This is a genomic window from Escherichia sp. MOD1-EC5950 (assembly GCF_002965345.1).
GTDB lineage: Bacteria > Pseudomonadota > Gammaproteobacteria > Enterobacterales > Enterobacteriaceae > Escherichia > Escherichia marmotae.
The window spans coordinates 284,168-341,371 of the sequence record NZ_PTSR01000002.1 but is presented as its reverse complement, the minus strand read 5'-3'; the positions used below and the strand labels follow the sequence as shown (position 1 = coordinate 341,371).

At 48.3% G+C, this 57,204-nt stretch carries 57 protein-coding genes and 6 pseudogenes (2 of these 63 only partly in view); 27 read left to right on the top strand and 36 right to left on the bottom strand.

Translation table 11 applies throughout. The features are described 5' to 3' along the window. Positions 1-771, top strand: partial view of an NADH-quinone dehydrogenase gene (ndh, locus tag BEA93_RS04035; protein WP_001516194.1) — the 3' portion only. The gene continues 534 nt to the left of window position 1, outside the view; only the last 771 of its 1,305 coding nucleotides appear in the window; its start codon lies beyond the left edge, outside the window; it ends in the stop codon at positions 769-771. A gap of 227 nt (positions 772-998) precedes the next feature. Further along, a complete protein-coding gene (locus tag BEA93_RS04030) occupies positions 999-1,538 on the top strand; it encodes a glycine zipper 2TM domain-containing protein (RefSeq protein WP_001516195.1) in 540 nt (179 codons plus the stop codon). Between the two features lie 61 nt (positions 1,539-1,599). Here BEA93_RS04030 and comR read toward each other — a convergent pair whose 3' ends face one another. Next, positions 1,600-2,232 (bottom strand): TetR family copper-responsive transcriptional repressor ComR, encoded by a 633-nt coding sequence (comR, locus tag BEA93_RS04025; RefSeq protein WP_000179798.1) that lies wholly within the window; start codon positions 2,230-2,232, stop codon positions 1,600-1,602. A 240-nt stretch (positions 2,233-2,472) separates the two neighbouring features. Here comR and bhsA point away from each other — a divergent pair, with 240 nt between their 5' ends. Next, positions 2,473-2,730, top strand: coding sequence for a multiple stress resistance protein BhsA (bhsA, locus tag BEA93_RS04020; RefSeq protein WP_001516196.1), 258 nt, complete (start codon positions 2,473-2,475; stop codon positions 2,728-2,730). An 82-nt stretch (positions 2,731-2,812) separates the two neighbouring features. Here the strand turns inward: bhsA and ldtC are convergent, their stop codons facing one another. The 3 genes from ldtC to BEA93_RS04005 form a co-directional block, all read right to left on the bottom strand. Continuing rightward, complete coding sequence (gene ldtC, locus BEA93_RS04015; protein WP_072274906.1) at positions 2,813-3,775, bottom strand: L,D-transpeptidase LdtC; 963 nt, start codon at positions 3,773-3,775, stop codon at positions 2,813-2,815. A 249-nt stretch (positions 3,776-4,024) separates the two neighbouring features. Next, a complete protein-coding gene (mfd, locus tag BEA93_RS04010) occupies positions 4,025-7,471 on the bottom strand; it encodes a transcription-repair coupling factor (protein ID WP_024196607.1) in 3,447 nt (1,148 codons plus the stop codon). A gap of 127 nt (positions 7,472-7,598) precedes the next feature. After that, entirely contained in the window at positions 7,599-8,669 is a 1,071-nt protein-coding gene (locus BEA93_RS04005) for an acyltransferase family protein (RefSeq protein WP_105224291.1), read from the bottom strand. 261 nt (positions 8,670-8,930) lie between these two features. Here BEA93_RS04005 and lolC point away from each other — a divergent pair, with 261 nt between their 5' ends. From lolC to cobB, 5 genes are read left to right on the top strand one after another with little or no spacing between them, the layout of a single operon-like run. Beyond that, positions 8,931-10,130, top strand: coding sequence for a lipoprotein-releasing ABC transporter permease subunit LolC (lolC, locus tag BEA93_RS04000; RefSeq protein ID WP_000284703.1), 1,200 nt, complete (start codon positions 8,931-8,933; stop codon positions 10,128-10,130). Continuing rightward, positions 10,123-10,824 carry a lipoprotein-releasing ABC transporter ATP-binding protein LolD gene (gene lolD / locus BEA93_RS03995; RefSeq protein ID WP_001033706.1) on the top strand — a complete coding sequence of 234 codons (702 nt, stop codon included), beginning with the start codon at positions 10,123-10,125 and terminating at the stop codon, positions 10,822-10,824. The genes lolC and lolD overlap by 8 nt, the downstream gene beginning before the upstream one ends. After that, positions 10,824-12,068, top strand: a complete 1,245-nt coding sequence (lolE, locus tag BEA93_RS03990; RefSeq protein WP_001251382.1) for a lipoprotein-releasing ABC transporter permease subunit LolE — start codon at positions 10,824-10,826, stop codon at positions 12,066-12,068. Before lolD ends, lolE begins: the two co-directional genes overlap by 1 nt. A 27-nt stretch (positions 12,069-12,095) precedes the next feature. After that, positions 12,096-13,007 carry an N-acetylglucosamine kinase gene (gene nagK, locus BEA93_RS03985; protein WP_105224292.1) on the top strand — a complete coding sequence of 304 codons (912 nt, stop codon included), beginning with the start codon at positions 12,096-12,098 and terminating at the stop codon, positions 13,005-13,007. A gap of 15 nt (positions 13,008-13,022) precedes the next feature. After that, a complete protein-coding gene (gene cobB, locus BEA93_RS03980) occupies positions 13,023-13,844 on the top strand; it encodes a Sir2 family NAD+-dependent deacetylase (RefSeq protein ID WP_016248601.1) in 822 nt (273 codons plus the stop codon). A 138-nt stretch (positions 13,845-13,982) separates the two neighbouring features. Here the strand turns inward: cobB and BEA93_RS03975 are convergent, their stop codons facing one another. From BEA93_RS03975 to potA, 6 genes are read right to left on the bottom strand one after another with little or no spacing between them, the layout of a single operon-like run. Beyond that, the gene (locus tag BEA93_RS03975) at positions 13,983-14,768 is read right to left on the bottom strand and encodes a TPM domain-containing protein (protein ID WP_000732444.1); all 786 of its coding nucleotides are present in this window, start codon (positions 14,766-14,768) and stop codon (positions 13,983-13,985) included. After that, positions 14,765-15,220: a DUF3592 domain-containing protein gene (locus BEA93_RS03970; RefSeq protein WP_001516204.1), complete on the bottom strand. Its 456-nt coding sequence runs from the start codon at positions 15,218-15,220 to the stop codon at positions 14,765-14,767. Before BEA93_RS03970 ends, BEA93_RS03975 begins: the two co-directional genes overlap by 4 nt. 58 nt (positions 15,221-15,278) lie before the next feature. Next, positions 15,279-16,325, bottom strand: a complete 1,047-nt coding sequence (potD, locus tag BEA93_RS03965; RefSeq protein WP_000759322.1) for a spermidine/putrescine ABC transporter substrate-binding protein PotD — start codon at positions 16,323-16,325, stop codon at positions 15,279-15,281. Next, positions 16,322-17,116 (bottom strand): spermidine/putrescine ABC transporter permease PotC, encoded by a 795-nt coding sequence (gene potC, locus BEA93_RS03960; protein WP_000580316.1) that lies wholly within the window; start codon positions 17,114-17,116, stop codon positions 16,322-16,324. Before potC ends, potD begins: the two co-directional genes overlap by 4 nt. Continuing rightward, on the bottom strand, positions 17,113-17,970 hold the full coding sequence (gene potB / locus BEA93_RS03955) for a spermidine/putrescine ABC transporter permease PotB (RefSeq protein ID WP_000799418.1): 858 nt from the start codon (positions 17,968-17,970) through the stop codon (positions 17,113-17,115). The genes potC and potB overlap by 4 nt, the downstream gene beginning before the upstream one ends. Then, a complete protein-coding gene (gene potA, locus BEA93_RS03950) occupies positions 17,954-19,090 on the bottom strand; it encodes a spermidine/putrescine ABC transporter ATP-binding protein PotA (RefSeq protein WP_000531593.1) in 1,137 nt (378 codons plus the stop codon). Before potA ends, potB begins: the two co-directional genes overlap by 17 nt. A gap of 249 nt (positions 19,091-19,339) precedes the next feature. Between potA and pepT the strand changes: the two genes are divergently transcribed. Beyond that, the gene (gene pepT, locus BEA93_RS03940; RefSeq protein ID WP_016248603.1) at positions 19,340-20,566 is read left to right on the top strand and encodes a peptidase T; all 1,227 of its coding nucleotides are present in this window, start codon (positions 19,340-19,342) and stop codon (positions 20,564-20,566) included. A gap of 48 nt (positions 20,567-20,614) precedes the next feature. Here pepT and roxA read toward each other — a convergent pair whose 3' ends face one another. The 8 genes from roxA to rluE all read right to left on the bottom strand — a co-directional run bounded on the left by roxA (position 20,615) and on the right by rluE (position 28,437). Next, entirely contained in the window at positions 20,615-21,736 is a 1,122-nt protein-coding gene (roxA, locus tag BEA93_RS03935; RefSeq protein WP_000456528.1) for a [50S ribosomal protein L16]-arginine 3-hydroxylase, read from the bottom strand. A 75-nt stretch (positions 21,737-21,811) separates the two neighbouring features. Further along, entirely contained in the window at positions 21,812-23,272 is a 1,461-nt protein-coding gene (gene phoQ, locus BEA93_RS03930) for a two-component system sensor histidine kinase PhoQ (protein WP_001516207.1), read from the bottom strand. Next, complete coding sequence (phoP, locus tag BEA93_RS03925; protein WP_001265481.1) at positions 23,272-23,943, bottom strand: two-component system response regulator PhoP; 672 nt, start codon at positions 23,941-23,943, stop codon at positions 23,272-23,274. The genes phoQ and phoP overlap by 1 nt, the downstream gene beginning before the upstream one ends. A gap of 159 nt (positions 23,944-24,102) precedes the next feature. After that, complete coding sequence (gene purB / locus BEA93_RS03920; protein WP_105224293.1) at positions 24,103-25,473, bottom strand: adenylosuccinate lyase; 1,371 nt, start codon at positions 25,471-25,473, stop codon at positions 24,103-24,105. Positions 25,474-25,476: 3 nt separating this feature from the next. Beyond that, complete coding sequence (gene hflD / locus BEA93_RS03915; RefSeq protein WP_001516208.1) at positions 25,477-26,118, bottom strand: high frequency lysogenization protein HflD; 642 nt, start codon at positions 26,116-26,118, stop codon at positions 25,477-25,479. 34 nt (positions 26,119-26,152) lie between these two features. After that, complete coding sequence (gene mnmA, locus BEA93_RS03910; RefSeq protein WP_105224294.1) at positions 26,153-27,259, bottom strand: tRNA 2-thiouridine(34) synthase MnmA; 1,107 nt, start codon at positions 27,257-27,259, stop codon at positions 26,153-26,155. 53 nt (positions 27,260-27,312) lie between these two features. Continuing rightward, a complete protein-coding gene (nudJ, locus tag BEA93_RS03905) occupies positions 27,313-27,774 on the bottom strand; it encodes a phosphatase NudJ (RefSeq protein WP_000476079.1) in 462 nt (153 codons plus the stop codon). A gap of 9 nt (positions 27,775-27,783) precedes the next feature. Continuing rightward, complete coding sequence (rluE, locus tag BEA93_RS03900; protein WP_001516210.1) at positions 27,784-28,437, bottom strand: 23S rRNA pseudouridine(2457) synthase RluE; 654 nt, start codon at positions 28,435-28,437, stop codon at positions 27,784-27,786. Between the two features lie 171 nt (positions 28,438-28,608). Here rluE and icd point away from each other — a divergent pair, with 171 nt between their 5' ends. Next, entirely contained in the window at positions 28,609-29,859 is a 1,251-nt protein-coding gene (icd, locus tag BEA93_RS03895; protein WP_105224295.1) for an NADP-dependent isocitrate dehydrogenase, read from the top strand. Positions 29,860-30,133: 274 nt separating this feature from the next. Here icd and BEA93_RS03890 read toward each other — a convergent pair whose 3' ends face one another. From BEA93_RS03890 to BEA93_RS26300, 3 genes and pseudogenes are all read right to left on the bottom strand, one after another. Continuing rightward, on the bottom strand, positions 30,134-30,544 hold the full coding sequence (locus tag BEA93_RS03890; RefSeq protein WP_001516236.1) for an ASCH domain-containing protein: 411 nt from the start codon (positions 30,542-30,544) through the stop codon (positions 30,134-30,136). A gap of 182 nt (positions 30,545-30,726) precedes the next feature. Then, entirely contained in the window at positions 30,727-30,822 is a 96-nt protein-coding gene (locus tag BEA93_RS24960) for a DUF1317 family protein (RefSeq protein ID WP_109043792.1), read from the bottom strand. Between the two features lie 112 nt (positions 30,823-30,934). Then, positions 30,935-31,081: pseudogene (locus BEA93_RS26300) on the bottom strand (exonuclease); the annotation flags it as partial. Positions 31,082-31,276: 195 nt separating this feature from the next. Between BEA93_RS26300 and emrE the strand changes: the two are divergent. Then, positions 31,277-31,609: a multidrug efflux SMR transporter EmrE gene (gene emrE / locus BEA93_RS03875; protein ID WP_105224296.1), complete on the top strand. Its 333-nt coding sequence runs from the start codon at positions 31,277-31,279 to the stop codon at positions 31,607-31,609. A 60-nt stretch (positions 31,610-31,669) separates the two neighbouring features. Here emrE and BEA93_RS03870 read toward each other — a convergent pair whose 3' ends face one another. Then, positions 31,670-32,713 (bottom strand): alpha/beta hydrolase, encoded by a 1,044-nt coding sequence (locus BEA93_RS03870; RefSeq protein WP_105224297.1) that lies wholly within the window; start codon positions 32,711-32,713, stop codon positions 31,670-31,672. Positions 32,714-33,085: 372 nt separating this feature from the next. On the opposite strand from BEA93_RS03870, the pseudogene BEA93_RS03865 reads away from it, so the two are divergent. From BEA93_RS03865 to cspB, 4 genes and pseudogenes are all read left to right on the top strand, one after another. Next, a pseudogene (locus tag BEA93_RS03865) lies at positions 33,086-33,624 on the top strand (kinase inhibitor). A gap of 9 nt (positions 33,625-33,633) precedes the next feature. After that, a pseudogene (locus tag BEA93_RS03860) lies at positions 33,634-34,428 on the top strand (helix-turn-helix transcriptional regulator). 216 nt (positions 34,429-34,644) lie between these two features. Further along, a pseudogene (locus BEA93_RS03855) lies at positions 34,645-34,968 on the top strand (antitermination protein Q); the annotation flags it as partial. Positions 34,969-35,340: 372 nt separating this feature from the next. Beyond that, positions 35,341-35,556 carry a cold shock-like protein CspB gene (gene cspB, locus BEA93_RS03850; RefSeq protein ID WP_000066486.1) on the top strand — a complete coding sequence of 72 codons (216 nt, stop codon included), beginning with the start codon at positions 35,341-35,343 and terminating at the stop codon, positions 35,554-35,556. A gap of 279 nt (positions 35,557-35,835) precedes the next feature. On the opposite strand, the gene ynfU is transcribed toward cspB, so the two are convergent. Then, the gene (gene ynfU, locus BEA93_RS25555) at positions 35,836-36,006 is read right to left on the bottom strand and encodes a putative zinc-binding protein YnfU (protein WP_001405948.1); all 171 of its coding nucleotides are present in this window, start codon (positions 36,004-36,006) and stop codon (positions 35,836-35,838) included. A gap of 759 nt (positions 36,007-36,765) precedes the next feature. Here ynfU and BEA93_RS03840 point away from each other — a divergent pair. After that, positions 36,766-37,072, top strand: a pseudogene (locus tag BEA93_RS03840) (terminase small subunit); the annotation flags it as partial. A gap of 184 nt (positions 37,073-37,256) precedes the next feature. Then, positions 37,257-38,366, top strand: a complete 1,110-nt coding sequence (locus tag BEA93_RS03835) for an alkene reductase (protein WP_105224298.1) — start codon at positions 37,257-37,259, stop codon at positions 38,364-38,366. Here BEA93_RS03835 and BEA93_RS03830 read toward each other — a convergent pair whose 3' ends face one another. Further along, positions 38,367-39,278, bottom strand: coding sequence for a LysR family transcriptional regulator (locus BEA93_RS03830; protein ID WP_016248625.1), 912 nt, complete (start codon positions 39,276-39,278; stop codon positions 38,367-38,369). It lies immediately after the preceding gene. Between the two features lie 228 nt (positions 39,279-39,506). Here BEA93_RS03830 and BEA93_RS03825 point away from each other — a divergent pair, with 228 nt between their 5' ends. Further along, entirely contained in the window at positions 39,507-39,833 is a 327-nt protein-coding gene (locus BEA93_RS03825) for an EthD family reductase (protein WP_000092982.1), read from the top strand. A 112-nt stretch (positions 39,834-39,945) separates the two neighbouring features. On the opposite strand, the gene BEA93_RS03820 is transcribed toward BEA93_RS03825, so the two are convergent. Both BEA93_RS03820 and BEA93_RS03815 read right to left on the bottom strand, forming a co-directional pair. Next, entirely contained in the window at positions 39,946-40,662 is a 717-nt protein-coding gene (locus BEA93_RS03820; protein ID WP_000532916.1) for a YebC/PmpR family DNA-binding transcriptional regulator, read from the bottom strand. 274 nt (positions 40,663-40,936) lie between these two features. After that, positions 40,937-41,266: a YkgJ family cysteine cluster protein gene (locus BEA93_RS03815; RefSeq protein ID WP_010376212.1), complete on the bottom strand. Its 330-nt coding sequence runs from the start codon at positions 41,264-41,266 to the stop codon at positions 40,937-40,939. A 52-nt stretch (positions 41,267-41,318) separates the two neighbouring features. Here BEA93_RS03815 and BEA93_RS26295 point away from each other — a divergent pair. The 3 genes and pseudogenes from BEA93_RS26295 to ymgF form a co-directional block, all read left to right on the top strand. Then, positions 41,319-41,404, top strand: a pseudogene (locus tag BEA93_RS26295) (capsid protein); the annotation flags it as partial. A gap of 672 nt (positions 41,405-42,076) precedes the next feature. Beyond that, positions 42,077-43,600, top strand: coding sequence for a cyclic diguanylate phosphodiesterase (locus tag BEA93_RS03805; RefSeq protein ID WP_105224299.1), 1,524 nt, complete (start codon positions 42,077-42,079; stop codon positions 43,598-43,600). Positions 43,601-43,770: 170 nt separating this feature from the next. Further along, entirely contained in the window at positions 43,771-43,989 is a 219-nt protein-coding gene (ymgF, locus tag BEA93_RS03800; RefSeq protein WP_038355934.1) for a cell division-associated protein YmgF, read from the top strand. A gap of 307 nt (positions 43,990-44,296) precedes the next feature. On the opposite strand, the gene BEA93_RS03795 is transcribed toward ymgF, so the two are convergent. The 6 genes from BEA93_RS03795 to minC form a co-directional block, all read right to left on the bottom strand. After that, entirely contained in the window at positions 44,297-44,632 is a 336-nt protein-coding gene (locus BEA93_RS03795; protein ID WP_000979974.1) for a YmgD family protein, read from the bottom strand. A 3-nt stretch (positions 44,633-44,635) separates the two neighbouring features. Further along, positions 44,636-44,980, bottom strand: coding sequence for a YMGG-like glycine zipper-containing protein (locus tag BEA93_RS03790; RefSeq protein WP_000726984.1), 345 nt, complete (start codon positions 44,978-44,980; stop codon positions 44,636-44,638). 16 nt (positions 44,981-44,996) lie between these two features. Next, positions 44,997-45,134 carry a hypothetical protein gene (locus BEA93_RS26290; protein ID WP_228988174.1) on the bottom strand — a complete coding sequence of 46 codons (138 nt, stop codon included), beginning with the start codon at positions 45,132-45,134 and terminating at the stop codon, positions 44,997-44,999. 296 nt (positions 45,135-45,430) lie between these two features. Further along, positions 45,431-45,697 (bottom strand): cell division topological specificity factor MinE, encoded by a 267-nt coding sequence (gene minE / locus BEA93_RS03785; RefSeq protein ID WP_001185664.1) that lies wholly within the window; start codon positions 45,695-45,697, stop codon positions 45,431-45,433. Positions 45,698-45,700: 3 nt separating this feature from the next. Next, complete coding sequence (gene minD / locus BEA93_RS03780) at positions 45,701-46,513, bottom strand: septum site-determining protein MinD (RefSeq protein WP_000101053.1); 813 nt, start codon at positions 46,511-46,513, stop codon at positions 45,701-45,703. A gap of 23 nt (positions 46,514-46,536) precedes the next feature. Continuing rightward, the gene (minC, locus tag BEA93_RS03775; RefSeq protein ID WP_001516251.1) at positions 46,537-47,232 is read right to left on the bottom strand and encodes a septum site-determining protein MinC; all 696 of its coding nucleotides are present in this window, start codon (positions 47,230-47,232) and stop codon (positions 46,537-46,539) included. 128 nt (positions 47,233-47,360) lie between these two features. Here minC and BEA93_RS03770 point away from each other — a divergent pair, with 128 nt between their 5' ends. From BEA93_RS03770 to BEA93_RS03760, 3 genes are all read left to right on the top strand, one after another. Beyond that, positions 47,361-47,654, top strand: a complete 294-nt coding sequence (locus BEA93_RS03770; protein WP_001516252.1) for a YcgL domain-containing protein — start codon at positions 47,361-47,363, stop codon at positions 47,652-47,654. A 71-nt stretch (positions 47,655-47,725) separates the two neighbouring features. Beyond that, complete coding sequence (locus BEA93_RS03765) at positions 47,726-48,385, top strand: fumarylacetoacetate hydrolase family protein (protein WP_000284291.1); 660 nt, start codon at positions 47,726-47,728, stop codon at positions 48,383-48,385. 91 nt (positions 48,386-48,476) lie between these two features. Continuing rightward, complete coding sequence (locus BEA93_RS03760) at positions 48,477-48,923, top strand: YcgN family cysteine cluster protein (RefSeq protein WP_001516253.1); 447 nt, start codon at positions 48,477-48,479, stop codon at positions 48,921-48,923. 838 nt (positions 48,924-49,761) lie between these two features. On the opposite strand, the gene znuB is transcribed toward BEA93_RS03760, so the two are convergent. Beyond that, positions 49,762-50,547: a zinc ABC transporter permease subunit ZnuB gene (znuB, locus tag BEA93_RS03755; protein WP_000571466.1), complete on the bottom strand. Its 786-nt coding sequence runs from the start codon at positions 50,545-50,547 to the stop codon at positions 49,762-49,764. After that, on the bottom strand, positions 50,544-51,299 hold the full coding sequence (gene znuC / locus BEA93_RS03750; RefSeq protein ID WP_001516255.1) for a zinc ABC transporter ATP-binding protein ZnuC: 756 nt from the start codon (positions 51,297-51,299) through the stop codon (positions 50,544-50,546). The genes znuB and znuC overlap by 4 nt, the downstream gene beginning before the upstream one ends. 78 nt (positions 51,300-51,377) lie before the next feature. Between znuC and znuA the strand changes: the two genes are divergently transcribed. From znuA to lpxM, 3 genes are all read left to right on the top strand, one after another. After that, entirely contained in the window at positions 51,378-52,310 is a 933-nt protein-coding gene (gene znuA, locus BEA93_RS03745; protein WP_010376204.1) for a zinc ABC transporter substrate-binding protein ZnuA, read from the top strand. Between the two features lie 15 nt (positions 52,311-52,325). Then, positions 52,326-53,648 carry a murein DD-endopeptidase MepM gene (gene mepM, locus BEA93_RS03740; RefSeq protein ID WP_001184055.1) on the top strand — a complete coding sequence of 441 codons (1,323 nt, stop codon included), beginning with the start codon at positions 52,326-52,328 and terminating at the stop codon, positions 53,646-53,648. Positions 53,649-53,766: 118 nt separating this feature from the next. Next, complete coding sequence (lpxM, locus tag BEA93_RS03735) at positions 53,767-54,738, top strand: lauroyl-Kdo(2)-lipid IV(A) myristoyltransferase (RefSeq protein ID WP_001516257.1); 972 nt, start codon at positions 53,767-53,769, stop codon at positions 54,736-54,738. Between the two features lie 154 nt (positions 54,739-54,892). Here lpxM and pyk read toward each other — a convergent pair whose 3' ends face one another. Further along, positions 54,893-56,335 (bottom strand): pyruvate kinase, encoded by a 1,443-nt coding sequence (gene pyk, locus BEA93_RS03730; RefSeq protein ID WP_000091161.1) that lies wholly within the window; start codon positions 56,333-56,335, stop codon positions 54,893-54,895. Between the two features lie 126 nt (positions 56,336-56,461). Beyond that, positions 56,462-57,204, bottom strand: partial view of a DNA-binding transcriptional regulator HexR gene (gene hexR, locus BEA93_RS03725; RefSeq protein WP_105224300.1) — the 3' portion only. The gene runs 127 nt beyond the window's last position; only the last 743 of its 870 coding nucleotides appear in the window; its start codon lies off the right edge, out of view; it ends in the stop codon at positions 56,462-56,464.

The window sequence follows — 57,204 nt, the reverse complement described above, 5'->3', positions numbered from 1 at the left end:
GGCGCTACTGGCGTGGAACTCTCTGCCGAACTGCACAATGCGGTGAAACAACTACATAGTTACGGTTACAAAGGGCTGACCAACGAAGCCCTGAATGTAACGCTGGTGGAAGCGGGCGAGCGAATTTTGCCAGCATTGCCGCCACGTATCTCTGCTGCGGCTCACAGTGAGTTAACGAAACTGGGCGTTCGTGTACTGACGCAAACGATGGTGACCAGTGCCGATGAAGGCGGTTTGCACACTAAAGATGGCGAATATATTCAGGCCGATCTGATGGTGTGGGCTGCCGGAATTAAAGCGCCGGATTTCCTGAAAGATATTGGTGGGCTGGAAACCAACCGTATCAACCAACTGGTGGTGGAACCGACGCTGCAAACCACGCGCGATCCAGACATTTATGCCATTGGCGACTGTGCGTCGTGTCCGCGTCCGGAAGGGGGCTTTGTACCGCCGCGCGCCCAGGCCGCACATCAGATGGCTACCTGCGCAATGAACAATATTCTGGCGCAGATGAACGGTAAACCACTAAAAAATTATCAGTATAAGGATCACGGTTCGCTGGTATCACTGTCGAACTTCTCTACCGTTGGTAGCCTGATGGGTAACCTGACCCGAGGTTCGATGATGATTGAAGGACGTATTGCGCGTTTTGTGTACGTTTCTCTGTACCGCATGCATCAGATTGCGCTGCATGGCTACTTTAAAACGGGGCTGATGATGCTGGTAGGTAGCATTAACCGCGTGATCCGTCCGCGTCTGAAACTGCATTAATTGGCTTGTACTGGCGGATGTGGTGTGAACGCCTCATCCGCCCTTACAGGAAGAGGACGATTTGTGAGCCTGATAAGACGCGTTAAGTGTCGCATCAGGCATCCCTTCAGACTCATCTGAATCATTCAGTATTTCCTGCTATTCCCGCGTTTTTCATCTTCTGTCTGATAGCGGCTTTTCCTCTTCGCTTGCATGATTGGCATAACTGCAAAGAAGGAGGTGTTCCCGTGAATAAATCAATGTTGGCGGGTATCGGGATTGGTGTCGCGGCTGCGCTCGGCGTAGCGGCAGTAGCCAGTCTGAACGTGTTTGAACGTGGCCCGCAATACGCTCAGGTTGTTTCTGCAATCCCAATCAAGGAAACAGTTAAAACACCGCGCCAGGAGTGCCGCAACGTCACGGTGACTCACCGCCGACCGGTGCAGGATGAAAATCGCATCGCTGGTTCGGTTCTGGGCGCTGTGGCGGGCGGGGTTATAGGGCATCAGTTTGGCGGTGGGCGCGGTAAAGATGTTGCCACCGTTGTGGGGGCGCTTGGTGGTGGGTATGCCGGTAATCAGATTCAGGGCTCTCTCCAGGAAAGCGATACTTACACGACCACCCAACAGCGTTGTAAAACGGTATATGACAAGTCAGAAAAAATGCTGGGATATGACGTGACCTATAAGATTGGCGATCAGCAGGGCAAAATCCGCATGGGTAGCGATCCGGGCACACAAATCCCATTGGATAACAACGGACAACTGGTTCTGAATAACAAAGTATAAAAAAGCTGTACTCTGCAATTTAGCCCCTCATTCGCTCAGGCTGAGGGGCTTTTTTTGCGTCTTATTTCACCAGCGCTGGCCATAAGCGCAATGTTGTCCGCGAAATCTGCATTAGTTTTTCCAGCGATGCGCCTTCCCGGGCACTGATCGACATCCCCTGAATTATACAATTAAGAAATTCCGCAAGATGCGTTACGTCACAGTGGGCAGGAATTTCCCCGCGAGCCTGGCGTTGACATAAAAACTGTTGCAAGGTGCGTTCCTGCATCGCGTGGCGTGACTTTACGGTATGGGCGATATCTCCAGAGTCCGGGGAGAGCGTGGCGCAGTTGTTAATCATAAAGCAACCTGCAGGGGTGTCTTTACTGGTAAAACAGCTCGCGATGGCGGCGAAATAGTCTGCCAGTGCAGACTCCACGCTTTTCTCTTCACAAAACAATTGCGCTTCGTGCTTTGCGGCAAAACGGTCGATATAGCGGTCAAGTACGGCGCGGAATAATCCCTCTTTGTTGGTGAATTCCGCATACAGCGTCGGCGCTTTGGCTCCGGTCGCTTCGACGAGATCGGCAAGGGAAGTTGCTTCATAACCGTGCAGCCAGAACAGTTTCATAGCCTTATCAAGCGCGGCTTCCCTGTCGAACATTTTGGGGCGGCCACGGCTTTTTTTTACACAATGTGCTGAGTCAGTTGCCATGATGCCGTTGTACCTTGTAGCTGTGAATGAATGATTATTATAAAAATAATCACCACCGTTCACCAGTCCAGAGAGCAGAAAAATAATTGCTCTCTATTTAACTGAAATTTAAAGAGTTTTAATTTAATTAATGAGTGTTATAAAAAATATCTTGTATGTGATCCAGATCACATCTATCATTTAGTTATCGATCGTTAAGTAATTGCTTGCGACGCCATTCATCTGCATAAGGTCACTATTATGAAAAACGTAAAAACCCTCATCACTGCGGCGATTTTAAGCTCCATGTCATTTGCCAGCTTTGCGGCTGTCGAAGTTCAGGCAACACCAGAAGGTCAACAAAAAGTGGGTACTATCAGTGCTAACGCGGGGACAAATCTGGGATCGCTGGAAGAACAACTGGCACAAAAAGCGGATGAGATGGGCGCAAAATCTTTCCGTATTACTTCAGTAACCGGCCCGAATACCCTTCATGGAACGGCAGTAATTTATAAATAAGCATTAACCCTCATTAATGCCCGCTACTGCTGCTTTTTTTCCCCGCGACATGCCGTGCCGCGGGGATTTTTTTATCCGGTATTTACAACGCTTGTTGGTTCACTTGATGACGACGTACATCCACCGGCATTCCTGAACGTACATCCATCACATGCTGCATTACTTCGGCGTCAGTTTGCGCTGCATTTTTAAATGCCTGCATCGCACTATTGAGCGTAATCGGCAACAATTGCGGATCGTCATCAATCTTCTCTGACAGAGGCTGATGCACTTCTACCAGGCGTGCGCCATTTGGCTCGGCAGAGACTTTAATCGGTGTGTTGATAATGTTCACTTTGGTGCCAGGGGTGACCTGGCTGAAAAGTGTTTTGATATCGTCATCGCGCAGACGAATACAGCCGGAACTTACCCGCATACCAATGCCGAAATCGGCGTTTGTACCGTGAAGTAAATAAACGCCGCCATAGGCCGCCAGACGGATCGCATGATGACCCATCGGATTATCCGGTCCTGCCGGAACAACAGCCGGAAGTTCGATGCCCTGGGCTTTATAACGGGCGCGGATGTTTGCGGTAGGTGTCCATGTTGGGTTAGCTCGCTTGTCCGAAACGGTAGTTACCATTGTTGGCGTCAATGTGTCTCCGCCTAACTGGCCAATGCCGATCGGATATACGGTCACCGAATTTTTACCCGGTGGATAATAATAGAGACGTAACTCTGCAATATTGATCACAATGCCTTCACGTGGCGCATCCGGCAGCAGCGTTTGCAACGGAATCGTTAACACGCTTCCGGCTCGTGGTACATACGGATCAACGCCAGGGTTGGCCTGTAACAGCGCCAGGAAACCGACGTTATATTTTTTGGCGATGGCTTCCAGCGAACCACCGTCATTCTCCACCACATGAAATTTATTTTCACCAACCAGACGACTACCCGCAGGCGGCAGCGGCCAGGTATTGGCTTTTGCCGGTAGCGCCAGTGCTACGGCTGCGGCGAACGTAAAATACGTCAGCCAGCGAGAAAAACGCGTTTTGATCATCACCAAAAATCCATAAAAAATATAAGGTTATTGTAATAAAAAGATAAGTATGAATTATGAATGGTGGCAGTGTCGGGTAGTGCAGGGAAGTGCAAAGAATTTGTAAATATTAGGAGAGATGCTGGTTCATGCCCGATGCGGTGTGAACGCCTTATCCGCCTGCAAATGCAATACACGGTAGGCCTGATAAGCGTAGCAAATTTTGTTTATGCTTTGTGTCTAAAGGGGGCATAACCGCCCCCCGATTTACTACTACGCGATGGCGTTCTCTTCCAGCTCACGCATAAACTGGCGCACCCAGTCGATACGTTGTTTCCGCTCGCTCAAATCCTGAATAAACTTCAGGCGCGTCGGGCCATCGAGACGATAGTGCTGCGGCTGTTTTTGCAGCAAACCAATCAACCAGGCTGGATTCACGTGATTCTTCTCGGCAAATTCGATCACGCCGCCTTTCTCATTCCCCTCCAGCTTCCGGATCCCCAGCTTCTGCGCTTGCTGGCGCAGGCGGGCAATCTCCAGCAGAGTACGTGCCGGATCCGGCAGCAGGCCGAAGCGATCGATAAGCTCTACTTTGATCTCTTCCAGTTCATTTTCCGTTTTGGCGCTGGCAATGCGTTTATAGAACGACAGACGTGTATTCACGTCAGGGATGAAATCGTCCGGCAGTAGCGACGGCATCCGCAGTTCGACTTCCGTTTGCTGGCTGGTGAGATCTTCCAGCGACGGCTCGCGTCCGGCTTTCAGCGCATCAACGGCGTTTTCCAGCAACTCCATATACAGCGAGAAACCGATGGTTTCCATCGAACCACTTTGTTCTTCACCGAGCAGTTCACCCGCACCGCGAATCTCCAGATCGTGAGTTGCCAGCGCAAAGCCCGCGCCAAGGTCTTCCAGAGACGCAATCGCCTCGAGACGTTTTTGCGCATCGGGAGTCATCGCTTTCGGATGTGGCGTCAGCAGCCACGCATACGCCTGATGGTGTGAGCGTCCGACGCGACCGCGCAACTGGTGCAACTGCGCCAGACCGAAATGATCCGCGCGTTCAATGATAATGGTGTTGGCGGTAGGAATGTCGATCCCGGTTTCGATAATTGTGGTACAAACCAGCACGTTGAAACGCTGGTGATGGAAATCATTCATCACCCGTTCCAGTTCGCGCTCACGCATCTGCCCGTGACCGATGGCAATTCGTGCTTCTGGCACCAGTTCCGCCAGCCGTTCGGCGGCTTTCTGGATGTTTTCCACGTCATTGTAGAGATAATAAACCTGTCCCCCACGCAAAATTTCACGCAGGACGGCCTCCCGGACGACCAGGCTGTCGTACTCGCGGACAAACGTTTTGACCGCCAGACGACGGGCGGGCGGTGTGGCGATAATTGACAGATCGCGCATTCCACTCATTGCCATGTTCAGCGTGCGCGGAATTGGTGTCGCGGTGAGCGTCAGTATGTCGACGTTCGCGCGCATCGCTTTAATGCGTTCTTTATGACGGACACCAAAGCGGTGTTCTTCATCGACAATCAGCAAGCCCAAATCTTTAAACTTGACGTCGTTTTGCAGCAGTTTGTGCGTGCCGATCAAAATATCGATTTTCCCTTCCGCCACTTCCGTAAGGATTTGCGCCTGCTCTTTGGCGCTGCGGAAACGGGAGATCATTTCGATGCGCACCGGCCAGTTAGCAAAACGGTCGCGGAAGTTGTCGTAGTGTTGTTGGGCGAGGAGGGTGGTTGGCACCAGCACTGCCACCTGCTTGTGGTTTTCCACCGCCAGGAAAGCGGCACGCATCGCCACTTCCGTTTTACCAAAGCCAACGTCACCGCACACCAGACGATCCATTGCCAGTGGCCGACACATGTCGCTAAGAACTGCGTTGATGGCCTGCGCCTGATCCGGCGTGGTTTCGAACGGGAAGCTGTCGCAGAACAATTGATATTGTTCGCGATCGTGTTTAAACGCGAAGCCTTCTTTGGCAGCGCGTTGGGCGTAGATATCCAGCAGTTCTGCTGCCACATCACGCACTTTTTCCGCCGCTTTCTGCCGCGCCCGTGACCACACATCTCCGCCAAGTTTATGCAGCGGAGCGTTTTCTTCTGCGCCACCGGCGTAACGGCTAATCAGGTGCAGCGATGACACCGGAACATACAGTTTGGCGTCGTTGGCGTAGGTGAGCATCAGATACTCGCCCGTAATGCCGCCAGCCTCCAGCGTGGTCATTCCGGCATAGCGCCCGACGCCATGTTCCAGGTGAACAACCGGCTGGCCGATATGCAGCTCCGCGAGGTTGCGGATCAGCGTGTCTGGGTTGATGGCGCGACGAGAGTCCTGACGACGACGGGCAACACGTTCACCGAGCAGATCGCTTTCACAAATCAGCGCCAGATGACGTACTGTATCGATAAAACCATGTTCGGCAGCACCGATCATCAGATAACGTCCACGCTCGCTGGCCTCATCGAGACGCATAATGCGTTGCGGGGCAATTTTGATTCGGGCGAGCAGTTCCCCGAGTGCTTCGCGGCGGCCTTCACTTTCTACCGAGAACACCACCGGGCCATCGAAGGATTCGAGAAATTTACGCAGCGCATCCAGCGGCGCTTTTTGTTGCGCCTGAATGGCCAGGTCTGGCAGTTTCTGAAAACCTAAATTGGCATTCGCTGCTTTCGTCGGTAAATGCTCGGTTTTAAGCTGCACGCGAGGCCAGTTTTTTAACGCCGAGAAAAGTTCATCCACTCGCAGCCAGAGCGATTGTGGCGGCAATAGCGGTCGCATCGGATCGACGCCGCGACTTTCAAAACGCGCCAGCGTATCAGCCTGGAAACGTTCGGCACTGTTTTCCAGATCGCCGGTATTCACCAGCAACGTATTGGCCGGGAAATAACTGAACAGTGGCGGCAGCGGTTCGCTGAAGAACAGCGGCTGCCAGTATTCGATCCCGGCAGGCAGCGTGCCTTTACTCACTTGCTGGTAAATATGTTCCGGATCGCGTTTCACCTCAAAAGTATCGCGCCACTGACTGCGGAACAGCTCAATCGCCGCTTTATCGGTCGGAAATTCATGTGCGGGCAGCAGGTTGATGGCTTCCACTTCTTCCAGCGTGCGCTGGCTGTCGACGTCAAATACCCGCAGGCTGTCGATTTCATCATCAAAAAAATCAAGACGATAAGGCAGTTCGCTGCCCATTGGAAAAAGATCCAGCAACGCACCACGCGTGGCGTATTCGCCGTGCTCCATCACCTGATCAACATGGCGATAACCGGCGCTGTCCAGTTGGGTACGCAATGCATCGCGCGATAACCGCTGACCTTTTTTCATTACCAGCGCATGGCCGTGGAGAAAACTGTGCGGGCAAACGCGCTGCATAAGCGTATTCACCGGAACAATCAATACGCCACGCTGCATTGATGGTAACTGGTAAAGGGTGGAAAGACGCGAGGAGATAATGTCCTGATGAGGCGAAAAACTGTCGTAGGGGAGGGTTTCCCAGTCCGCCAGGTTCATCACCATCTGGTCGGTGAACTGGCTGATTTCATCGTGCAAACGCAGGGCATTTTGCATATCTGGTGCAATGAGCACCACCGGTCCGGCGTGACGTTCGGCAATTTCGGCTACCAGCGTCGCGCAGGCAGCTCCGGTTAACTCGCCCAGCAGACGCTGCTCACCCGCTTTGACGGGCAGCGTATAACGATATTGTTCAGGCATAACAGTTGTCAGAGTCTCGTTAGGATATGCCTCAACATATGGGGGCATATCTCTGATAAGCAATGCTGTTCATTATCCGGAATCGACATGGTTTAGCAAATTGAATCGCCCCGGCTGGGGCGATGGCTTAGCGAGAGTAACTGGTTGCAGGCAGAGAAGGCGGGGAGAACAACAGATCGTTGAATGCGCGTTGTGAAAATTTTCGCACCAGCAAGCCAGCCAGTGTGCAAATCAACAAACTGACAAAGGGATAAAACAGCAGGAGCGCCAGTTCGATTGGCGGCGACCAGCGCGCCGCGTTTATTTGCGGAATCAGACTTAAGCTGAATATCTCTACCAGAATGCGATGGGTGGTGTAGATGGCGATGGTGTTGGAACCAATCACATTCAACAGGCTGAGGGAACGCAGACCGAAGCGCTGCTCGAACTGATAAAACAGCTTCATAATCACCACAATCGACACCAGCGACAGTAGTAGCGACACGTTCAACAACCAGGCTCCGATCGCCAGAACAGCCAGCAGCACTGCTATCAACAGATGGCGACGTAGCGGCACCTCTTTAACGTAGGTCATCAACGTTGAGCCAAACCATGCGCCAAGACTGTAATAAGGCAAATTGCGGATCACACTGTTCATCCCCCACCACGGTGTGGGAACGAAATTAACAGCCACGCTCATCAGTACAAACAGGGCGAATAACGGCAGAGCCTGGCGGTTAAAAGCTTTACACACCACGAAATAGACGATTAAGGCATACAGATACCACAAGCTGGTGCTGGCGGTGGCCATCCCATGCAGGAACTCGCCGGTGGAATCGGCATAAGCAGCATTGGCGGTATTGTTTAAATCGCGCTCTGGTGCCAGCCATTGGTTGAGCGCGCTCAACGCCAGCCACTGGACAATGCCCCAAAGCGCCAGCACCCAAAAGATGCTCCAGATGCGTTTATCGACACAATTACCCCACGGCACGCTGTCGATGTAGCGGCGAATCAAATAGCCGGATATAAAGAAAAAGACCGGCATCCGAAAGGGTGCAAGGTAAAGATTGAAATAGATCCAGCATTTGCTCAAGACTTCCGATAACGGATGCTGGAAAGTGGTCAGATGCGGATAAAAGGTAACAACCGAGTGATAAACCACCACCAGGCAAATACATAACCCTTTGATCTGATTAATCCATAGCTCTTTTTGTTTCATCAGGACAACGCGCTCATAAAATTTAACATGCCGTTGATCCTGCGGGGTGAGCGGCGTGGTGTAATGCGTATCTGTCTGTATTTGGTTATTTTTCAGATAAAGATCAGGTTACAAGGCAGATGAGAAAACGAGACACTTTAGCCGATTGATTTACTGATACTTTTCAGATTAGCCCTGACGATCACTTACAGTTCAGGCGTTTACCCATCCTGCTTTCGCTTATATACTCGTGTCTTTGCTAACAGCAACCAGACGGATTTCATGTACCAACCTGTCGCTCTATTTATTGGCCTGCGTTACATGCGTGGGCGTGCAGCGGATCGCTTCGGTCGTTTCGTCTCCTGGCTTTCTACCATCGGCATTACCCTCGGGGTGATGGCGCTGGTCACGGTATTGTCAGTGATGAACGGTTTTGAGCGCGAACTGCAAAACAACATCCTTGGCCTGATGCCACAGGCAATTCTCTCTTCGGAGCATGGCTCCCTTAACCCGCAACAACTCCCGGAGACTGCGGTCAAACTTGACGGCGTAAATCGTATTGCGCCTCTCACTACAGGTGATGTGGTGCTGCAAAGCGCGCGCAGCGTGGCGGTCGGGGTGATGCTGGGTATCGACCCGGCGCAAAAAGATCCGCTAACCCCGTATCTGGTCAATGTGAAGCAAGCCGACCTCGAACCGGGGAAATATAATGTCATCCTCGGTGAACAACTTGCCTCACAGTTAGGTGTCAATCGCGGCGATCAAATCCGTGTGATGGTGCCGTCTGCCAGCCAGTTTACGCCGATGGGGCGTATTCCAAGTCAGCGTCTGTTCAATGTGATTGGCACTTTTGCTGCCAACAGTGAAGTCGACGGCTATGAAATGCTGGTGAATATTGAGGATGCCTCGCGTCTGATGCGTTACCCGGCGGGTAATATCACCGGCTGGCGTCTGTGGCTGGATGAGCCGCTGAAAGTCGACTCTTTAAGCCAGCAAAAACTGCCAGAAGGCAGCAAGTGGCAGGACTGGCGCGATCGTAAAGGCGAGTTGTTCCAGGCCGTGCGCATGGAAAAAAATATGATGGGCCTGCTGCTGAGTCTGATTGTCGCCGTTGCAGCGTTTAACATTATTACATCGCTGGGGCTGATGGTAATGGAGAAGCAGGGCGAAGTGGCGATCCTACAGACACAAGGCTTAACTCCACGACAAATCATGATGGTCTTTATGGTACAAGGAGCCAGCGCTGGCGTTATCGGTGCGATCCTGGGCGCTGCGCTTGGTGCACTGCTTGCCAGCCAGTTAAATAATCTGATGCCGATAATCGGCGTCCTGCTTGATGGCGCGGCGTTACCGGTCGCTATCGAACCTTTACAGGTCATTGTTATTGCGCTGGTGGCGATGGCTATCGCGCTGCTTTCTACGCTTTACCCTTCCTGGCGCGCTGCCGCCACTCAACCCGCTGAGGCTTTACGTTATGAATAAGATCCTGTTGCAATGCGACAACCTGTGCAAACGCTATCAGGAAGGCAGTGTGCAAACCGACGTGCTGCACAATGTCAGTTTCAGCGTGGGCGAAGGCGAAATGATGGCCATTGTCGGTAGCTCCGGTTCTGGCAAAAGTACCTTGCTGCATTTACTGGGCGGGCTGGATACGCCAACCTCCGGTGATGTGATTTTTAGCGGTCAGCCGATGAGCAAACTGTCGTCGGCGGCGAAAGCGGAACTGCGCAACCAGAAGTTGGGCTTTATTTATCAGTTCCACCACCTGCTGCCGGACTTTACCGCGCTGGAAAACGTCGCTATGCCGCTGCTGATTGGCAAGAAAAAGCCTGCTGAAATTAACAGTCGGGCGCTGGAAATGTTAAAAGCTGTGGGGCTGGAGCACCGGGCGAATCACCGCCCGTCAGAACTTTCTGGCGGTGAGCGTCAGCGTGTGGCGATTGCCCGGGCGCTGGTTAATAACCCGCGTCTGGTGCTGGCGGATGAACCTACTGGTAACCTCGATGCGCGTAACGCTGACAGCATCTTCCAGTTGCTCGGAGAATTGAATCGCTTGCAGGGCACTGCCTTTCTGGTGGTTACTCACGATCTGCAACTGGCGAAACGTATGAGCCGTCAACTGGAAATGCGTGATGGTCGTCTGACGGCGGAACTGAGCCTGATGGGGGCGGAGTAATGGCGATGCCTTTATCGTTATTAATTGGCTTGCGTTTTAGTCGCGGACGGCGACGCGGCGGCATGGTGTCGCTGATCTCCGTTATTTCTACCATTGGCATTGCCCTGGGCGTGGCAGTATTGATTGTCGGTTTAAGTGCGATGAACGGCTTCGAACGTGAACTGAACAACCGCATTCTGGCAGTGGTGCCGCATGGTGAAATTGAAGCGGTGAATCAGCCGTGGACGAACTGGCAAGAAGCACTGGATAAAGTGCAGAAAGTGCCGGGTATTGCCGCCGCTGCGCCATATATCAATTTCACGGGGCTGGTGGAGAGCGGTGCAAATTTGCGCGCTCTGCAGGTAAAAGGTGTTGACCCACAGCAGGAACAGCGACTGAGCGCGCTGCCATCGTTTGTCCAGGGAGATGCCTGGAACAATTTTAAAGCCGGTGAACAGCAGATTATTATCGGCAAAGGCGTGGCGGATGCGTTGAAAGTGAAGCAGGGCGATTGGGTGTCGATCATGATCCCGAACTCAAACCCTGAGCATAAGCTGATGCAGCCGAAACGTGTGCGCTTGCAAATTACCGGAATTTTGCAGCTAAGCGGTCAACTTGATCACAGTTTTGCCATGATCCCGCTGACGGACGCTCAACAATATCTTGATATGGGTTCCAGTGTGTCAGGTATTGCCCTTAAAATGACGGATGTTTTTAACGCCAACAAGTTGGTACGCGATGCGGGTGAAGTGACCAACAGCTATGTCTATATCAAGAGCTGGATCGGTACTTACGGCTATATGTATCGGGATATCCAGATGATCCGCGCCATTATGTATCTGGCAATGGTACTGGTGATTGGCGTAGCCTGTTTCAACATCGTCTCCACATTAGTGATGGCGGTGAAAGACAAGAGCGGCGATATCGCAGTATTGAGAACGCTGGGTGCTAAAGACGGTTTAATTCGCGCTATTTTCGTCTGGTATGGACTACTGGCGGGGCTGTTTGGCAGCCTGTGTGGCGTGGTTATCGGCGTGGTGGTTTCGCTGCAACTTACTCCGATTATTGAGTGGATTGAAGGTCTGATCGGTCATCAGTTCCTCTCCAGTGACATCTATTTTATTGACTTTCTGCCATCGGAATTACACTGGCTGGACGTCTTCTACGTACTGGTCACAGCATTGTTGCTGAGTCTTTTGGCAAGTTGGTATCCGGCGCGGCGCGCCAGTAATATTGACCCTGCGCGAGTCCTTAGCGGCCAGTAAGGCAGTACATTAAAACAAGGAGTGGCAATGTATTACGGGTTTGATATTGGTGGGACGAAAATTGCGCTTGGCGTGTTTGATAACAATCGGCAACTGCAATGGGAAAAGCGGGGGTCGACGCCGCGTGACAGCTATGACGCATTTTTAGATGCGGTGTGCGAGTTGGTGACCGAAGCTGACCTGCGTTTTGGCTGTAAAGGTTCTGTTGGCATTGGCATTCCTGGAATGCCGGAAACGGAAGATGGCACTTTGTATGCCGTCAATGTTCCTGCTGCCAGCGGTAAACCGCTGCGTGCCGACCTGAGCGCACGTCTTGATCGCGATGTGCGCCTTAATAACGATGCCAACTGTTTTGTCCTTTCTGAAGCCTGGGATGAGGAATTTACCCAATATCCGTTGGTGATGGGGTTAATTCTTGGTACTGGCGTTGGTGGCGGGCTGGTATTCAACGGTAAACCGGTGACGGGAAAACGCTATATTACCGGCGAGTTTGGGCATATGCGTCTGCCGGTCGATGCGTTAACCATGATGGGACTGGATTTCCCGTTACGCCGTTGCGGTTGTGGCCAGCATGGCTGTATCGAGAATTATCTTTCTGGTCGCGGTTTTGCGTGGCTGTATCAACATTATTATCATCAACCGTTGCAGGCTCCAGAGATTATTGCGCTTTACGATCAAGGCGATGAGCAGGCAAGGGCGCACGTTGAGCGTTATCTGGATTTATTAGCGGTTTGTCTGGGAAATATCCTGACTATCATTGACCCTGATTTGCTGGTCATTGGTGGCGGGTTATCCAATTTCCCGGCAATCACAACGCAACTAACGGACAGGTTGCCTCGTCATCTCTTACCTGTAGCTCGTGTCCCACGCATTGAGCGTGCGCGTCACGGGGATGCAGGAGGAATGCGTGGAGCTGCCTTCTTACATCTTACCGATTAATCAATAGAGGTTGCTATGCTGTCGCGTCGGGGTCATCGGTTAAGTCGTTTTCGTAAAAACAAACGCCGCCTGCACGAGCGTTTGCGTCAGCGTATTTTTTTCAGAGATAAAGTGGTGCCGGAAGCAATGGAAAAACCAAGAGTACTCGTACTGACAGGGGCAGGCATTTCTGCGGAATCAGGTATTCGTACCTTTCGCGCTGCAGACGGCCTGTGGGAAGAACATCGTGTTGAAGATGTCGCGACGCCAGAAGGCTTTAACCGCGATCCTGAACTGGTACAGGCATTTTATAACGCCCGTCGCCGTCAACTACAGCAGCCAGAAATTCAACCTAACGCTGCGCATCTTGCATTGGCAAAACTGCAAGACGCCCTGGGCGATCACTTTTTGCTGGTGACGCAGAATATCGATAACCTGCATGAACGCGCGGGCAATACCAATGTGATTCATATGCATGGGGAATTGCTGAAAGTACGCTGTACGCAAAGCGGGCAGGTGCTCGACTGGACGGGCGATGTCACGCCAGAAGATAAATGCCATTGCTGCCAGTTTCCGGCACCGCTGCGCCCACACGTGGTGTGGTTTGGTGAAATGCCGTTCGGTATGGATGAAATCTATATGGCGTTATCGATGGCGGATATTTTCATTGCTATTGGCACGTCCGGGCATGTTTATCCGGCAGCAGGATTTGTCCACGAAGCGAAGCTGCATGGCGCGCATACGGTTGAACTGAACCTTGAACCGAGCCAGGTTGGCAATGAGTTTGCCGAGAAATATTACGGCCCGGCAAGTCAGGTCGTGCCAGAGTTTGTTGAGAAGTTGCTGAAGGGCTTATAAAGCAGAAGTCATTGCCTGATGCGCTACGCTTATCAGGCCTATAAAAGGGCACAATTAATTGAATTTGTGGGTTTTGTAGGCCGGATAAGGCGTTCACGCCGCATCCGGCATAATACACGCGCATTTTACCGACCTCTTTTAACTTTTACTCGGCCATAACAGCGCGGCAAAAAACGTACAGACACCAATCAGCACCGCCCAGAGCGGCGATATTCTGGCAATCGTAAAGCTATTATCGATACACAGGCATAAAGCCTGATAGCCCATATTGGCAACAGTCATAGCTACTGCAAATTTTAGCGCATAAATAAAACGTGTCGTGTAGTAAAAGATCCTGGAAAATAAGACAAACGCTGCAGCCCAGGAGATAAAACCTAATGTCGAGGTGCTGCCTGGCGGATCACTCTCATGCTTTTGTTCGGGATGCGGATAATATGTCAGTGGCGGCGTCGGTTGTTTTAATATCTGTGCTTGTAAAATATCCAGTGCATTATTCATACCCTGATACCAGAGATCAGCATTTAAATAAGCCAGTGTGTAATTTTCTATCAGCCGTCCCAGATGTTTATCGTCCATACTGCTTTCAACCTGGCCGTTGGTTATCACAATTAACCGTGGCTCCCGGGTAGTAAAGATTAACAGAACACTCCCTTTTACATCAGTCAATGAAGATGACGCATGCACCAGCATCGCTTTGCCATTTTTCCTGAGACTGGTTTCATTAATGTCAGGAACAACCACGATAAATGGCGCAATCCCGGTTTGTTGACGAAAGATCTCCGCTTTACGCGCGATATCCTCGCCATCGGGAACGGTGCCAGTGGTATCCGTAAAGAATGTTTTCATTACGGGTATTACAGGCTGGCTTATTCCCGCCAGTGGCAGAAAAATCAGTAAGTAAAGCAATATAAATAACTTTTTCATTGGCGGGATTTCCTTTTCCTGCGCGTCTTTTTAGAGGAGGGCATACTGATTAATAAACCGACGGCGATAAAAATAACGCCCATCATGCCGATAAATCCCCATTTGAAAAAATTAACCCACGGGTTATTTATTTCAGCCTTTTCAGGATGTCCTGGAGGATAATAAACATTAACTTTATCGCCTTCGCTGTCTTCATAAAAAGTACTACCGATACTCGAATTGAAAATGAGCGTGTAGTCTGGCGTAGGACGAAATGCGACAACAGGATGCCATGAACCATCATTACCGATCTGGCGTGAATTGTGCCAGACGGTATCAACAATGATCCCTTCGGTATGTACAGTATTTTTGCTGTAGGTGAACTGGTTATAAAAGATAACAATAGAAATAAGGAGGAGTATCAGACCGACTCCAGGGAAAACGCGGGATAAAATTTGATTGTCCTGACTCATAAGCAACATCCTTGCTTAATAAAAAAGCGGGCGGTAATAACTCCGCCCGCTTGCTGAATTAACGTCCTGCTTTCAGCTTCTGATAATACTCTTCATAAATGCTGCTGGCTGAGCCAACGTCACTCTGCCATTCGCCATTTTTGATGGTTTCGGCATCCGGGTAGAGGGTCTTGTCGTTCGCCACTTCCGGGCTTAACAGTTTACGTGCGGCGAGGTTTGGTGTTGGATAACCAATAGTTTCCGCAACCTGTTTTGCCACATCCGGACGTAGCAGGAAGTTGATCAGTTTCAGCGCGCCTTCTTTGTTTTTGGCATTTGCCGGAATAGCCAGGCTGTCCATCCAGAAAATGCCGCCTTCTTTCGGCCAGACCACGTCAATTGGCGTGCCTGCCTGACGGGCAACGAAAGCAGAACCGTTCCAGATCATGCCGAGGTTAACTTCGCCTTCCATGTACGGGTTAGCCGGGTTATCGGAGTTAAACGCCGCTACGTTTGGCATCAGCTTTTTCAGCTCGTTATACGCGGCTTCAATCTCTTTCGGATCGGTGGTGTTGCCAGAATAACCCAGCTTACGCAGTGCCATCTGGAACACTTCACGGGCGTCGTCGGTCAGCAGCAGGCTGCCTTTGTATTCAGGCTTCCACAAATCGGCCCAGCTCGTCACGGATTTCGGATCAACCGCATCACCGTTAACGCCAATCGCCGTCGCGCCCCAGATATACGGAATGGAGTAATCGTTATTCGGGTCAAATGGCTTGTTGAGCATTTCTGGATCGAGGTTGCTGAAGTTCGTTAACTTCGACTTGTCGATCTTCTGGATCATCCCTTCTTTACGCATTTTATCGACGTAATAGGTTGAAGGAACCACCAGGTCATAAGCACCGTCTTTGTACGTTTTCAGCTTGGCGTACATGGTTTCATTCGACTCATAAGTCGAATAGATAACTTTAATGCCGGTTTCTTTAGTGAACTGTTCCAGCAGTCCTGGCGGTACGTACTCGGTCCAGTTGTAGAAATACAGCGTGTTGTTGTCATCGGCGTGAGCGGCGCTCATGCCCAGTGCCAGAGCACCCGCCGCGAGCAGGTGGCGTGACCATTTTTTCATTTAACGTCCCCTGTGTTACCTTTCGTTTTATCACGAGCAATAAGCTGGCTGGCAATCACCATCACCAGCGACAGCACCAGTAAAATGGTTGCCAGCGCGTTAACTTCCGGCGATACGCCGACTTTGACCATCGAATAAATTTTTAACGGCAGAATTTCATAGCTCGGCCCGGTGACAAACGACGAAACTACCACATCGTCCATGGACAGGGTAAAGCTTAACACCCAACCCGCCGCCACCGCTGGCATTGCCAGTGGCAGAATGATTTTCCGCAGAATGGTGAACTCGCTGGCACCGAGATCTTTCGCTGCTTCCAGCATCCGCACATCAAAGCCTTTCAGACGCGAATACACCGTCACCACCACAAATGGCAGGCAGAAGGTAATGTGTGAGAACAGCAGCGACCAGAAGCCAAGCTGAATACCCAGCAGCATAAACAGCACCAGCAGGGAAATCGCCATCACGATATCTGGCGACATCATTACCACAAACAGCATCCCGCTAACGAATGGCTTACCGCGGAAGCGATAGCGGTACAGCGCAACAGCCGTCAGTGAGCCAATAAGCGTAGCGAATGTCGCTGAAAACACCGCCATCGTCAGTGAATGTTGCGCTGCTTGTAACAGACTATCGTTGTTCATCAGCAGGCTATACCATTTGGTGGTAAAACCCTGCCAGTTGATGCCAAAGCGCGAGCTGTTAAAGGAGTTCACAATCAAAATGATGATTGGAATATACAGGTACGCATAGATAGCGGTCATAAAACCGCCGCGGAGCAGTCGACCGATCATTCGAGTTCCACCTTCTTGTTCAGCAAACGAGAAGCGCGCCAGTAAACCAGCAGCATCAGACCCATTACGATAGTCAGGGTAATACTGGTCGCGGCACCAAACGGCCAGTCGCGAATGTTGAGGAACTGCACTTTGATGACGTTACCGATCAGCAGGTTTTTCGCACCGCCCATCAGGTCAGAAACATAGAACAGGCCCATTGCTGGCAGCATCACCAACAGACATCCGGCAATAATCCCCGGCATGGTCAGTGGGATGATGATGCGGATAAAAGTCTGCAACTTGCTGGCACCGAGATCGCGAGCCGCTTCCAGTAATGGCTTATCCAGCTTTTCAATACTGGAATAAAGTGGCATCACCATAAACGGCAACAGGATATATACCAGACCGATAATCACCGCGCTGGGGGTGAACATGATGCGAATTGGGGTATCAATAACGCCCAGCCACAGCAAGAACTCGTTGAGATAGCCTTTGGTGCTGAGGAAAATTTTCAGGCCATAGATACGAATCAGTGAGTTGGTCCAGAACGGCACAATCAACAGAAACAGTAACAGCGGACGCACCTTGTGTGGCAGTTTAGCCAGAAACCAGGCAAACGGGTAGCCCAGCACCAGGCAGGCTATAGTCGCGATCAGCGCCATATTCAGTGAGTGCAGCAGCACTTCAAAATAGAGCGGATCGAGCAGACGGGCGTAGTTCTCCAGCGTAAAAACCATTTTGACGAAACTGGCGTCGTCGCGGGTCAAAAAGCTGGTGCCAATGATCATCAGGTTGGGCAGAAAGACAAACAACACAAGCCAACCGACAATAGTGACAATCACTACATTCTGGAACTTACTTGTGTTCTTCATCAGCCAGTACAACCTCCCAGCTTTCTACCCAATTAATGGCCATTTTCTGGTCGAGAGAATGGTCAAAGTCAGGATCGTCTTCATTAAAGAATTCGCTGACCATCACCATCTTGCCATTTTCCAGTTCGACAACTGATTCCAGCGTCATACCTTTGTAGTTGCGTTCGCGAACGTAGCCAATCAGCCCTTCGACGTGGTTGTCATCGTTGATTTCGTCAACGCGTAAGTCTTCCGGGCGCAGCAAAACATGCAACTTTTGCCCTGGTTCAACAGCGAAGTTAACGTAGATATTACATTCGCGGCCTTCAACGTTGGCTCGTACGCGTTGTTCGTCGAGACGCTCGATCACCGTGGCGTTGAACATATTGATTTCGCCAATGAATCCGGCAACAAACAAGTTTTTCGGCTCTTCGTAAATTTCACGCGGCGTGCCGTCTTGTTCAATGCGACCATCGCGCATCACCACAATTCTGTCCGACATGGTGAGCGCTTCTTCCTGATCGTGGGTGACGAAAACGAAAGTAATGCCAAGCTTACGCTGTAAAGCTTTCAGCTCGTTCTGCATCTGTTTACGCAGTTTGTAATCCAGCGCGGAGAGCGATTCATCCAGCAGCAACAGGCGAGGCTTGTTAACCACCGCGCGGGCAATGGCTACGCGTTGCTGTTGACCGCCAGAGAGTTGATGCGGTTTGCGTTGAGCGAAGGTCTCCAGTTGCACCATCCGCAGAGCCTCCATCACGCGAGGCGTAATTTCAGCAGCGGGGGTTTTTTGCATACGCAAGCCAAAGGCCACATTTTCGAACACGGTCATGTGGGGGAATAGCGCGTAGCTTTGGAAAACGGTGTTCACATAGCGGTTTTCCGCCGGAACGTGGGTGATGTCCTCGTTATCCAGCATGATGCGTCCAGAATCAACAGTTTCCAGACCTGCAATCAGGCGAAGAACGGTTGTTTTACCGCAGCCAGAAGGGCCAAGCAGCGTAAGGAACTCGCCATTGTTGATAGTCAGATCCAACTGCGGAATGACTTCTTTACCATCAAAACATTTGCGAATTCCCGCCAATTGCACCAGCGGTGAAAGCGAACTCGGTTGTTTATTCAATTTTTTACTCTGTCCCATGTAAACGCAACGGATGGCTTACCGATGCGGGGTTTGTGGTTAACCACCTTGGTGACTCTTAATGAGGGCGGTAATTCTACGGCAAACCATCGTAATCGCCAATCCTTGTTGTGAATTACTGGCTTAGCTTTATATTGATTAAGGTAATGTTGATAAATATTCCCGCTTGCAGGGGTAAAAGTGACCTGACGCAATATTTGTCTTTTCTTGCTTCTTAATAATGTTGTCACGAAAAGTGAGGGTGACTACATGGATAAACTACTTGAGCGTTTTTTGAACTACGTGTCTCTGGATACCCAATCAAAAGCGGGGGTGAGACAGGTTCCCAGCACGGAAGGCCAGTGGAAGTTATTGCATCTGTTGAAAGATCAGCTTGAAGAGATGGGGCTTATCAATGTGACCTTAAGTGAGAAGGGCACATTGATGGCGACGTTACCGGCTAACGTTCCAGGCGATATTCCGGCGATTGGCTTTATTTCTCATGTGGATACCTCTCCGGATTGCAGCGGTAAAAATGTAAATCCGCAAATTGTTGAAAACTATCGCGGTGGTGACATCGCGCTGGGTATCGGTGATGAAGTCTTATCACCGGTGATGTTCCCGGTTCTGCATCAACTATTGGGGCAGACGTTGATCACCACCGATGGTAAAACCTTGTTAGGTGCAGATGATAAAGCGGGTATCGCAGAAATCATGACCGCGCTGGCAGTATTGCAGCAGAAAAACATTCCACACGGCGATATTCGTATCGCCTTTACGCCAGATGAAGAGGTGGGCAAAGGGGCAAAACACTTTGATGTTGAAGCCTTTGATGCTCGTTGGGCTTATACCGTTGATGGCGGTGGCGTAGGTGAACTGGAGTTTGAAAACTTTAATGCCGCATCGGTGAATATCAAAATAGTCGGCAACAACGTTCACCCTGGCTCGGCAAAAGGCGTGATGGTTAATGCCCTGTCACTGGCAGCACGCATTCATGCGGAAGTTCCGGCGGATGAAAGCCCGGAAACTACCGAAGGTTATGAAGGTTTTTATCACCTGACGAGCATGAAAGGCACCGTTGAGCGTGCCGATATGCACTACATCATTCGTGATTTCGACCGTAAACAGTTTGAAGCGCGTAAACGTAAGATGATGGAAATTGCCAAGAAAGTGGGCAAAGGGCTACACCCTGACTGCTACATTGAACTGGTGATTGAAGACAGCTACTACAATATGCGCGAGAAAATCGTTGAGCATCCGCATATTCTTGATATCGCCCAGCAGGCGATGCGCGATTGCGATATTGAACCGGATCTGAAACCGATCCGTGGCGGCACCGACGGTGCACAGTTGTCATTTATGGGATTGCCGTGCCCGAACCTGTTTACTGGCGGTTATAACTATCATGGTAAACATGAGTTTGTGACCCTGGAAGGAATGGAAAAAGCGGTACAGGTGATCGTGCGTATTGCCGAGTTAACGGCACAACGGAAGTAAGCGAAAAGGGATGCGGCATGTGATGCCGCATCCGGCTTAGATTCAAACTTATCCTTCGAAGAACCAATACCCGCTATTGACCAGCGCCGCGAGCATCGCGAGGAACGATGGATCTTCCAGCGCATCGCCAAAATTCTCGGCGGTCAGAGCAATATTGCTGGCGAGTGCCTCCAGCGCCGGACGGTGTGGAGAATCGATCTTTTCACCATTAGCATATACTTCATCACCAATACGCAACACGCGCAGACCACCCAGACGTACCAGTACATCACCTTGTTTCAGCGCGTCGTATATTTCATCCGGTTGATAAGGCGGTTCTGGCGGAGCGATATCCAGTTCATGCCGTGACTGGGAGATAAACTCGCCAAACCACTGTTTAAAGTGTTCTGGCTGGTTGATCAATTCAAGCATCATCTCACGCAGTTTATCCATCTCCTGCGGCAGAACGTCCGCCGGATGGGCGCGAGGAGGGATATCCGGATCACTGTAATAATTACCGCCCAGCTCACGTTGCAGAACATAATCGGCAAAACCGCTGATCAGTTCCCGCGTATTCGGTGCACGAAAACCGACAGAATAGTTCATCGCATTTTCCAGCGCGTAGCCTTCGTGCGGGAATCCTGGCGGAATATAAAGAATATCGCCTGGCTCCAGTTCTTCGTCGATAATTGCTTCAAACGGCTCGACCTGTAGCAGATCCGGATGCGGGCAGTGTTGCTTCATCTGCAGCTTTTCACCCACCCGCCAACGACGACGACCGGTGCCCTGAATAATAAAAACGTCGTACTGATCGAGATGTGGACCGACGCCGCCGCCAGGTACGGAAAATGAGATCATCAGGTCGTCAATGCGCCAGTCTGGTAATTCACGGAACGGACGCATCAGCGCGGCGGTTGGCTCATGCCAGTGATTCACTGCCTGCACCAGCAATGACCAGTTGGTCTCACCGAGATGATCGTAGCTTTCGAATGGACCGTGGCTGACCTGCCATTTGCCATCCTGATGACTGACCAGCCGACTGTCGACTTCCGTTTCCATTGCCAGACCTGCCAGCTCGTCTGGAGAGATCGGGTCAATAAAATTATTAAAGCCGCGTTTTAACACCACCGGACGTTTCTGCCAGTGGCGTTTAAGAAAATCGGGCCAGTTAAGGGTAAGTTGGTATTCCATATTAAGCGTCCATAGGCGGGTATCTGCAACCGATTATAACGGATGCTTAACGTAATGCGTGAAGAAAGGGCATATTTATTCACCCTTTGGTGCAGAATGCTGGCGACCAAAAATGACCTCCATTCGTGCGCCGCCGAGCATACTCTCTCCGGCGATGATTTTTCCGTCGTATTGCTCGGTAATTTCACGGGCGACAGCCAGACCAACACCTTGTCCGGGACGCAAAGTATCTATACGTTGGCCGCGGTCGAAAATGACTTCACGCTTGCTTAATGGAATTCCCGGGCCGTCATCCTCGACCACAATATAGAGATGATCTTCGGTTTGCCTCGCTGAAATTTCCACGAACTCAAGACAGTATTTACAGGCGTTATCCAGTACGTTGCCCATCACTTCGACAAAGTCATTCTGCTCGCCAACAAAACTGATTTCTGGCGAAATATCGAGAGAAATATTGACCCCTTTACGCTGATACACTTTGTTCAGCGCCGAGGTGAGATTGTCCAGTAACGGGGCAACGGGATGCAGTTCGCGGCTAAGCAGCGTTCCACCGCGCATACTGGCGCGATGCAGGTAGTAGCCGATTTGTTGTGAAATACGGCTGATTTGTTCCAGCATTACCGGCTCAGCATCACTGACGCTCATCTTTTCACTACGCAAAGAACGCAGCGTACTTTGCAGTACCGCCAGTGGTGTTTTCAGGCTGTGCGTCAGGTCGGTGAGCGTTGTGCGGTATTTGTCGTAACGTTCACGCTCACTCTTTAATAGCCGGTTCAGGTTACGCACCAGACTGGTCAGTTCTCGTGTCGTGGCTGGGTTGAGCAATTCGCGGTTATGTTCTTCCAGTTCGCGGACTTCTTTTGCCAGGGCTTCGATGGGGCGTAAACTCCACCAGGCGGCGACCCATAACAGAGGGATCACTAACAGCAGGTTGGCTGAGAGCACGTAGACAAACCAGCTCCACACCATATAGGAACTTTTAAGCTCCACCGGAATAGTATCCACCACCACAATGGTTAACTTCGGCATCCGCGACGTTGCCGGGTAGATGTTCACCGCCACCGAGTGGGTCATCTCTGCGTCGTCGTCATCTTCTCGTACTTCCTGTAACTGTTGCTGTATCGAATGATCTTCACTCAGCAAGATGCTGGTGTCGTTAACATCCGCTTCGATTTCATGGAAGCCATTTGATTTCAGCCAGTCAGGCTGGATCATTTTCATCAGCCAGGGAACGTCACGCTGCGCCCATAAAAGTTGCCCGTTCTCATCATAAATTAGCGTCATGGTGGGGCTTTGCTTGTCGATATTTTCTGGTAACTCGACATGCAACTTATTGTTTTCCCACTTTGCGAGGGTATAGAACAAATTGCTCTCGCCGCGTAACAGGCGAAACGTGGTTTTATCGAAACTGACGCTATAACCGATCAGCGCGACCATTCCGTAGGCCAGCGAAAGCACCAGTACTACCGCCGCCGTCGCTAACAGAAAACGTACCCGCAGCGAAAGCGGGAAAAAAAGACGCAGTAATTTTTTCATCAGCGCAATTCGAACAAATAACCCTGGCCGCGAACGGTGGTAATCACTTCTTGCGGATATTGCGCCTGAATTTTTTTGCGCAGACGCCCCATGAGTACATCAATGGTATGGCTTTCCCGCAATTCGGCGTCCGGGTAGAGTTGTAACATCAACGAATCTTTGCTGACCACTTTGCCATTATTACGAATCAACGTTTCCATAATGGTGTATTCAAACGCGGTCAGTTTGATCACTTCGTCATTAATCGATAGTTCACGGCGGGAAAGATCAACCTGAAACGGTGGCAGCGAAATAACCTGTGAAGCCAGACCACTATTACGACGCATTAATGCCTGCATCCGCGCCATCACCTCTTCAATATGAAACGGTTTAGTCACGTAATCGTCAGCGCCGGCGCTTAATACTTCGACTTTGTCCTGCCAGCTTTCACGGGCGGTTAATACCAGAATCGGCAGTGAAACATCATTGCTGCGCCAGCGGCGGATCAGTGACAGACCGTCTTCGTCAGGCAAACCGAGATCGACAATTGCAATATCTGGCAAATGTTCATTGAGATAATAATCTGCTTCTTTGGCATCTTCTGCGTCATCGACCTGATGACCAGCGTCCTGAATCTGAACTTTAAGATGGTGACGTAACAACGCATTGTCTTCGACAACCAGTACGCGCATTTTTATTTCTCCCTGTCTTAATTATTAAAATAGTGTAACGCGATTATGTGTTTATGGGAGTAAACATTAATTAAACCAGCGGGTAGGGGAGATAATACGGGAAAAGATCAGCTTAAGAAGCAGGCCGGACAGCATCGCCATCCGGCATTGATATGGGTGTTATTTCAGCTCATCCACCATTGTGATGGCGCGACCAATGTAGTTAGCAGGGGTCATCGCTTTCAGGCGCGCTTTCTCTTCTTCCGGCAGCGCCAGACCGTCGATAAATTGCTTCATGCCTTCGGCGTCAACGCGTTTACCGCGAGTCAGTTCTTTCAGCTTCTCGTACGGTTTTTCGATGCCATAGCGACGCATAACTGTCTGGATCGGCTCAGCCAGCACTTCCCAGTTGTGATCCAGTTCATCCAGCAGATGGTCACGGTTCACTTCCAGTTTGCTCATGCCTTTCAGGGTGGACTGGTAAGCAATTAGCGCATAACCGATGCCCACTCCGAGGTTACGTAGCACGGTAGAGTCGGTCAGGTCACGCTGCCAACGGGAAACCGGCAGTTTGCTGGCCAGGTGCTGCAACACCGCGTTGGAAAGCCCCAGGTTACCTTCGGAGTTTTCGAAGTCGATTGGGTTAACCTTGTGCGGCATGGTGGAAGAACCAATCTCACCGGCGATGGTTTTCTGTTTGAAATGGTTAAGGGCGATATAACCCCAGACGTCACGGTCAAAGTCGATCAGAATGGTGTTAAAGCGCGCGATGCAATCAAACAGTTCGGCAATGTAGTCGTGCGGTTCAATCTGGGTGGTGTACGGGTTCCACTGAATACCCAGTGAGGTGACAAACTCTTCACTGAACTGATGCCAGTCAACTTCCGGATACGCGGCGATGTGGGCATTATAGTTACCGACCGCGCCGTTGATTTTGCCGAGGATTTCCACCTGATTAAGCTGGCGGAACTGGCGCTCCATACGATAAGCGACGTTAGCCATCTCTTTACCGATGGTTGACGGTGTCGCTGGCTGACCGTGGGTACGGGATAGCAGCGGAATATCGCGATACTGAACAGCCAGATCTTTAATGCCGTCAATCAGTTGACGCCAGTACGGCAGGATCACTTCATCACGCGCGGTTTTCAGCATCAATGCGTGGGAGAGGTTGTTGATGTCTTCTGAGGTGCAGGCAAAGTGAATAAATTCAGAAACTGCGTGCAGTTCTGGGATCTCAGCCACTTTTTCTTTCAGGAAATACTCAACCGCTTTAACGTCGTGGTTAGTGGTACGCTCAATGGTTTTGATTCGCGCCGCATCTTCTTCACTGAAATTAGCGACGATTGCATCAAGGTAACCGATTGCGTCGGCAGCAAAAGCAGGAACTTCCTTGATCGCTGCGTGCGCGGCCAGTTTTTGCAGCCAACGTACTTCAACTTGTACACGGAATTTCAGCAAACCATATTCGCTGAAAATCCCGCGCAGCGCGCTGACTTTATCGCCGTAGCGTCCGTCGACAGGGGAAACGGCGGTCAGTGAGGATAATTCCATAGATCACAACTCCGGGGTTAAATGAGCAAGAATTTGTTTTGCCTGAGTGGTCAGGCGATTACGAGAAAACATCAGTTGTAGACGTCCGCCGCCAACCTGGTGCCAGAGCACGGCGGCGCGAATGCCTGCCAGCAGGGTAGCGCGAACTTTCGCCTGCACCTGTGGGCTTTGCAGTACGGCAGGGGAACCGGTGACCTGAATACGTGGGCCAAGTGGGCTGATAACATCAACATAAATAGCAGCCATTGCGCTCATCAGCGTTTCCGACTGTAAATCGAAATGTTCGAGCTGGCGTTGCAGACCGTTAATCCGGTTACCCAGCGTGTCGAGCGCACCTTTGGCAGACGAGAGTTTGCGCTCAAGCACCATCAGGCTAAGGGTGTAGCGGGTTAACTCAGCGTTTAAGCCCTGGCGACTGCTGGCATTGAGCACGCCGAGCAGGGTTTCCAGCCCGACGCGCAGGTTGGCTTCGCTGCCGCCAAAAACCGCCAGCGTGGAGCTGGGGTTCACATCGATAATACTGTTGAGTGAGACGTGTAGCGCATCGGCATCACAATGCCCCTGGTGAGCAAGCTGTTGTACCAGGCGTGCCGCCTGACAAATACCGGCCAGGGCGAGGGTGATGTCATAGTAATTCTTTGCCACGTTCACTGCTTCCTTGTTTTAAGTAAGAAAATAATCAGACTGGCAGCGGCAGACGCTGCTCAATGATGCCGCCGCCGAGGCACACTTCACCGTTATAGAAGACGGCGGATTGACCTGGAGTGACGGCCGCAACCGGCTCATCGAAAATCACTTCAATGCGATCATCATCCAGCGCCTTGACGGTGCATGGAATGTCAGTCTGGCGGTAGCGGGTTTTCACCGTGCAACGCATAGTGCCGGTGAAAGGTTCGCGATCGACCCAGTGCAGTTGCTGGGCAATCAATCCGACAGACATCAGACGTGGGTGTTCATGACCCTGCGCAACAATCAGAATGTTGTTCTCGACGTCTTTATCCACCACGTACCACGGCTCTTCAGTGCCGTCTTTGGTGCCACCGATGCCCAGGCCTTTACGCTGTCCGAGGGTGTGATACATCAGCCCCTGGTGCTCGCCAATCTCATCACCATCGACAGTAATGATTTTTCCCGGTTGCGCCGGGAGATAACGGCCAAGAAACTCGCGGAATTTACGTTCACCGATAAAGCAGATCCCGGTAGAATCTTTTTTCTTCGCGGTGACCAGACCGAGATCTTCCGCAATCTTACGTACCTGCGGTTTTTCCAGTTCGCCAACCGGGAACAGGCTTTGCGCTATCTGCTCATGGCTAAGTGTATAAAGGAAGTAGCTCTGGTCTTTGTTGCTGTCCAGACCACGCAGCAGGCGGCTCTTGCCATTGACATCTGCACGACGAACGTAATGGCCGGTAGCGATATAATCGGCACCTAAATCTTCGGCGGCAAATTCGAGGAAGGCTTTAAATTTGATCTCTTTGTTGCACAGAATATCCGGGTTCGGCGTGCGACCCGCTTTATATTCAGCAAGGAACAGTTCAAAGACGTTGTCCCAGTACTCGGCTGCAAAGTTGACAGTGTGCAGTTCAATGCCGAGCTTATCGCAGACAGCCTGGGCATCAGCCAGATCCGCTGCCGCCGTGCAATATTCCTCACCGTCGTCTTCTTCCCAGTTCTTCATAAACAGGCCTTTGACCTGATATCCCTGTTGTTGCAACAGCCAGGCAGAAACGGAGGAATCGACGCCGCCGGACATGCCGACGATCACTTTTTTTGCGGTTTCAGACATTGGATTACTCACGACATTGAACTTCAAGGCGGCGTATTCTATCACGCAGCCTTTTAGATGACACCCTTTGTAAAAGGCCAGTTAAACTCGCCAATCATCTCCAGCGGATAATGTTGCCCGCTTTGATAACAACGAATACTTTCTGCCACTAATGGCGAGCGCAGATTTGGTGCCTGTAAAATCTCTTCAGCACTGACCCAACGGCAACAGTCGATATCACTGTCATGAGGGTGTGTTGGGCATATTTGCTCAAGCTCAATGGCAAACAGGAAGCGCAAAAATGGCGTCTTATCCGGCGCAATCCACTGATGCATACGGATGAAATATTGCGGTTGCGCGCTGATGCCGGTTTCTTCCCACAGCTCACGCGCCGCTGCTTCTGTTAATGTTTCATCCGCCTCCAGATGCCCGGCGGGTTGGTTCCATAACGCTTTACCATTAATCGTCTCTTCAACGACTAAAAATTTGCCTTCTGCGTGCACCACGCAGGCAACGGTAACGTGCGGTTTAAACATTTTGCGTCCTTATTCTGTCGCTTCTCGCCATTCGCCATTGGCAAGATTATCCAGCGTGTAATTACCCATCGCATAGCGAATCAGTCGCAGCGTGGGGAAACCAACATGGGCGGTCATGCGGCGCACCTGGCGATTACGTCCTTCATATAAGGTGATCTTAAGCCAGGAGGTAGGAATACTTTTACGCTCACGAATTGGTGGATTACGTGGCCATAACCACTCCGGTTCTTCAACCAGTTCCACACCTGCGGGCAGGGTAGGGCCATCATTTAAGGTTACGCCATTGCGCAAGGCTTCAAGTGCGTCTTGCGTGGGAATGCCTTCCACCTGCACATAATAGATTTTTCCGGTGCGTTTGCCCGGCTGGGTTAAACGCGCCTGTAACGCGCCATTATTCGTCAGCACCAGTAACCCTTCGCTATCTCTGTCGAGACGACCTGCCGCATAAACGCCCTGAACAGGGATGAATTCTTTTAATGTTTTGCGCCCGGCTTCATCGGTGAACTGCGGAAGAACATCGTAGGGTTTATTGAACAGGATCACGCGCGTGGGCTGGTTTTCAGGTTTGCGCCTGGTGGAACGTTGCGAGCTGAATCGCTTAACCTGGTGATTTCTAAAAGAAGTTTTTTGCATGGTATTTTCAGGGTTTATGAATTGCCGCATTATAGCCTAATAACGCGCATCTTTCATGACGACAAACAATAGGGTAGTATTGACAAGCCAATTACAAATCATTAACAAAAAATTGCTCTAATGCATCCGTGTGGCAGGACGCAAACGCATGTGCAACGTGGTGGCAGACGAGCAAACCAGAAGCGCTCGAAGGAGAGGTGAATGGAAAGTAAAGTAGTTGTTCCGGCACAAGGCAAGAAGATCACCCTGCAAAACGGCAAACTCAACGTTCCTGAAAATCCGATTATCCCTTACATTGAAGGTGATGGAATCGGTGTAGATGTAACCCCAGCCATGCTGAAAGTGGTCGACGCTGCAGTCGAGAAAGCCTATAAAGGCGAGCGTAAAATCTCCTGGATGGAAATTTACACCGGTGAAAAATCCACCCAGGTTTATGGTCAGGACGTCTGGCTACCTGCTGAAACCCTTGATCTGATTCGTGAATATCGCGTTGCCATCAAAGGCCCGCTGACTACTCCGGTTGGTGGCGGTATTCGTTCTCTGAACGTAGCACTGCGCCAGGAACTGGATCTCTACATCTGCCTGCGCCCGGTTCGTTACTACCAGGGCACTCCAAGCCCGGTTAAACACCCTGAATTGACTGATATGGTCATCTTCCGTGAAAACTCGGAAGACATTTATGCAGGTATCGAATGGAAAGCTGACTCTGCTGACGCTGAGAAAGTGATCAAATTCCTGCGTGAAGAGATGGGGGTGAAGAAAATTCGCTTCCCGGAACATTGCGGTATCGGCATTAAGCCGTGTTCTGAAGAAGGCACCAAACGTCTGGTACGAGCAGCAATCGAATACGCAATTGCCAACGACCGTGACTCAGTGACCCTGGTGCACAAAGGCAATATCATGAAGTTCACCGAAGGCGCGTTTAAAGACTGGGGTTACCAGTTGGCGCGTGAAGAGTTTGGCGGTGAACTGATCGACGGCGGCCCGTGGCTGAAAGTCAAAAACCCGAACACCGGCAAAGAGATCGTCATTAAAGACGTGATTGCTGACGCATTCCTGCAACAGATCCTGCTGCGTCCGGCTGAATACGACGTTATCGCCTGTATGAACCTCAACGGTGACTACATTTCTGACGCACTGGCAGCACAGGTTGGCGGTATCGGTATCGCCCCTGGTGCAAACATCGGTGACGAATGCGCACTGTTTGAAGCCACCCACGGTACAGCACCGAAATATGCCGGTCAGGACAAAGTAAACCCAGGCTCTATCATTCTCTCCGCGGAGATGATGCTGCGCCATATGGGTTGGGTTGAAGCGGCTGACTTAATTGTTAAAGGTATGGAAGGCGCGATCAACGCCAAGACCGTAACCTATGACTTCGAGCGTCTGATGGAAGACGCTAAACTGCTGAAATGTTCAGAGTTTGGTGATGCGATCATCAAAAACATGTAATCACTACATGTGTTAAATATTGTAACGGGCGTATAACACGCCCGTTGTTTTATGTAAGTTTGCTAACGGTTATCAAAATTTTATCAAAATAAGTTATCAAAACCTCTTAGTTGTTTGGGGTCGGTTGGTCAGTCAGATGACAGTTCTACTGCCAGGTTCCTATTAGACATTCCTCTATTTGGTGGACGCTCGTTAATATTTAGATCCGCTATGTGTCAGGTGCGGACATTGTTATAAATGCCAATTGATATAACGTCAGCTCGTTTATCTCATCTTACAGAACCTCAACAACTTCAAACTCTTCCATAATCAACTCCATATCTTCAGAAAAATGACCTTCCTGGGTGAAAAATCGTTGATGCTCTCTCTGCCAATATTCAAGGCTCAAATCGCCTTCACCTTCCTTGCGAGCTAACTCGGCAGTAACATCACAAAAACACACCAGTTGCATCGACACCAGCCTGGTCACGCATACCGGTACATCCTGGCCGTCAAGGATGATGTTATAGCTCCCAATCCTTGGGGCAAATTCTTCCTTCTGATAAGAGGCATAAGAGCCACAGGAGGCCGTTTTAATCCCTTTTTCTATAAGTGCTGCAAGCTCGTTAGCCAGTTCAGGGCTGTCGCCCATTTGCCAGGCATTCGCGTCCGGATATTTCATCTTTAGTTCATCAACCTTACCCATTACACGTCCTTTCTGATTGTAAATAATAGAGAAATAGCTGAGCATTAATTGTTCGAATATTAACAGTGATGCTTTCTTGCTAATATCATAGTTCGTTTTTCGCTCAAAGCGGGCTGTTTGGTTCTTTTTCATGTGGGGTGAGAAATTCAAGGAGGCGTTGAGACGTTTAAATTTTCACAACGCTACTTTGCGCCATTCTTTACCTCAATCATCATGATAACGATCGGTTTGACGAAAGTGATCGCGCCTGCGCGGATATTATCGTGAGTATGCTTCATCGCCATTGCTCCCCAAATACAAAACCAATTTCAGCCAATGTCTCGTCCATTTTTTCGATGAACTCCGGCACCATCTCGTCAAAACTCGGCATGTACTTCTCATGTCAGGCTACTTATTTCCTGAACGGGGTTTTGCTATCACGTTGTGAATTTCAGAAGCGGTAATGACGCTGAGCCGTAATTTGTGCCACGCATTATCTCCCTGTTTGACAGCCCTCACGTCGATCCCGGTACGCAGCAGGATAATGTCCGGTGCCATGACGCCACCTTCTGCTCTGTGGCTTTCTGTTTCAGTAACCAGTATAAATCAGGCAGCGGCTAAAGTGGCGCAGACAGGAATTCAGGTTATCGATGGTATATAAACGAACATCAATGAATGCACCGGGATGAAACCGGTGAGTTAAGTTCAAACTGTAGTACAATTCTCTCCGGTATTAACAGGAAAGACTATGCTATGAATCCTTATATTTATCTTGGTGGTGCAATATTTGCAGAGGTGATTGGTACAACCTTAATGAAGTATTCAGATGGCTTTACACGGTTATGGCCCTCTGTTGGTACAATTATTTGTTACTGTGCATCATTCTGGTTATTATCTCAAACATTGGCTTATATTCCTACAGGGATTGCTTATGCTATCTGGTCAGGAGTCGGTATAGTCCTGATTAGTTTACTTTCCTGGGGATTTTTCGGCCAACGTCTGGATCTGCCAGCCATTATAGGCATGATATTGATTTGTGCCGGAGTGTTGGTAATTAACTTGTTGTCACGAAGCGCACCACATTAAAAATAATTTCTTTTTAATCAAATGGAATATGTCAGCCCGCATGTAAATGCGGGCTGCTTTTTACAGGTTAGCGTTTGGGGTTTGTTGTTGGGTGGTGGTTTTCATAGGGACTCCCAGATTTTTAGTAAACCACTCAACAACCCTGTTTATAATAATTGGCTGATACCATGTATTATCTCCATGCTCAGCCCCTTCTACCAGCACGTACTCAGCATTATTGCCGTTCTTTTTCAACATTCTGAATAGTTTGGCACTTTGCTCCGGTGAAACCAGAGTGTCTTTGCTACCATGCATAATAAGAAATGGGGGTTTTACTCCTTTCATATGTCCGATTGGGCTGGCGTTTAGCGCTTTTTCTTTTGACGCTGTGATGGGGGCTCCCGCAAAATTTCTGAATGCAGGGCCATTGATCATTAAAGCTTCGGTTACGGCAGGAGATCGATGAACCTCCTGCACTGATTCAGGCAACCCCTCACCAATATTCAACAAGTCAGAAATCCCATAAAGTGTGGCAACTGCCTGAACATCTGATGATTGCTGAAGAAAGTCACCTTTATCAAAGGTTTTGTCACCATTTGTAGTTCCCATCATCTGGGCAAGCCATCCACCGGCAGAGTCACCCAGAACTCCGATTCTTTGAGGATCAACCCCATAATCGCTGGCATGCTCTCTCAGGTAACGTATTGCAGCTTTTCCATCCTCAACTGGCGCTGGAAATGTATCAGGAATTGTTCTGTATTCTACAGCGGCTACAACAAAACCAGCTTCTGCCAGAGCCATTCTCATTTCAATAAATTTGTCATGTTCAGAAGACATGAATCCGCCGCCAGGATAATAAATAATGGCTGGTTTCAAATCATTTGTTCGCGGGACAAGAACTGACATGTGAAGCTGTCTGACAGAACGGGTCCCTTTTATCTGGGAATAAACAACATCACCAATAAGATCGACCTGGTTTCTGGTCGATGAAACATTAATGACATCTGCACCAGGGGTGTAACCAGGAAGATTAGTCTGGACAGTTGTTGAACAATTCCCGACCGATATGACTACTGACATACCATACAATAATGTTGCGGATGATAGTATTTTGTTAATTTTCATATTTTACATGCCTTGACTTATCGGATGAAATTTTCTTAGCGAATTTAACGGCAACTTAAGAGTCGTACAACAGGAGGCATCTTAGGAAACTCAACAAGATGCAAAAAATCCTTGTCAGTGAAATTGCGCGTATTCTGGTTCAAAAATAGCCGTCTATAAATCATACTAACTTATGCCAACATGACTAATAATAAACCTAAAATCTATTTAGATAACATCAATATGATTCGTGCATATTATGGCTAATGCTGGGGTCTATTTTATAATTATGATTGCTTTTGCATGAACATTGCGTCTTTATGCATAATGAGATAAAGGAATATCAAATAAAATAACGATAGGTCATAACAAAGAGGTTTTTATGAAAAACTTATCGTTTCAAGTGTATTGGTATTCATCACATTTTCTGCGCAGGCCGCAGAGTTTCAGGTCACAAGTAGTGAAATAAAAACAGGAAAACAACTTACAAAGTCTCATATCTTTTCCGGATTTGGGTGTGAAGGTGGCAATATATCGCCTCATTAACCTGGTCTGGTGCCCCTGAGGGCACTAAAAGTTTCGCCGTAACTGTTTATGATCCAGATGCATCTACTGGTAGTGGTTGGTGGCACTGGACTGTTGTTAATATTCCAGCAACAGTAACATATTTGCCTGCTGATGCAGGAAGACGTGATGGTACAAAACTGCCGACAGGTGCTGTTCAAGGCCGAAATGATTTTGGCTATGCCGGATTTGGTGGTGCATGTCCTCCGAAAGGGGATAAACCGCATCATTACCAGTTTAAAGTATGGGCTCTGAAAACTGACAAGATTCCTGTAGATTCTAATTCCAGCGGAGCGTTAGTTGGTTATATGCTTAATGCCAATAAAATCACAACCGCTGAGATAACACCAGTTTATGAGATAAAGTAGGGTGAGAGTATGCTGGCAAAAGGTAAGACCAACCTAAAGATTGAAGAAATACGGATGCATAAACATCATGAGACTCATAGGGTTAGGGCTATTATGCCAGCTTTATGCCGTATCCGTCAGGGAAAAAATTATCAATTGGTAGACGCATAGTTTGACTGTTGATAATAATCAAATAATGTTATTTCCATGTGGACATGAGTTTTATATTGCGAATTATCCAGAAGCAGGTCTTTATCTTGCAGAAATGCTTTGCTTTTCCATTGAACTAATTGAAAAATTCAAAATTTTTTTGCGGTAACTGATCAAACACGTAACAAAACAGGGTTCTGTTTACCTCAGAATCCTGAGTTAATATATTGTTGGGAGCAGATAAAAATATCTATTTTTCGAGGTTTCTCAACTCAAATTCAGGAGCATTTAGCAATGGCTGTTCTACTTTCGTTAGGAGTAAATCATGCTAATTATTTACTTTTATCAGATAGTAAACAATCACTGATAAGTCATTGTTATAACCTGCTGCTATCCGAACCAGGAGCAAAATGGACAGCAAACAAGGTTGCGAGATATCTCTACATTTCTGTTTCCACATTACATCGCCGTCTGGCAAACGAGGGGGTAAGTTTTCAAAGTATATTGGACGATGTGAGGTTAAATAATGCGTTGTCTGCTATACAAACGACTATAAAATCCATAAGCGAGATTGCCAGAGAAAATGGTTATAAGTGTCCTTCTCGTTTTACTGAAAGATTCCATAATCGTTTTAAGATAACACCAAGAGAGCTAAGAAAGGCTTCCAGAGAGTAAAAGTATTTTAACTGTATCGATGTTTTTGGGAAATCAAAACGGCATAATTACCCTATCGGAGCCTGAACAACTCCGGTGGCTTCTGCGCTAAACAGGGACGTTTATGCGCACATACAATTTTTTGTATCCAGCGTTTGACCTCTGTGGAGGTGAAGCGTAAACCTGAGCTGAAGTTATCCGAAATGCCAACGCTGCTCGGATATACCGTCAACCTGGTGGGAGAAGAAACTATGTCAGTATTGTCATGGCAAGGGAGAAGTCAGCACGGTGAGCAGAGGGTGTAAGGGTAAAGGTATTGTCCTGGATAAAAAAGAATCCGGCTTCATGGCGTGCCTGTTTATAAGATGTGCGGACGTTGCAATGGAAATTGGTTTAGTCGTTTACCGCCCCCCAGGTGCGATGTCATGTCCAGAAGCTGGTTCCAGACATGACGGATTATCAATGGGATAAAGGATATGCTGACGTTATTGATAAACTGGTTACAAAGTGCTGGCAGGAAGAAGCGTATGTGAGGTGCAGTTAAGGAAATTGACAATATAAATAATTTTCAGCGAAGATGGCGGCATGATGCTTGCTTTTTGCTTCAAAAAACATGGGTGAGATTTTCTCAACGATGGGCTTTGTATATCCGGTGTTGAGAAAAAGTAGAAAACCCGCTAATGAGAGTTTTTTGTGTTTTAAATTGGAGGGGGTGGCTGGATGTCTAAAATAAACATTGCTTCTATGTGTACAACTATGCGTTAATGATTGCGTCGGTTTGAAGAACAGACGATATACGAAGTAGTTTACTAAAGCAGTTCTCATTTCAGGTGTTATTCACTTATTCCTTCTTTGAGTCTCTCCAATTAAGTACGAAGTCGTTTCTGTTATACAAACCATTTATGCCGAAAGGCTCAAGTTAAGGAATGTAGAATGTCAAATAAAATGACTGGTTTAGTAAAATGGTTTAACGCTGATAAAGGTTTCGGCTTTATTTCTCCTGTTGATGGTAGTAAAGATGTGTTTGTGCATTTTTCTGCGATTCAGAATGATAATTATCGAACCTTATTTGAAGGTCAAAAGGTTACCTTCTCTGTAGAGAGTGGTGCTAAAGGTCCTGCGGCAGCAAATGTTATAATTACCGATTAAAATCCAGGACTCGACTGTATACGATAACGAAGATGGCTGATGCCTGAGTAGAGATGCAGATAGAGTAATGGATATAGAATCCCATTTTGTGGTGAAGTACAGGTCTGCTGTATGAATAGTTTAATAGCAGAAGCTAACTGCTGGCATAGTAAAACAAAGTGCGTAAGTGGGTGACTCCCACAAAAAGCACCACAATCTCAAACCCGCTCAGGCGGGTTTTTTCTTATCTGATTTAAATATATTATTAAAATATCAAAGCTCTTGATAAGTAATCAAAAATCAGGCAACAGCTTTAAGATTTGTTTGGAATACTTTGTTGCAATGAGGGCAGATTAAAAGGGCACCTTTTTGTACTCTGGAAAAACTGTGTTCTGATTCTTGGGTGCAGTTTGGGCAGGAGCATTTAACGAGATAATTACGGCGTGATTTTGAGTCTTTACGTTCTGACATAGGCTTTTCCTGTGTAAATGGTCGTATACAATACACTAAATAACAAAACATATCGCGCATTATTATTTAATACATGGTTTTTAACCCTATTATTTTAAATTTCTGTTTTTTAGTGTTGTTGTGAACAATGTTTGCTGTAAAAACTAACCCGTAGACTCCGATCTTTTCAAACATACTGCACCATTCGCGCACATCGGGGGGAGGATATGAAATCCATTGATAATAACAACTGGCGTCGCCTGTGGCACATCGGCCTGTAATGCTGGTTTCTGGGCATTGCCGGAACTCCGTCACATTTCAAGATTAAAGAAGAGAGGCGTAAGACTGCGAGAGATGAATGATGCCGCCATCATTACGCAAGACTGTTGCGGTTGCTATTACTTCCAAAAATCGTTATTTCCCTCAGAGTGAGGAGCAGAAAAAGAGAATATGAGACAGGAATGCTCCTCTTATAACTGGACTTGGTGACTAAAATTTTGCAGGCCCTTTCCGGCAATCCGGCAGACTACGGGGGGGGAAGGCGCGCGGGTTTTCTCTATTTATGAAAATTTTCCGGTTTAAGGCGTTTCGTTCTTCTTCACAGTAACTTAATGTTTTTATTTAAAACACCGCCTAAAAAGAAAGAAAACGACAGTTACTGAAAATGGGCTTTTTGGCCTCTGCCGCTTCCTTCTCTGTTTTTTCCGTGGAATGAACAATGGAAGTCAACAAAAAGCAGTCGGCTGACATTTTTGGTGCGAATGTCCGTACTATTCAGAACTTACACGTGCGCAGACCGACGCACAGGAGCTGAAAATACCAGAGACTCTGCTGAAGTGGTGGAAACCGCATTTTGTACTTTTGTGCTTTCACGGATTGCAGGTGAAATTGCCAGTATTCTCGACGGAATACCCCTGTGGTGCAGCAGCATTTTCTTGAGCTGGATAACCGGCATATTGATTTCCTGAAACGGGACATCATCAAAGCCATGAACAAAGCAACCGCACTGGATGAACTGATACGGGGCCGAGTGAATATATCGACCGCTGTCTGGAAGACTGTTATGTGCCAGAAGCAGATGTACTGAGCCTTCATCAACTTTGCGGCAGGCTTTATCTCCACGTGGGACATCACCTAAAAACAAAAATATGACGGCTTAATACTGAGAGAACACTAAATGTAGAAATTATGTCTACTTAGTTCGGACCAGAGTGCTGTTTTTTTATTACGTCGTTGAGACCATCATACTTCCTCCAGTAAAGGAGATAAAAATGGAAAAATTATTTACCCCGTTTCAGGCCGGTGACACTAACTTGGCAAATCGCGTCGTTATGGCACCAATGACCCGCTCACGGGCAATTTCAGACGATACTCCAGATGAACTGACTGCAAAATATTATCAGCAGCGCGCATCTGCAGGGCTCATTATTACAGAAGGATCGCAAATCTCCGTCCAGGGACAGGGTTATCTTTTCACTCCCGGAATCTACAGCGATGCTCAGGTGCAGGGATGGGGAAAAGTTACAAAAGCGGTCCACGACGCTGGCGGAAAAATTTATATTCAACTTTGGCACGTCGGGCGAATTTCTCACACAAGTTTGCAGGCTAATGGACAGGCCCCCGTCAGTTCGGTGGCAGTTAAAGCCAATAATTCCACCTGCTACGCACGCGACGAAAACGGCAAACCCGGTCCGGTTCCGGTATCGGAACCCCGTGCGCTGTCGATCACCGAGATTAAAGCCGTGGTGCAGGATTACGTTCTGGCCGCTAAAAATGCTATTCGGGTGGGCTTTGATGGTGTTGAGATCCACGCCGCCAATGGCTATCTGCTTGAGCAGTTTATTAATGGTGGGCTGAATACTCGCAAGGATGAGTACGGTGGCGCGGATACTGACAATCGCCTGCGCTTTGTTCTGGAAGTGACTGACGCAATCTCTACGGCCATCGGCTCAGGTAAAACGGGTATCCGCCTGGCTCCCTTCGGGCGTCTGTTTGACATGCGTCCTTTTGATGGCGAGGAAGAAACCTGGCTGATGCTTGCTGATAAACTCAGCGCCCGTTCTCTCTCGTATGTTCATCTGAGCGACCAGCAAACACTGGGAGAACAGGCCATCCCTGCCGGGTTTATTGAAAAATTTCGTGCAGCTTATTCCGGACCTTTGATTATTACCGGTGGCTTTGATAAGCAGCGTGCCGAAGCATATCTCCAGGAGGGGAAAGCTGACCTGATTGGTTTTGGTCGGCCTTACATTGCGAACCCGGATCTTGTGGAACGAATGGTTAATGACTGGCCGTTGAATGACGTTAACCGGGCAACGATGTACGGCGGAGATGAAAAAGGCTATACAGATTACCCCTTCTGGTCCGATAGCAGGGAATAATTAATCAAGCAGGCCGTCTTCCGCAGCCCTGACCAGGGTATCCACTACATAGCGGATTTTGGGCAGCAGTTGGCGGCTTTTTGGCCACAGCGCGCTGATAGGCATCTCCCCGCCGGAGTGTCCGGGCAGCACTTCCCGCAATTTACCCTCGTCGAGATATCTGCCCACCAACCAGAGGGGGAGTTGCGACAATCCCCCTCCCGCCAGGGTAGCAGCGAGCATCGCGTCACCATCGGCAAACTCATGGGTCGGCGGAGGGACAAAGCGGCTGATTTGGCCATCCCCCTCTTTCAGCAACCACGAAACAGGCTGGTTACGGCGAAAGCCGACAACGCACTGATGGTGATTCAGGTCATCGATACTGACAGGCTCGCCGTGGTTGAACAGATAATCTGGAGAGGCGCAGATCACCAGCTTCTGGGTTGTCAGTCTTCTGGCAACCAGCCCACTGCTGTCTGACAGCTCACCAATGCGAACGACAAGATCGATCCCCTCATCAATCAGGTTAACGAACCGCTCGCTGAACGTAACGGTCAACGCCAGTTCGGGGTAGCGTCGGGTGATATCAAGCAGGATAGGAAGGATGCGCTGTCGTCCGAAGGCTGCAGGTAAATCTACCCGCAGGCGCCCGGAGGGCTGGCAGGTATGTGACGTCAGTTCCGCCTCAGCCTGCTCCAGGATATCTATTGCGCTCTGGCAACTGGCAAGAAAACGCTCGCCATCAGGCGTCAGGCTCAACCGACGGGTGGAACGTTGAAAAAGCTTCAACCCGAGGCGGTCTTCCAGACGACTGACGCTTTTTCCTATGGCAGACTTTGTCAGCCCCAGCTTTTCCGCTGCTGCCGTAAAACTTCCTTGCTGGGCTGTGGCGACAAAAGCCGTAATTCCCCCCAGATGATCTGTTCTTCTCATAATTGTCCGTGAGAGGTATTAGCCCTGTATATATAGATTTATTTTACAATAAATTGAAAACGATTTGTAGAATCTATGTCTACTCAGAGACGAGTGAAAGCGTGTTTATCGCACGAAGAAAAACAGCCATAGTCACCTTCTCTATTACGCTTCATCTAAATTGCAAGACGATGCCGGATTTCGCCGGCCAGTTTTACAAAAACATGAATTAATACAGAGGAGAATATGATGTCATCTGCTAACGGTTTCAAACATGTGGGCTTTCTTACCCGTAAAAAAGGACAGAGCTTCGACGATTTTGTTAAATACTGGGATGAGGTACATACAGCGATAGCGCTCAGACTCCCCGGCTTAAGAGGTTATGTACTCAACCCCATCGATCGGGAAAAATATCCCGATTCCCCCGTCGACGGTTTCTCCGAACTGTGGTTCGACTCACTTGAAGACGCTATCGCAGCATTCAATTCTCCCGTCGGTAAAGAAGCCTATGACGACGTGTCCAATTTTGTTGAACATGCTGCCATTACCTACATCACTGAAATCAGAAAGCGCTAATGCCTTAACATGCCGGGAGCGGTAGAGGTACTGGATTTAATGCGGAGTTTTTAGGTAAATCTAAGATAAGGTGAAGAAATCTGCCATAAAGGCAGATTTCTTAAATTCATAATTAGAGATTTGCAACGTTATGATATACTTTTTGAACATCATCATCATCTTCAAGGGCATCAACAAGTCCCTCAAAGATTTCTAAATCTTCTGGTGAAAGCTCAACTTCTGATTGAGCAATCATTTCTAATTCTGTTGTTGAGAACTCAGTAATTCCGGCTGCTTTTAGCGCTGCAATTCCTTTGTGAAGGTCTGTAGGCTCAGTATAAATAACGATATTTCCTTCTTCTTCGGTCACATCGCGAACATCAACTTCAGCATCAAGCAAAATTTCAAAAATATGGTCAGGATCTGTTCCTTTAAATACAATCACTCCAGTATTGTCAAACATATAGCTGACAGAACCTGCCGCTCCGATATTTCCGCCTTTTTTGTTGAAAATTGTGCGAACATTAGCAATCGTGCGGTTAACATTTGAAGTTAACGTTTCGGCGATAATCATTGAACCATTGGGGCCAAAACCTTCATAACGTCCTTGTACGAACGTTTCATCTCCGCCACCTTTAGCTTTATCAATTGCTTTATCAATGACGTGTTTTGGAACTTGTGCCTGCTTCGCACGCTCAATAACGAATTTTAAAGATGTATTTAATTCAGGGTCTGGTTCACCTTGTTTAGCTGCAGCATAGATTTCTACACCGAATTTTGCATATATTTTAGACGTTGCACCGTCTTTAGCCGTTTTTTTAGCAACAATATTGGCCCATTTACGTCCCACTGGAATGATCTCCTCGAAATTTATTTACATTACCGACAAGTTGATAACTTGTGTTTTTTCATCGTATTATATTATATCATAACATGAAAAAATTCGTCTATGGGAATATAAAATATTCTATTTTCACGCAAGGATATTTAATTTTAACGATGTTAATTATTGTCGATGCGTTATTTTATGATTTCATTTTTCATTGTTAATAATTAAACCGCAACAATAATGTCGCGGTATGGTTGATTTTGACACCTGAATGCCTTATTAAGGATGCGCGGTTTTAAATTGGCGGTAGCCCATATTTAGCTCGGGCGCGATTACATGCCTCATTAATTTCTCCATGCTCGCCAGACATGGCGAATTCTCTACATGTGGATGAGCGATTCTTGTATATTGTGCAGCAGGCGTTTTTTCCAGGCGTTCCAGCCAGGGCAACACAGCGTGGATTCTTCTGGTTAGTACCGCGCATACATCGGTGGTAAGGGGATATCTGCTCAGTCAGATGAGCCGGTATGGTGCCGCCTGCATCATCAGCTTCGGCCCAGTAAAAAGAGACGCGGAAAAATGCACAACAGGCACCACACGTCATGCATGGATTCGGATTGCTCATAATTCACCAGTACTACTATTTAAATATCACAACGAAACCGCAGACACGTCATATGAAAGCACGTGCCTGCGGCAGGCTGGCGAACTTTCTATAGTGCGAGTATTGAATGATTACCAGCCGTTATCAATTTTACATATCTATTTAGATATGACCAGACAAGTTGAATGCAAACTGGAAGAGTTAATCTTTACAATTTGTAACGTGGTGGTTTGTGAAAAGTGAACGTCTTATGTAACCAGAGTCTGTATTATATTGTCCCTATAGTCCGACTTGCTAAATATAGCGATTAGTGATTTCTTTTTAATTCTAATTGGTTAGGTAAGTTCATCAGAAAAAGTTATTTTTCTTGTTTTAACGTGTAAGGCTTATATTACTGCTATCCGTGTTTCACATTCATTCTAGTGATTTTGCTGTATGTATTGGTGCTGATTTGGGATGTGGCTATTGAGCGACATGGTCTGGCATCTCCATCTTATGATCTGGAGCCGCCGCTATCGAAGAAAAGACGCGGGGGCACGTACTGGAAAATTAACACCCACCTTACCAGCGAGGCCCCATCGACGTTGTGCCAGTTCATCATATCCTTACTTATTGATAGCTTATGTATAAAAGTGAAGGGGACACAGAGAACTTTGCCTGACCAATATTCTTGTTCCGTTTTGTTGTCCAATGCTTTTTCTCTGCTTTAAGTTACGGCATAGAGGGCAAAATTTCATCAAGAGTATGGATATTTCTGGTTCTCTCTACCATGCTCTTTGTAGACGCCAGATTGAGCGAATGAACACAAAATAATGGCCCCGGGACACGCAAATGCGCAATACACTTATCCCCATCCTCGTTGCGGTGTGCTTGTTTCTTACTGGTGTGTCTATTTTGAATTTTCAGCTCTGGTATTCCGCAAAAGCAGAGAGCCTGGCGGGGGCGAGGTACGCCGCTAACAACATTAATCATATTCTTGAGGAAGCGTCACAGGCGACTCGAACGGCAATGAAAATTGCCGAGAAGAGGTGTGATCTGGATGAACAATACCAACTAGGTACAGAGGCTGCGCTGAAACCACATCTGCGGACGATCATCATTCTCAAACAAGGTGCAGTCTGGTGTACATCGCTACCAGGTAATCGGGTTCTGCTATCCCGTATTCCTGTTATATCTGACAACAATTTGCTATTGGCTCCGGCGATCGACACCGTAAATAGATTACCCATCCTCCTTTATCAGATTCAATTCGCTGATACGCGTATCCTGGTGACAATTAGTGACCAGCATATCCGCGGGGCGCTCAATGTGCCGTTGAAGGGGGTGAAATATACTTTGCGCGTGGGGAATAGCATTATTGGACCGTCAGGAGATGTGACAACTCTCAATGGCAGCCATCAATTTTCTGGACGGGTAAATTCCACAGAATATCATTTCAGTATTATCTATAACCAACCGCCGCTATTTAATTTCACCAGACTTATCGATAAAGGTTTGGGTATTTTGATATTCAGCCTGTTAATCTCCTGTTCTGCTGATTTTTTGCTTGATAAATATTTTAACAAGAGTGACACGCCTGAAGAGATCCTGCGTAGAGCAATAAGCAATGGTGAAATTGTACCTTTTTACCAACCCGTGGTTAATGGCCGGGAAGGGACGTTACGCGGCGTAGAAGTACTTGCCAGGTGGAAACATCCTCGCGGAGGATATATTTCACCCGCAGCATTTATTCCACTTGCTGAAAAATCAGGGTTGATAGTTCCGCTCACCCAAAGTCTGATGAACCAGGTCGCCACACAAATGAACGCGATCGCAAGTAAACTGCCGGAAGGTTTCCATGTAGGGATTAATTTTAGCGCCTCACATATTATTTCGCCTACGTTTGTTGAAGAGTGTCTGAAATACCGGGACAGCTTCACGCGCCATGATTTGAATCTCGTTCTTGAGGTTACTGAGCGTGAAGCTTTGCATGTTGATGAAAACCTTGTCCAGCGACTAAATATTCTGCATGAAAATGGCTTTGTCATTGCGCTGGATGATTTTGGTACGGGGTACTCGGGACTTTCTTATCTCCATGATCTGCACATCGATTATATTAAGATTGATCACAGTTTCGTTGGTCGGGTCAACGCAGATCCAGATTCCACCCGAATTCTGGACTGTGTGCTGGATCTGGCGCGCAAACTTTCTATCAGTATTGTTGCCGAAGGTGTCGAAACGAAGGAGCAACTCGATTACCTGAACAAAAATAATATCACGTTTCAGCAGGGGTATTATTTCTATAAACCGGTGACGTATATTGAGTTAGTCAAAATTATTCTCTCAAAACCGAGGGTGAAGGTGGTTGTTGAGTAAATATGTACTAATTCACGTAGCATGATGATGTCTGGCTAAAAAATGATCGAAAAGACTCTGTGGTGGTGCAATTGTAGACAGATAATTAGCTCGTTGCGTCTTGTTACTATTGTTCATTATTTTGTTTGCTATAATTATCTGAAATTGTTTTCAGGATCGCCGTCAGTAGCATGAACAATAGTAATAGCCTGGATTATTTCACTTTGTATATCATCTTCTCCATCGCGTTTATGCTGATCACCATTCTGGTGATCCTGTTCGCCAAACCCAGCATCTGGCTGGGAGAAGTGCTGGTTACCATAAATTTAATCAATGCACTTGTTTGGTTGGTGATCAATTTACTTAACCGATTAAGAGAAAAGTTTGTAAGTCAAAGGGATCAACATTAATCTTTTTCATTATATTTTGATAATCTGGACTTATAGAATATTTGATCAGGCGTGTTTATAAGTCCAATCATTGAATAATTAATCGTTAAAACTGAAAAACTATCCGGGTTTAATTTGAGGAATTGCTTTAGCGGTGAGTAACGCGTATACGAATATGATTGCAGGGAAATAGTTTTTGTGAAGAATAAAAAACTAAATCAATAAAATCACCAAAATAAATAATCAGTGCTTCAGTATTGTCTGTAAGTCTGTTCACCCGCTAAAAATACACCGCGTCGAATCAATCGGCGCGGTGCTACATTATCGATTATTTTTTACCGATGGCACGCATGGTGTCATCAATTGCGGTAATTAACAGCATTTGCGGATCTTTGGCACAAACCTGATTCAGTTTTTCTACCACTTTGGCACTCAGTTCCGGTGATTGCTCAATCTTTAAATCACGGCTGGTAACGCTGGCGTTACCCATTACCGCAACGATATCTGCAACCTGTGCGCTGTCAGTTTTTGCCATTTCGTTGGCTTCTGCGCAGGTAATATAGGTTTCTGCTGGCAAACCATTCTTAATATTATAGTCCTGAGCCCAGGTCATTGGTGCGAAGACGAACAGCCCCGCCAGTAAAGCAAATTTTTTCATCATCATTCCTTATTTCATTTTACCCAGAATTGCACCACCCGTACCGCCAATTACGGCACCTTTAATTGCGCCTTCAAGACCATTGCCGGTCAGAACGCCAGTGACCGCGCCAACGGCGGCACCCACTTTTGCGCCTTTACGGGCATTTTTACCATCGTGGCCTTTTTCTGTTACTGCACCAACGCCAGCGCCCACTGCAGCACCTTTCAGTACGCCATTAACACCATTGCCAGTCAGTAAACCAACGCCTGCGCCTAACAGTGCACCTTTCGTGGTGCGATTCATATCCGCCATCGCTGGCGCGGAGCAGAGCAATGCTGAGATAAGCCCTAAGGCGAGTATTTTTTTCTTCAACTTAGATGTCCGGTATTTAGTAAGTTGCACACACAATAATTTCGTCTTCAATTAAGAACAGCTTAACTAAAGAACGCTCTCTATTATTCAGATAATTCAAAATGAGCGCGGTTTGTATAATAAGAATTATGGTTTTTGCTTGAATGGGAATAATCTTAAATAATAATTAACTCATTGATTTGAAATGTTTATTCAAGAAATGTCATCAAATGTTAACGTGGTATTGTAAAGGTAAGGTGATCTGAAATATCAATATTATTGTGTAATTTATATGTGAACAATATTTATCAGAAAACGTAATGTAAGTGATTATCTTCTGGCGGCAGTAATGTGAATCTGTTTGGCGGGGAAGGGGGTAGCCAGGCAGAGAAAAACTTAAATCGGATGTAATCTGACAGATACCTGTATAAATCACCGGTAACTGTCAGATCAGGTCTGAGCTAATACGGCTTATTTCAGCTCTTCTGCTTCCGGCAAGGTCACGTTAAGCTCAAGGATGGAAATATCACCATCTTTTTGCTCAAGCTGAACAGTCACCATCTCGGGATCGATTTGTACGTATTTACAAATGACATCAAGAATATCTTTACGCAACTGCGGCAGATAGTGCGGTTCTGCATCGCTGCGCCGGCGTTCAGCAACAATAATTTGCAACCGTTCTTTTGCAATATTGGCCGTGTTTTTCTTCCGTGAGAGAAAGAAATCGAGTAATGCCATAACTTATCCTCCGAACAAGCGTTTGAGGAAACCTTTCTTCTCTTCTTCAATGAAGCGGAAAGGGCGTTCTTCTCCCAACAGACGTTCTACGGTATCAGCATAGGCTTTACCCGCATCGGCGTTGATATCGAGAATAACCGGTTCCCCCTGGTTAGAGGCGCGCAATACTGATTGATCCTCTGGGATCACGCCGACGAGCTTGATGCGCAGGATCTCCAGTACGTCTTCCATGCTCAACATGTCGCCTCTGTTAACGCGGCCTGGGTTATAGCGCGTTAATAGCAGGTGCTCTTTAATCGGTTCTTCACCGTTTTCTGCTCGACGGGATTTCGACGCCAGAATACCTAAAATACGGTCTGAGTCACGAACTGATGAGACTTCCGGGTTCGTGGTTATAATAGCTTCATCTGCGAAATAGAGCGCCATTAATGCACCGGTTTCAATACCCGCCGGTGAGTCACAAACAATAAACTCAAAATCCATTGCTTTTAGGTCATCAAGAACTTTGGCGACCCCTTCGCGGGTAAGGGCGTCTTTATCGCGAGTTTGTGATGCCGGAAGAATATAGAGGTTTTCAGTACGCTTATCTTTAATTAAAGCCTGATTTAGCGTTGCATCGCCCTGAATGACGTTGACGAAATCGTAAACGACCCGGCGCTCGCAACCCATAATCAGGTCGAGATTACGCAAGCCGATATCAAAATCGATCACGACAGTTTTCTTTCCCTTCTGGGCCAAACCAGTGGCGATGGCCGCGCTGGAGGTTGTCTTTCCAACGCCCCCTTTCCCCGAAGTAACAACAATAATGCGTGCCATAAAAATTCCTTGTTAAAAAGGGATCAATTTAACGATTGAACGGTCAAAGCGTTTTCGACTAATTGCAGCCGTGCCGCTTTGCCATAAAATTCTGCTGGGATTTTATCACTCAGCCAGTATTCACCTGCGATAGAGACCAGTTCTGCCATCAGGCTCGTACAAAATATTTGTGCTTCCCGATCACCACTTGCCCCCGCCAGCGCACGACCGCGCATCATGCCATAGACATGAATGTTACCATCTGCGATCAATTCTGCCCCTGCGCTAACATGACTTGTAACAATCAGATCACATTGTGGCGCATAAATGCGCTGACCGGAACGCACTGGGGTATCTATTAAGCGCGTTTTTGTGTCCGGCGTTGTATTTTTCGCAGGAGCCTGGGGGGCAGGAGCTGGACGCGGCGCTTTTTCCTTTCCTTCAGTCAGGATTGGCAACCCCATTTTTTCGATTTCAGCTTTCAGTTTCGCATTTTTGCAGCCACTGACACCAATGATCCGCAAGCCCGTTGCCGAGATAGCTTTATGCATTGCAGACCAGTTGACCTGTTCTTCGAGGCCACTGACATTGAGTACGATGGGGGCATGCTTTAAAAATGCGGGAGCCTGAGCGATTTTGTCTTCCAGCGCCTGATGAATAACCTTAGGTTCTGCCTCATGCAGATGAACCACAGATAAGGTGAAGCTGCTACCTTTAAGCTCGATTGGCGTGTTTGACATCCTGGCCTTACTCAATTAGCTAATTACCATCATCATCAGCGTGCGATGATATTACGAAGACTATAAGGCATGTTATAGTCTGGATTATATTGAGGCAAGTCACCCCCCCATTTATTCAGAGTAAAATTATGTTTTGTGTGATCTATCGAAGTAGCAAACGTGACCAGACCTATTTATATGTTGAAAAAAAAGACGACTTTTCGCGTGTTCCAGAGGAGCTGATGAAAGGTTTTGGTCAACCTCAACTTGCGATGATTCTTCCATTGGACGGGAGAAAGAAACTGGTAAATGCCGATATTGAGAAAGTTAAACAGGCATTAGCTGAGCATGGCTATTATCTTCAATTGCCACCACCTCCCGAGGATTTGCTGAAGCAACATCTTTCTGTGATGGCGAAAAATACAGACAGCACTAAAAAATAACCGATATCCGGCGGTGGCACCATATTTGTCGGAGCGGGTTTTAAGAACCACGATGAAGTGAGAGGAACGTTATGTATCAACATCACAACTGGCAAGGTGCGCTGCTGGATTATCCGGTGAGTAAAGTGGTCTGTGTTGGCAGTAATTATGCCAAACATATTAAAGAGATGGGGAGTGAAGTGCCTGAAGAGCCAGTGTTGTTCATTAAACCCGAAACGGCACTGTGCGATCTGCGCCAGCCATTGGCCATCCCCTCTGATTTCGGTGCGGTTCATCATGAGGTTGAACTGGCGGTGTTGATCGGCGCGACGCTACGCCAGGCCACGGAAGAGCATGTACGCAAAGCCATTGCCGGTTATGGTGTGGCGCTCGATCTGACATTACGTGATGTTCAGGGAAAGATGAAGAAAGCCGGGCAGCCATGGGAAAAAGCTAAAGGGTTTGATAACTCTTGCCCACTGTCCGGGTTTATTCCCGCTGCAGAGTTCACTGGCGATCCACAAAATACGTCGCTAGGCTTAAGTGTAAATGGTGTCGTTCGTCAACAGGGTACAACGGCAGATATGATCCATAAAATCGTTCCGCTGATTGCTTATATGAGCAAGTTTTTTACCCTCAAGCCTGGTGACGTTGTACTAACAGGCACGCCTGATGGTGTTGGACCACTACACAGCGGTGATGAACTGATCATCACTTTCGGTAGTCATTCGTTGACAACTCGCGTTTTGTAATACTTTTTGCCGCCTGAAAGAGGCGGCAATACTTGCAACGCTGTGCCAGACTGGTTATAAGGTGCGTTTTAACGTAATGGCGGAACACCTGATGAGCGATATACCTTTCTGGCAAAGTAAAACCCTGGATGAAATGAGCGATGCAGAATGGGAGTCGTTGTGTGATGGTTGTGGTCAGTGCTGTCTGCATAAACTGATGGATGAAGATACTGACGAAATCTACTTCACTAACGTCGCTTGCCGTCAGCTTAATATTAAAACCTGTCAATGTCGTAACTACGAACGCCGCTTCGAGTTTGAACCTGACTGCATTAAATTAACCCGTGAGAATCTGCCAACATTCGAATGGCTACCGATGACCTGTGCTTATCGGTTGCTGGCGGAAGGGAAGGCATTGCCAGGGTGGCACCCACTGATTACCGGTTCGAAAGCGGCAATGCATGGTGAGCGAATCTCCGTACGTCATATCGCGGTGAAAGAATCAGAAGTGATCGACTGGCAGGATCATATACTCAATAAACCTGACTGGGCACAGTGAGCAACTGAAACCGAAGGGATTACTTGTTTTGTGCATGGGGCATTGTTGGTGCATCAGAACTGAAATTAGCATCCAGAATTGCCAGTGGATTGCCATTATTGTCTGACACCCATCTGAGCAGAAATCTGCCCCATTTGTGCAGCAATGACCTGCGCTTAGTGCTCTACAAGCAAATGTGCGCCTTGATTTGTACACGTTACAAACACATAGCTGCTCTTTTTAGAATGTTGTTTCAGTTAGCACCAAATGAGCCAGGTGCATGCCGTTTACCACCTTTGTTATTTCTTGCCATCAAGTGAGGAACGAAGATGAACCTCAATATAAGGTTATTTACCTATTCTGGTAAAAGCCATCTGAATTATCAGCACATTAATAACGGCCTGCCTAAGATTGATCATCCGTATACCGCTTTCTGTTTCTGATGATGTGAAATGATCTTTAATCGCAAGATTGCATTTGATGGTAATTATCCATTTTTTGTATAAATATTTCCCCTGCTAATACATATATTTCGCCGTGCCACACTACTGTATTTATTACCAGTTTCCAGAGATTATGTATCTGCCTGTACGGGCATTTTCCAGAGAGACGATAATATCCCTCACAAGTGAGAGGGGTTTGATCTGATTTCGCTTTTTTGAGAGGGAGAATAGCTGTAAAAGGAGATTTGCTAATATAGCCGTTTAATTCGTCGAACCCGAACGCGGGTCTCATTCAGAACATATACAGATTTATGTTCTCACTGTTCGATCGTTCTTAACGGTATGTTTTTTTTGATTATGTCCGCAATGTGGTGGCCTGGTTGATGAAACTGGCACTGTATAGTGCCAGTCGCAACTTAGCTGGTCTGCTTTTTCATCATACTGAGAATGAACAACAGCGCTGCACACAACACCACCGAGGGGCCTGCTGGCGTATCGTAAAACGCGGAAAATGTTAAACCGCCCGTTACAGCAACCATTCCTACTACAACAGCGACACCAGCCATCTGTTCCGGCGTGCGGGCAAAACGGCGCGCAGTAGCCGCAGGAATAATCAACAGCGAGGTAATAATCAACGCGCCAACAAATTTCATTGCTACGCCAATCGTCAATGCGGTCACCAGCATCAACAACAATTTCACACGCTGTAATTTCACACCATCAACAAACGCCAGATCCGGGCTAATCGTCATCGACAGTAAATTACGCCATTGCCAGAACAGAATCGCCACCACGATAACCACGCCAATCGCAATAGCGATAAGATCTTCCGGTGTTACTGCCAGCAAATCACCGAACAGGTATGCCATCAAGTCAACGCGAATGTTAGACATCAGGCTGACGACGACCAGACCCAGCGACAATGCACTGTGCGCCATAATTCCCAATAACGTATCGATCGCAAGTTGTGGGCGCTTCTCCAGCCATACCAGGCCGCCCGCCAGCAGCAGCGTAACCGCAATCACCGCATAGAAAGGATTCACATCCAGTAACAAACCAAACGCGACTCCCAGTAAAGACGCATGAGCCAGCGTGTCACCGAAATAAGACATACGACGCCAGACAACAAACGAACCCAGCGGACCTGCAGCACAGGCCAGCATGATCCCGGCTAACCAACCGGGAAATAATAATTCAATCATGAGCGATCATTTCCCCGACGCAGAATAATTCGCCCTTGTAAATCGTGGCGGTGATTATGATGATGGCGATAGATACCTAGCTGTTCAGCACCCCGAGGTCCGAACATCGAAATAAATTCCGGATGCAGGGAAACGACTTCCGGTGTGCCGGAACAACAGATGTGATGATTCAGACAAAGTACTTCATCGGTTTTGGCCATCACCAGATGCAGATCGTGAGACACCATTAAAACGCCGCAATCCAGTTCGCGGCGCAGTTGGTCAATAAGGTCGTACAGCGCAACCTGACCATTCACATCCACGCCCTGAGTAGGTTCATCCAGCACTAATAATTGCGGTTGATTTAACAACGCGCGTGCCAACAATACACGCTGCGTTTCACCACCAGAGAGCTTTTGCATTGGCGCGTCAATCAGATGCCCGGCCTGAACGCGTTTCAGTGCAGGCAGAATGTCTTCTTTATGTGTACTGGGGCGTAAGCGTAAGAAACGGTTTACAGTTAGTGGCAACGTGGTGTCGAGATACAGCTTCTGCGGCACATATCCGATGCGCAGTTTTCCGTGGCGCTTGATAACACCTTCATCAGGTGTTACCAGTCCGAGCACAACCCGCACTAGCGTCGACTTACCGGCACCGTTCGGCCCAAGTAAGGTCAAAATTTTTCCAGGTTTAAGTTCCAGCGACACATCAGAGAGGACGCGGCGTTGGCCAAAAGAGACCGAAACATTTTCCAGGGAAACCAGACTTGTCATGTTAATTTTAGTCTTGCAGTAGTCATGAAATGTTATAATATCACACTTCTCATATTCATTACGATGATTGGTCGCATTATGTTACATAAAAAAACGCTTCTTTTCGCAGCATTATCCGCTGCTCTCTGGGGGGGCGCAACACAGGCCGCAAATGCCGCCGTTGTTGCTTCGCTTAAACCTGTCGGATTCATCGCTTCCGCCATTGCTGATGGGGTAACAGAGACCGAGGTATTACTTCCGGACGGTGCTTCTGAACACGATTATTCACTGCGTCCATCGGATGTAAAACGCTTACAGAACGCGGACTTAGTCGTTTGGGTTGGCCCGGAGATGGAAGCGTTTATGCAAAAGCCGGTGAGCAAATTACCAGAGGAGAAACAGGTAACGATTGCGCAGCTTGAGAATGTAAAACCGCTGCTGATGAAAAGTATTCACGACGATGATGATGATCATAACCACGCGGAAAAAAGTGACGAAGATCACCATCACGGCGATTTCAACATGCATCTTTGGCTTTCCCCAGAGATAGCGCGGGCTACAGCGGTTGCAATCCATGGAAAATTAGTGGAACTTATGCCGCAAAGTCGAGCCAAACTTGACGCCAACCTGAAGGATTTTGAGGCACAATTAGTTGCAACCGATAAACAGGTTGGTAATGAGCTCGCGCCGCTCAAGGGAAAAGGTTATTTCGTTTTTCATGATGCTTATGGCTACTTCGAAAAACAATTCGGACTGACACCGCTTGGTCATTTTACCGTTAACCCAGAGATTCAACCGGGCGCGCAGCGTTTACATCAAATAAGAACACAGTTGGTTGAGCAAAAAGCAACCTGCGTTTTTGCTGAGCCACAGTTCAGGCCAGCGGTCGTTGAAAGCGTCGCACGAGGGACATCCGTTCGTATGGGAACGTTGGATCCCCTTGGGACGAATATCAAACTGGGTAAAACAAGTTATTCAGAGTTTCTGAATCAATTAGCCAACCAGTATGCGAGCTGCCTGAAAGGAGATTAATGAGGAAGTGATTACGTGCAACAGATAGCCCGCTCTGTCGCCCTGGCGTTTAATAATTTACCGCGACCACACCGCGTTATGCTGGGGTCGCTCACCGTTCTTACCCTGGCCGTCGCTGTCTGGCGGCCCTATGTTTACCACCGCGACGCCACGCCAATTGTCAAAACAATTGAGCTGGAACAGAACGAAATCCGTTCACTCTTACCTGAAGCCAGTGAACCGATTGATCAAACCGCACAAGAAGATGAAGCCATTCCGCAGGACGAACTGGACGACAAAACCGCTGGTGAAGCGGGTGTGCATGAATATGTCGTTTCCACAGGCGATACGCTAAGTAGCATCCTCAATCAATATGGTATTGAGATGGGTGATATCACCCAACTGGCTGCTGCGGATAAAGATCTGCGTAACCTGAAAATTGGTCAACAACTCTCCTGGACATTAACCGCAGAGGGCGATTTACAGCGTCTGACCTGGGAAGTTTCTCGCCGCGAAACCCGTACCTATGATCGCACTGCTGCTAATGGTTTTAAAATGACCAGCGAAATGCAGCAAGGGGAGTGGGTTAATAATCTACTGAAAGGCACCGTTGGGTCGAGCTTTGTTGCCAGCGCCAGAAATGCTGGTTTGACCAGCGCTGAAGTGAGCGCAGTGATCAAAGCGCTACAGTGGCAGATGGACTTTCGGAAGGTGAAAAAAGGCGATGAATTTGCTGTATTAATGTCGCGTGAAATGCTTGATGGCAAACGTGAGCAAAGCCAGTTGCTGGGCGTGCGTTTGCGTTCTGAAGGCAAAGATTATTACGCAATCCGCGCTGAAGATGGCAAGTTCTATGACCGTAACGGTACTGGCCTGGCGAAAGGTTTCTTGCGATTCCCGACGGCGAAACAGTTCCGCATCTCGTCTAACTTTAACCCGCGTCGTCTGAACCCGGTAACTGGTCGTGTTGCACCACACAGAGGTGTTGATTTCGCGATGCCACAGGGTACACCGGTGCTTTCGGTGGGTGACGGTGAAGTGGTGGTAGCCAAACGCAGTGGCGCTGCAGGTTATTATGTTGCGATCCGTCATGGTCGTAGCTATACCACGCGTTATATGCACTTGCGTAAGATTCTGGTGAAACCGGGGCAGAAGGTGAAACGTGGCGATCGTATCGCGCTATCCGGTAACACCGGGCGTTCAACCGGACCACACCTGCACTATGAAGTATGGATCAACCAGCAGGCCGTAAACCCGCTGACGGCGAAACTGCCGCGTACCGAAGGGCTGACAGGTTCCGATCGTCGCGAGTTCCTGGCGCAGGCCAAAGAGATTGTGCCGCAGCTACTGTTTGATTAATTAACATCCATTCGCAGCCGGTACGCAGTCAGTACCGGCTTTTTTATTTGGTGCGGGGCAAATTGCGCCGCTACACTATCAGCAGATTGATTTTTGCCTTATCCGAAACTGGAAAAGCATGGAAACGAAAAAAAATAATAGTGAATACATTCCTGAGTTTGATAAATCCTTTCGCCATCCGCGCTACTGGGGAGCCTGGTTGGGCGTGGCGGCGATGGCCGGTATTGCTTTAACACCTCCGAAATTCCGCGATCCCATTCTGGCGCGACTCGGGCGTTTTGCCGGACGACTGGGAAAAAGCTCGCGCCGTCGTGCGTTGATCAACCTGTCCCTCTGTTTTCCGGAACGTAGCGAAGCCGAACGCGAAGCGATTGTTGATGAGATGTTTGCCACAGCGCCCCAGGCGATGGCGATGATGGCGGAACTGGCGATACGTGGGCCGGAGAAAATTCAGCCGCGCGTCGACTGGCAGGGGCTGGAGATCATCGAAGAGATGCGGCGTAACAACGAGAAAGTGATCTTTCTGGTGCCGCACGGCTGGGCAGTGGATATCCCCGCCATGCTGATGGCCTCGCAAGGACAGAAAATGGCGGCAATGTTCCATAATCAGGGCAATCCAGTTTTTGATTATGTCTGGAACACCGTGCGTCGTCGTTTTGGCGGACGTCTTCACGCGAGAAATGATGGCATTAAACCGTTCATCCAGTCGGTTCGTCAGGGCTACTGGGGCTATTATTTACCCGATCAGGATCATGGCCCGGAGCACAGCGAATTTGTTGATTTCTTTGCAACCTATAAAGCGACGCTGCCCGCGATTGGTCGTTTGATGAAAGTGTGTCGTGCGCGCGTCGTACCGCTGTTTCCGATTTATGATGGCAAGACGCACCGTTTGACGATTCAGGTGCGCCCGCCGATGGACGACTTGTCAGAAGCGGATGATCATACGATTGCGCGGCGGATGAATGAAGAAGTCGAGATTTTTGTTGGTCCGCGACCAGAACAATACACCTGGATTTTAAAATTGCTCAAGACCCGGAAGCCTGGTGAAATCCAGCCGTATAAACGTAAAGATCTTTATCCCATCAAATAAAAAAAGCCTCTCACGAGGAGAGGCTTCCGTTAGTTGATAAGTTCAAGTTTGCCTGATGAGTAATTTTATCGAGCCTACAGACGATTTGTAATCTTTTGAATTATCAAGGTGTTGTAGGCCGGACAGGGCGTTTACGCCGCATCCGGCAACTTACTTACTCAACAGTTAAAATACGCGTGGTATTGGTAGAACCCACGGTACTCATTACGTCGCCCTGGGTGACGATGACCAGGTCGCCGGACATCAGATAGCCTTTATCGCGCAGCAGATTTACCGCTTCGCTGGCCGCAACTACGCCATCACTTGCACTGTCAAAATAGACCGGCGTGACACCACGATAAAGCGCAGTCAGGTTCAGGGTACGCTCATGACGAGACATGGCGAAAATTGGCAGACCGGAACTGATACGGGAGGTCATCAGCGCGGTACGACCAGACTCGGTCATGGTGATGATAGCGGTAACCCCTTTCAGGTGGTTAGCTGCATACATCGCGGACATGGCGATTGCTTCTTCCACATTATCGAACTGAACGTCCAGACGGTGTTTAGAAACGTTAATGCTCGGGATTTTTTCAGCACCCAGGCAAACGCGCGCCATCGCAGCAACTGTTTCTGAAGGGTATTGGCCCGCAGCGGTTTCTGCAGACAGCATCACGGCATCAGTACCATCCAGCACGGCGTTTGCCACGTCCATAACTTCTGCACGGGTTGGCATCGGGTTGGTGATCATTGACTCCATCATCTGGGTCGCTGTAATTACCGCACGGTTAAGCTGGCGCGCACGACGGATCAACGCCTTCTGAATGCCGACCAGTTCCGGATCGCCAATTTCAACGCCGAGGTCACCGCGTGCGACCATCACCACGTCAGAGGCGAGGATAATGTCGTCCATTGCATCCTGGCTGCAAACGGCTTCCGCACGTTCAACCTTGGCGACAATTTTCGCATCACAACCTGCGTCGCGTGCCAGACGGCGGGCATAGTTCAGATCTTCGCCACAGCGCGGGAAGGAAACTGCCAGATAATCCACGCCAATCAGTGCTGCAGTCTGAATATCAGCTTTATCTTTTTCGGTCAGTGCTTCAGCCGACAGACCGCCGCCGAGTTTGTTGATCCCTTTATTGTTAGAGAGAGGGCCACCGACAGTGACTTCGGTGAACACTTTCATGCCCTGAACTTCCAGCACTTTTAATTGTACGCGACCGTCGTCCAGCAGCAGGATGTCGCCAGGCACGACGTCAGCAGGCAGACCTTTATAGTCGATACCGACTTTTTCTTTATCGCCTTCACCTTTACCCAGGTTAGCATCCAGCAGGAATTTGTCCCCAATGTTGAGGAACACCTTACCTTCTTTAAAGGTAGATACACGAATCTTTGGCCCCTGAAGGTCACCCAGAATAGCCACATGACGCCCCAGTTTTGCGGCAATTTCACGAACTTTATCTGCGCGCATTTTGTGATCTTCAGGCGAGCCGTGAGAAAAGTTCATACGTACAACGTTTGCGCCGGCAGCGATAACTTTTTCAAGATTATTATCGCGATCAGTAGCCGGGCCTAACGTGGTAACGATTTTGGTTCTGCGAAGCCTTCTGGACATGTAATACTCCGTTGACTGAAACAACAAGGTGTTGCTTGAACATGAAATTCGCATAAATTAAAACGATAACGGTTCTAAATTAAACACATGCGAATGTCGTATAAGGATAGAACAGTGACTATCGTTTCAGCGATCGTCACTTAAATTAAGTAACTGCTTATCAAAACGCGATTCCTTGAGAGCTTCCTTGACCCGCTTCAAGTTATCTCTGAATTTTGTTCCGCGTCGCAAAGTAAATCCTGTTGCCAGCACATCTATCACGGTCAACTGTGCAAGTCGAGAGACCATGGGCATATAAATGTCAGTATCTTCCGGTACATCGAGGGTAATTGCCAGCGTTGCTTCCCGGGCGAGTGGCGTTCCCGCTGAGGTGAGGGCAATCACCATTGCGTCGTTTTCTCGCGCCAGTTGCGCCAGTTCAACCAGATTTTTTGTTCTGCCGGTGTGGGAAATCAGCACAACGACGTCACCATCACTACAATTCATACAACTCATTCGTTGCAGTACGATATCGTCCGAGTAGATCACCGGAACATTGAAGCGAAAAAACTTATTCATCGCATCGTGGGCAACGGCAGCGGAAGAACCTAATCCAAAAAAGGCAATTTTCTTCGCCTGGGTGAGGAGATCAACGGCACGATTGACGGCGGATTTATCCAGCGAGTGACGGACGTGATCAAGAGTAGCCATTGCCGACTCAAATATTTTCCCTGTGTATGATTCAACGCTGTCATCTTCATTGACGTTGCGATTAACATAAGGAGTGCCATTCGCCAGACTTTGCGCCAGATGCAGTTTAAAATCAGGAAAACCGCGAGTGTCCATGCTGCGACAGAAACGATTCACCGTCGGCTCGCTAACATTGGCTT

Excerpts from the sequence above, each read along its gene's own strand:
- comR (WP_000179798.1), bottom strand. The coding sequence starts at position 2,232 with ATGGCAACTGACTCAGCACATTGTGTAAAAAAAAGCCGTGGCCGCCCC.
- bhsA (WP_001516196.1), top strand. The coding sequence starts at position 2,473 with ATGAAAAACGTAAAAACCCTCATCACTGCGGCGATTTTAAGCTCCATG.
- mfd (WP_024196607.1), bottom strand. The coding sequence starts at position 7,471 with ATGCCTGAACAATATCGTTATACGCTGCCCGTCAAAGCGGGTGAGCAG.
- BEA93_RS04005 (WP_105224291.1), bottom strand. The coding sequence starts at position 8,669 with ATGAAACAAAAAGAGCTATGGATTAATCAGATCAAAGGGTTATGTATT.
- lolC (WP_000284703.1), top strand. The coding sequence starts at position 8,931 with ATGTACCAACCTGTCGCTCTATTTATTGGCCTGCGTTACATGCGTGGG.
- lolD (WP_001033706.1), top strand. The coding sequence starts at position 10,123 with ATGAATAAGATCCTGTTGCAATGCGACAACCTGTGCAAACGCTATCAG.
- lolE (WP_001251382.1), top strand. The coding sequence starts at position 10,824 with ATGGCGATGCCTTTATCGTTATTAATTGGCTTGCGTTTTAGTCGCGGA.
- nagK (WP_105224292.1), top strand. The coding sequence starts at position 12,096 with ATGTATTACGGGTTTGATATTGGTGGGACGAAAATTGCGCTTGGCGTG.
- cobB (WP_016248601.1), top strand. The coding sequence starts at position 13,023 with ATGCTGTCGCGTCGGGGTCATCGGTTAAGTCGTTTTCGTAAAAACAAA.
- BEA93_RS03975 (WP_000732444.1), bottom strand. The coding sequence starts at position 14,768 with ATGAAAAAGTTATTTATATTGCTTTACTTACTGATTTTTCTGCCACTG.
- BEA93_RS03970 (WP_001516204.1), bottom strand. The coding sequence starts at position 15,220 with ATGAGTCAGGACAATCAAATTTTATCCCGCGTTTTCCCTGGAGTCGGT.
- potD (WP_000759322.1), bottom strand. The coding sequence starts at position 16,325 with ATGAAAAAATGGTCACGCCACCTGCTCGCGGCGGGTGCTCTGGCACTG.
- potC (WP_000580316.1), bottom strand. The coding sequence starts at position 17,116 with ATGATCGGTCGACTGCTCCGCGGCGGTTTTATGACCGCTATCTATGCG.
- potB (WP_000799418.1), bottom strand. The coding sequence starts at position 17,970 with ATGAAGAACACAAGTAAGTTCCAGAATGTAGTGATTGTCACTATTGTC.
- potA (WP_000531593.1), bottom strand. The coding sequence starts at position 19,090 with ATGGGACAGAGTAAAAAATTGAATAAACAACCGAGTTCGCTTTCACCG.
- pepT (WP_016248603.1), top strand. The coding sequence starts at position 19,340 with ATGGATAAACTACTTGAGCGTTTTTTGAACTACGTGTCTCTGGATACC.
- roxA (WP_000456528.1), bottom strand. The coding sequence starts at position 21,736 with ATGGAATACCAACTTACCCTTAACTGGCCCGATTTTCTTAAACGCCAC.
- phoQ (WP_001516207.1), bottom strand. The coding sequence starts at position 23,272 with ATGAAAAAATTACTGCGTCTTTTTTTCCCGCTTTCGCTGCGGGTACGT.
- phoP (WP_001265481.1), bottom strand. The coding sequence starts at position 23,943 with ATGCGCGTACTGGTTGTCGAAGACAATGCGTTGTTACGTCACCATCTT.
- purB (WP_105224293.1), bottom strand. The coding sequence starts at position 25,473 with ATGGAATTATCCTCACTGACCGCCGTTTCCCCTGTCGACGGACGCTAC.
- mnmA (WP_105224294.1), bottom strand. The coding sequence starts at position 27,259 with ATGTCTGAAACCGCAAAAAAAGTGATCGTCGGCATGTCCGGCGGCGTC.
- nudJ (WP_000476079.1), bottom strand. The coding sequence starts at position 27,774 with ATGTTTAAACCGCACGTTACCGTTGCCTGCGTGGTGCACGCAGAAGGC.
- rluE (WP_001516210.1), bottom strand. The coding sequence starts at position 28,437 with ATGCGGCAATTCATAAACCCTGAAAATACCATGCAAAAAACTTCTTTT.
- icd (WP_105224295.1), top strand. The coding sequence starts at position 28,609 with ATGGAAAGTAAAGTAGTTGTTCCGGCACAAGGCAAGAAGATCACCCTG.
- BEA93_RS03890 (WP_001516236.1), bottom strand. The coding sequence starts at position 30,544 with ATGGGTAAGGTTGATGAACTAAAGATGAAATATCCGGACGCGAATGCC.
- BEA93_RS24960 (WP_109043792.1), bottom strand. The coding sequence starts at position 30,822 with ATGAAGCATACTCACGATAATATCCGCGCAGGCGCGATCACTTTCGTC.
- emrE (WP_105224296.1), top strand. The coding sequence starts at position 31,277 with ATGAATCCTTATATTTATCTTGGTGGTGCAATATTTGCAGAGGTGATT.
- BEA93_RS03870 (WP_105224297.1), bottom strand. The coding sequence starts at position 32,713 with ATGAAAATTAACAAAATACTATCATCCGCAACATTATTGTATGGTATG.
- cspB (WP_000066486.1), top strand. The coding sequence starts at position 35,341 with ATGTCAAATAAAATGACTGGTTTAGTAAAATGGTTTAACGCTGATAAA.
- ynfU (WP_001405948.1), bottom strand. The coding sequence starts at position 36,006 with ATGTCAGAACGTAAAGACTCAAAATCACGCCGTAATTATCTCGTTAAA.
- BEA93_RS03835 (WP_105224298.1), top strand. The coding sequence starts at position 37,257 with ATGGAAAAATTATTTACCCCGTTTCAGGCCGGTGACACTAACTTGGCA.
- BEA93_RS03830 (WP_016248625.1), bottom strand. The coding sequence starts at position 39,278 with ATGAGAAGAACAGATCATCTGGGGGGAATTACGGCTTTTGTCGCCACA.
- BEA93_RS03825 (WP_000092982.1), top strand. The coding sequence starts at position 39,507 with ATGTCATCTGCTAACGGTTTCAAACATGTGGGCTTTCTTACCCGTAAA.
- BEA93_RS03815 (WP_010376212.1), bottom strand. The coding sequence starts at position 41,266 with ATGAGCAATCCGAATCCATGCATGACGTGTGGTGCCTGTTGTGCATTT.
- BEA93_RS03805 (WP_105224299.1), top strand. The coding sequence starts at position 42,077 with ATGCGCAATACACTTATCCCCATCCTCGTTGCGGTGTGCTTGTTTCTT.
- ymgF (WP_038355934.1), top strand. The coding sequence starts at position 43,771 with ATGAACAATAGTAATAGCCTGGATTATTTCACTTTGTATATCATCTTC.
- BEA93_RS03795 (WP_000979974.1), bottom strand. The coding sequence starts at position 44,632 with ATGATGATGAAAAAATTTGCTTTACTGGCGGGGCTGTTCGTCTTCGCA.
- minE (WP_001185664.1), bottom strand. The coding sequence starts at position 45,697 with ATGGCATTACTCGATTTCTTTCTCTCACGGAAGAAAAACACGGCCAAT.
- minD (WP_000101053.1), bottom strand. The coding sequence starts at position 46,513 with ATGGCACGCATTATTGTTGTTACTTCGGGGAAAGGGGGCGTTGGAAAG.
- minC (WP_001516251.1), bottom strand. The coding sequence starts at position 47,232 with ATGTCAAACACGCCAATCGAGCTTAAAGGTAGCAGCTTCACCTTATCT.
- BEA93_RS03770 (WP_001516252.1), top strand. The coding sequence starts at position 47,361 with ATGTTTTGTGTGATCTATCGAAGTAGCAAACGTGACCAGACCTATTTA.
- BEA93_RS03765 (WP_000284291.1), top strand. The coding sequence starts at position 47,726 with ATGTATCAACATCACAACTGGCAAGGTGCGCTGCTGGATTATCCGGTG.
- BEA93_RS03760 (WP_001516253.1), top strand. The coding sequence starts at position 48,477 with ATGAGCGATATACCTTTCTGGCAAAGTAAAACCCTGGATGAAATGAGC.
- znuB (WP_000571466.1), bottom strand. The coding sequence starts at position 50,547 with ATGATTGAATTATTATTTCCCGGTTGGTTAGCCGGGATCATGCTGGCC.
- znuC (WP_001516255.1), bottom strand. The coding sequence starts at position 51,299 with ATGACAAGTCTGGTTTCCCTGGAAAATGTTTCGGTCTCTTTTGGCCAA.
- znuA (WP_010376204.1), top strand. The coding sequence starts at position 51,378 with ATGTTACATAAAAAAACGCTTCTTTTCGCAGCATTATCCGCTGCTCTC.
- lpxM (WP_001516257.1), top strand. The coding sequence starts at position 53,767 with ATGGAAACGAAAAAAAATAATAGTGAATACATTCCTGAGTTTGATAAA.
- pyk (WP_000091161.1), bottom strand. The coding sequence starts at position 56,335 with ATGTCCAGAAGGCTTCGCAGAACCAAAATCGTTACCACGTTAGGCCCG.